The following is a 56,260-nucleotide window of genomic DNA, read 5'->3' as shown; positions in this document are numbered from 1 at the left end:
GTCCAGCTGGTTTTCCAGGGTGTGTGCGTCGCCAGCGGCCAGGATCGCCTCCAGGCGCTCCTGTTCCTTGGCCAGCGCGTCGAAGTCGGCGCCTTCCTCGGCGTAGGCGGCGTACACCGCTTCCAGCGCGGCCTGGGCCTGCAGCACTTCGCCCACGCCTTCCTCCACCGCTTCACGCACGGTCTTGGTCGGGTCCAGCTCCGGTTCCTGCGCCAGGTAGCCGACCTTGATGCCCGGCTGCGGGCGGGCTTCGCCCTCGAAATCGGTGTCCACGCCGGCCATGATCTTCAGCACGGTGGACTTGCCGGCGCCGTTCAGGCCCAGCAGGCCGATCTTCGCGCCCGGGAAGAAGGACAGCGAGATGTCCTTGATGATCTGCCGCTTGGGCGGGACCACCTTGGACACGCGGTTCATGGTGTAGATGTATTGCGAGGACATGCGGTCTCCGTAGGCGCGGCCCTGCGCCCGGTCCGTCACGGGAAGATCCCGTTGCGGCAGCGGGCACAGACTGAAATGGAATACCGCCAATTATAGCCGGAACCGGTTCCGGGCCGCGCCCGGGAAGGGGGCGCCGGGCTGGCCGCCGCCTGAATACTGCGTCACAGTCCTGCAACGGGAAGCGTTTCCAGCCGGAAACGGTTCAGATCGGTTGCGCAATATGGGCTCACCACCCACCCGAGCAGAGGTCTGACATGCGCATCAATCGAGTAATGGCCAGTGCCGTGGCCTCTGTGCTGGCGCTGGGCGCCGTGGCCCCGGCGTTCGCCGACAACGACCATCGCCGCAACCACGACCGCCGCGAATGGCGCGAGGATCGCCGTGAGTGGCGCCACGACCGCCGTGACTGGGAGCGCGACCGCCGCGAGGCCCGGCGCGACTACCGCCAGGATCGCCGCGAGTGGCACCGTGATCATGACCGCTACTACCGCCCGGCACCGCCGCGTGTGGTGTACCGCCCGGCCTATGGCCCGGGCTATGGCTGGAAGGTCGGCCATCGCTACCGCGACTATTACCGCGGCCCGATCTATGTGGTGAACGACTACCCGCGCTATCACCTGCGTCGCCCGCCCTACGGGCACCACTGGATCCGCGATGACCGCGGCAACATGCTGCTGGTTGCCATCGCCACCGGTGTGATCGCCCAGTACGTGCTCAGCAACCGCTGAGTCGGCGGTCATATCCGCGCATGGCGTGGATCTACCGGCACGGCGGGGCAGCGCAATCGAAACCATACGGGGCCGGATTCCTTCGGGGATGCCGGCCCCGTCCGTTTCGGCCCCAGCAGGCCGGTGCGGGGCTACAATCGGGGGCTGAGCCGTACCCCCTTTTCCCTGCCTGCTGGAGTACCCGATGTTCCCGCGTGACGTCCGCATCGAATCCTACGATCCCGAACTGGCCAAGGCCATCGCCGCTGAAACCCAGCGCCAGGAAGACCACGTCGAGCTGATCGCCAGCGAGAACTACACCAGCCCGGCGGTGATGGAAGCGCAGGGCAGCCAGCTGACCAACAAGTACGCCGAAGGCTACCCGGGCAAGCGCTACTACGGTGGCTGCGAATACGTGGACATCGCCGAGCAGCTTGCGATCGACCGCCTGAAGCAGCTGTTCGGGGCCGACTACGCCAACGTGCAGCCGCACAGCGGTTCGCAGGCCAACCAGGCGGTGTACTTCGCCCTGCTGCAGCCGGGTGACACCATCCTCGGCATGAGCCTGGCCCATGGTGGCCACCTCACCCACGGTGCCAAGGTGAATGCCTCGGGCAAGCTGTTCAACGCCGTGCAGTACGGCGTGAACGACCAGGGCCTGATCGATTACGACGAAGTCGAGCGCCTGGCCCTGGAGCACAAGCCGAAGATGGTCGTGGCCGGCTTCTCGGCCTATTCGCAGGTGATCGACTGGGCGCGCTTCCGCGCCATCGCCGACAAGGTCGGTGCCTACCTGTTCGTCGACATGGCCCACGTTGCCGGCCTGGTCGCCGCAGGCGTGTACCCCAGCCCGCTGGAGCACGCCCACGTGGTCACCTCCACCACCCACAAGACCCTGCGCGGCCCGCGCGGCGGCATCATCGTCGCCAAGGGCGCCGACGAAGACCTGGTCAAGAAGCTGCAGTCGATCGTGTTCCCGGGCATCCAGGGCGGCCCGCTGATGCACGTCATCGCCGGCAAGGCCGTGGCCTTCAAGGAAGCACTGGAGCCGGGCTTCAAGGCCTACCAGCAGCAGGTGGTGAAGAACGCCCAGGCGATGGCCAACACGCTGATCGCGCGCGGCTACAAGATCGTCTCCGGTGGCACCCAGAACCACCTGATGCTGGTCGACATGATCGGCAAGGACGTGTCCGGCAAGGACGCGGAAGCGGCGCTGGGCAAGGCGCACATCACCGTCAACAAGAACTCGGTGCCGAACGACCCGCGTTCGCCGTTCGTCACCTCGGGCCTGCGCCTGGGTACCCCGGCGGTGACCACCCGTGGTTACGTCGAGCAGGACTGCGTGGACCTGGCCAACTGGATTGCCGACGTGCTCGACGCGCCGAACGATGACGCCGTGATCGCCCGCGTGCGCGACGCCGTCAGCGCGCAGTGCCGCAAGTACCCGGTCTACGGCTGATCGGGGAGTGGAGTCGGATCCCTTCCCGCAGGGAAGGGCTCTGACCCCAGCATTGGAGCAACCGCGCATGGATGAGCGCCACCTCAAGTATCTGTACACCGCCTTGGCGGTGCTGTTTGGCCTGCCCAGCCTGGCGATGGGCGGCGCGGCAGCGACCATGCTGCTGCTGATGGGGCTGGGCCAGTTCGGTCACGGCACGCTGGCCTCGGTGACGGTGATGCCGCTGTGGGGCCTGGCCGGCATTGCCGGCTGCCTGGCCTGGTTGTGGCTCAGTGCGGGTTTCCTGATGCAGGGGCGTGCCGGGCTGCACGTGCACCGTCTCTGGTGGTGGATGCTGCTGGCGGGCGGTCTCGCCGCCTTGCCCCCGCTGGGGCTGGCGCTGTGGTGGGGCGTCACCGTGCACGCCGAAGGCATCACCCTGTTGCTGCTGGGCCCGTCGATGCTGGTGCCGGCTGCGATGCTGGTGTGGATCAAACGCTGCGCATGACGTGGCCCATGGAAGGAAATCGAACGCATGGATGAGCGTCTGCACAAACGCTGGATGGCGATCGCCGGCCTGCTGGCAGGCCTCCCCACCGTGGCGGCAGGCGGCACGGGTGCCGTTCTGGGGCTGATGGTCGTATGGGATGGCAAGTACCTGACAGGCGACGAGCACACACTGTTGCTGCTGTGGTCGACGGCTGGAATCATCGGCCTGCTGTCGTGGTTGTGGCTGAGCGGCCTGTTCCTGGGGCGTGGCCTTGTCGGCCTGCGCGATTCCCCGGTTGTCGCCTGGGTGGGGTTGGCGCTGGGGGGACTGGCCGCATTGGCCGTGGTTGCCGCCACGCTGTACTTCACCTTCAAGCACGGTGAGATATCGACATTGGCCTTCCTCGGCTTTGGCCCACCGTTGCTGGTGATGGCCGGGCACCTGGTGTGGCTGCGCTGGGCACGCGCAGCCTCGGTGCCGCCGGCACCCGGTTGAGCGCACAGCGCTGACCGCGCTGGAGGCTCTGTTCGGCCGAAATGCAGGCACTTCCGCGCAGACAGCATTTGCTGCGGGGCCCTTTCTCAGGTACCTTTGCGACGCTGCCATGACCGTGGCAATAGGTACTTCCCTGAGCCAGGCGTTCCATGCATTGCCCCTTCTGCCAACATGCCGATACCCGGGTCATCGACTCGCGCGTCTCCGAAGACGGCGCGACGATCCGTCGTCGGCGTGAATGCGAAGCCTGTGGCGAGCGCTTCAGCACCCTGGAAACGGTTGAGCTGAAGCTGCCGGCCATCGTCAAGAGCGATGGCACCCGCGAGGCGTTCGACCAGCGCAAGGTCCGCGCTGGCTTCGACCGCGCGCTGCAGAAGCGTGCGGTGGCCGAAGACAAGATCGAAGCGGCCGTGCGTGCGGTGGTTCACCAGCTGCGCATCAGCGGCGAGCGCGAAGTGCCTTCGATCAAGGTCGGCGAGTTCGTCATGAACGAACTGCGCAAGCTCGACCACGTCGGCTATGTGCGCTTCGCATCTGTCTACCGCAGCTTCGAGGACGTGGCCGATTTTCGCGAGGAGATCGAGAAGCTGGAACGCGACCTGCCGTCCAGCACCGAACAGCTGCAGCTGCTGGGCGACGTGATTGCCCTGACCAAGAAGAAGAAGGGCTGACCGCCTTTTCCCTGGTAGATGCCAACCTTGGTTGGCACTGATGGCCGCATCCACTGGTAGATGCGAACCTTGGTTGGCACTGATGGCGTGGATGCATACCGGCAGCGTTACCATGGCCAGATGACCACCCCGTTCTCCGTCCTCGACCACCTGCACATGGCCAACGCACTTCGCCTGGCCGAGCGTGCCGCCTACACCACCCGCCCCAACCCGATGGTCGGCTGCGTGATCGCCCATGGCGAACGCGTGGTCGGGCAGGGCTGGCACCAGCGCGCCGGTGGCCCGCATGCTGAAGTGTTCGCGCTGCGCGAGGCCGGCAGCGACGCCCGTGGCGCCACCGCCTACGTCACCCTGGAACCCTGCGCGCACTACGGGCGCACACCACCGTGTGCGCTGGCACTGATCGAAGCGGGCGTGTCGCGTGTGGTCGCGGCGATGCGCGATCCGTTCCCCAAGGTCGATGGCGGTGGCTTCGATCTGCTGCGCAATGCCGGCATCGAGGTCGCCGAAGGGCTGATGGCGGCACAGGCGCGCGAGCTCAACAAGGGCTTCCTGTCGCGCGTGGAGCGCAACCGCCCGTGGCTGCGGGTGAAGCTGGCCGCCAGCCTGGATGGCCGTACCGCGATGGCCGATGGCAGCTCCAAGTGGATTACCGGTCCGGCCGCGCGCGAAGACGTGCAGCACTGGCGCGCACGTTCGGGTGCGATCCTGACCGGCGCCGACACCGTGCTGGCCGACGACCCGATGCTGACCGTGCGCCTGGCCGATACCGAGGTGATGCCACCGCTGCGCGTGGTGCTCGATTCACGCCTGCGCTCGCTGGAATGCAGCCGTGTGCGCGAGGGTGGGGCGCCGACGTTGTACCTGCATGGCACAGCAGTAAGCGCACCGGATGCGGCCGACGCCGAATTTGCCAGCGTGCCCTGTGTTGATGGGCGGTTGGACCTGGGCGCGGTACTGGCGCTGCTGGCCGAACGTGGCATCAACGAAGTGCATACCGAAGCCGGCGCGACGCTGGCCGGTGCCTTGCTGCGCGGCGGCTGGGTGGACGAACTGCTGCTGTATCAGGCGCCCACGCTGCTGGGCGATAACGGTCGTCCGCTGCTGGCCGGCCTCGGCATCGAGGCGATGGACCAGCAGCGGCGGCTGCACGTGGTGGATCAGCGGCAGGTGGGTGAGGACATCCGCTTGTTGCTACGGTCGTAGCGCAATGACATGCGCCGGGCATTGTCCGGCGCATGTCGTGGGATGGAACCGCCGGGCATGGCCCGGCGCTACCGCTTACCACCTCACGCGCATTCGTCGGTCCACATCATCTCGGCGATCGGCCGCAGTGCCTTGCACTCCTGCGTCATCTCCTCGGCCGACTGCACCTGCGCCTTGGCCTTCAGTTCCTCGGCCATCGCATCCACGCCGCTGATCTGCTCCGGCGCGATCTTCGCCACGCAGGCGCGGTGCTGCTGCAGCAGCAGGTCGCAGCCCGGTACGCCGGTTACTTTCGGCGCGCTGGCGGCCTGTGCATCCTGCATCCAGTCCTCGAACGGCGCCAGCGCACCGGCTACGGTGCCCACCAGATCATCGAAATTACCGCTGTACCAGTAGCCGTTGTCCTTGGCCGGGTACAGGGTGAAGGTGCCGCTGACCGGCACGCGCACGCCACTCTGCAGTGCCTGGGTGTAGGCATCGGTGAACTGCTTGCGCGCGGCCGGGCTGGCGTCAGACGCGAGGCTGGCGGCAAAGAGCGGGCGGACCTTGCCCAGGTCGGGCAGCTGGCAGCTGTAGGTGATCCGCGCCAGCTTCTGGTCTTCAACGTATTCGTTGTCTTCGACCACGCTCTTGGTCGCGCGGCACTTCGAATCACGCAGCGCCTTGGCATACAGCGCTTCGGTGGCCGCAGCGTCGGACTTGTCACCGGCGCTGGCCAGCACGGTCTGCCACGGCTCGGCCAATGCCTTGGCCAGCGCACCCGGGTTGGGGGTCACGGCGTCCTGGCCTTCGAACGCCGGCTTCAGTGCGTCGTTGAGCGTGCGCGTGGCGGCCGCGTCGTCTTCCAGCAGCACGCGTGCGTACAGGTCGAAGGCCTGCTCGGGCGTCAGCTGGGCCGGTGCAGCGCTGGCAATCAGCGGGGCGCACAGCAGCACGCTGGCCAGAAGGGTACGGGTGGGGGTCTTCATGACGGTGTTTTCCTGTTCCAGAGGCGCGCAAGCCTAGCGCATCCAGCGCTACTTTCGATGGCGGCCAGAGGTCACATGGCGGTGTACCCCGGCCAAAAAAACGGGCCCCTTGCGGGGCCCGTTCGATCGCACGACGAGGGGCGATCGTTGGATCAGAAGCTGGCGCGCACGCCGGCCGAGTACTGGGTGACGTCACGGTAGCCGGAGATCTCGCCCACCAGACCCCAGGTCCTGGTGAAGTTGATCTGGCCGCCGACGGTGCCGACCCAGGTGCCCTTGAAGTTGTTGCCGCCGTCCATGTAGCCGGCCTTGGCCCAGGCTTCGGTCATGCGCGACGGCTTGCCGCGGATGCCCAGGGTGGCGCGGCCCAGGTTGGTGTGGTCCTTGTAGCGGTCGCTGTAGCCGTCGTAACGGTCGGTCAGTTCAGCGCTCTGGCGCACCCAGGCGATATCGGCGGTGAAGTCCAGGCGGTCGGTCCACGGCATGTGGTAGCCGATGCCCAGCTCCGGCTGGTTCAGTTCCAGCTTCAGCGAGCCGTCGCTGTAATGGTAGGTCTTGCTGGTGCGCGACCAGCCACCGAACACGTAGACCTGTTCGGCGATGGCCACAGAGCCACGCAGGTAGCCGCCGTCGACCTTCGGGTCGTCCAGTGCGTTGTCGTCAACCTTGACCTGCGTCCAACCGCCTTCGACGTAGGTGTAGCTCAGGGCGTCGGCCGAAGCCGAGAGCGGGGCGGCGGCCAGCAGGGCGGCCACGATCAGCATCTTGCGCATGGGAATTCCTGTGAATTTCAGTCCTTTGGCGGGCCTGCCCCAGCGGGCTGCCCGTGGCGACCTCATGTCGTCCGGGGTGGAATTTTAATGAAAGTTTTACAAATTGCGAGCGACGGCCGTCACAGCTGTGGCATCCGACCCTGTTCAGCCCGGGCTGGTACACTAGCCAGGCCGGTTCGCCGGTACACAAACGTCTTCAGGGCGGGGTGCAATTCCCCACCGGCGGTAGGTGCGCAAGCACGAGCCCGCGAGCGCCCCGGCCTACGGCCGGGGGTCAGCAGATCCGGTCCAATGCCGGAGCCGACGGTCATAGTCCGGATGAAAGAAGACGGTGCCACAGGGCTCATGCCCTGCGCGTGCCTGTTTGCCTTGCGGCGTTTTTCGCTCACTTTTCGCGGAGAACGTTTCTTGTTTACTGGAATCATCGAAGGCGTCGGCCGTCTGGCCGCACGCGAATCCATCGGCGGCGATGTCCGCTTCACCTTCAATGTCGGGAACCTGCCGTTCGACAACGTGCAGATGGGCGAGAGCATTGCCATCAACGGCGTCTGCCTCACCGTCATCGCATTCGACGCCAGCAGCTTCCAGGCCGATGCGTCCACCGAGACCCTGGGCCTGACCACGCTGGGTCAGCTGGGCGAAGGGGCGGTCATCAACCTGGAGCGCGCCATGCGCCCGACCGACCGCCTGGGCGGCCATCTGGTCAGCGGCCACGTCGACGGCCTCGGCAAGGTGCTGTCCATCCACGAAGACGCGCGTGCCCAGCGCTGGCGTTTCGCCGCGCCGGCCTCGCTGCGCCGCTACATCGCCAAGAAGGGCTCGATCTGCGTGGACGGCGTCAGCCTCACCGTCAACGAAGTGGACGATGAAGGGTTTGACGTCGCCCTGATCCCGCACACGGTGGCCAACACCGCCTTCTCCGCCGCAGGCGTGGGCAGCGCGGTCAATCTTGAAATCGATCTGGTCGCCCGTTACGTGGAGCGGCTGATCAGTGTGCCGACCAACGGTCAGCACCCACAGGGAGATGTCGCATGAATTTCGCCCCGATTCCGGACATCCTGGAAGACATCCGTCTGGGCCGCATGGTCGTCATCGTCGATGACGAAGACCGCGAGAACGAAGGCGACCTGATCATGGCCGCCGAGCTGGTCAAGGCCAGCGACATCAACTTCATGGTCACCCATGGCCGTGGCCTGGTCTGCCTGCCGTTGAACCGCACCCGCGCCGCCGATCTCGGCCTGGCGCCGATGGTGCAGGCCAATACCGCGCAGTTCCAGACCAACTTCACGGTCAGTATCGAAGCCGCCGAGGGCGTCACCACCGGTATCTCGGCGCACGACCGCGCCCACACCATCCGCACTGCGGTGAAACCCAACGCCAAACCGTCGGACCTGCACCAGCCTGGCCACATCTTCCCGCTGATCGCCCAGCCGGGCGGCGTGCTGACCCGCGCCGGCCACACCGAAGCCGCCGTGGACATGGCCATGCTGGCCGGGCTGGAACCGGCCGGCGTGCTGGTGGAGATCCTGAACCCGGATGGCAGCATGGCGCGCCGCCCGGAACTGGAAGTGTTCGCCCGCGAGCACGGCCTGAAGATGGGCTCCATCGCCGACCTGATCGCCTACCGCCTGGCCACCGAAAAGACCGTCGAACGCGTGGACGAGCGCGAGATCGACACCGAATTCGGCCCGTTCAAGCTGGTGACCTACCGCGACCGCATCGCCCACGACCTGCATTTCGCTCTGGTCCGCGGCACCCCGGACGCGGACACCCCGACCCTGGTACGTGTGCAGGTGGAAAACCCGCTGGCCGACCTGCTGCACTGGCGCCGTGACGACTTCGGCGTGGCGGCCACCGATGCCCTGCGTGCGATCGATGCCGAAGGCGCGGGCGTGATGGTGGTGCTGTCGGCCCCACGCGACGGCGAAGCCCTGCTGGCCCGCCTGCGCCAGCAGCCGGCGCCGGTGGTGCCGGGCAAGGACAAGGACGTGAGCCAGTGGCGCCGCAACGGTGCTGGCGCGCAGATCCTGTCCGACCTGGGCCTGGGCAAGCTGCGCGTGCTGGGCACCCCGCGCCGCCAGATCGGCCTGGCCGGGTACGGCCTGGAAGTGGTGGAGACGGTTACCCCGTAACGCGCCCGCTGCGCTCGCCGGGCACGGCCTGCCGCTACCCTGGCGCCCCCTAATCCGGTAGCGCCGGGCCATGCCCGGCGGGTTCCCCAGGCCCCCGCCAGCCACGGCCGGGGCCCATCCACGCTAGAATTACCCCCTTATCGAGTCCCCCAAGCCGCATATGAGCCACTACGAAGGCGATCTTCGCACTCCCGAATCGGCGCGCTTCGCCATCCTGGCCAGCCGCTGGAACGCCCGCATCACCGATACGCTGGTCGCTGGCGCCCGCCAGAGCCTGGCCGGCAACGGCATCACCGAAGCCAACATCGACGTGATCCGCGTGCCGGGTGCCTGGGAGCTGCCGCTGGTGGCCGCGCGCCTGGCTGCCGCCCATGAACACGCCGCCATCCTCACCCTGGGCTGCGTGATCCGTGGCGATACCCGCCACTATGAACACGTGGCCGACCGCTGCGCCGAGGGCCTGATGCGCGTGCAGCTGGACTTCGGCGTGCCGGTGCTGAACGGCGTGCTGGCGGTGGAACGCGTTGAAGACGCCGAGGCCCGCGCAGGCGGCAGCCACGGCAACAAGGGCGAGGAAGTCGCACTCGCCGCATTGGAAATGGTCAATCTTCTGGAGCAGCTGCCATGAACAAGAACACCCAGGGCAAGCCCTCCGGTAAACCCGTCCGCCGCGATGGCGTCGATCCGGTGCTGCGCTCGCGCGCCCGCCGTCGTGCCGTGCAGGCCATCTACGCCTGGCAGATCTCCGGCGGCAACGCCCAGTCGCTGATCGCCCAGTTCGCCCACGAGCAGGCCCGCGAAATCGCTGACCTGGCGTACTTCGAGGCGCTGGTGCACGGCGTGCTCGACAACCGTCGCGACATCGACGAAGCGCTCGGCCCGTACCTGGACCGTGGCATCGAAGAAGTGGACGCGATCGAACGTGCGGTGCTGCGCCTGGCCGCCTACGAACTGCGCTACCGCCTGGATGTGCCGTACCGCGTGGTGATCAACGAAGCCATCGAATCGGCCAAGCGCTTCGGTTCCGAACACGGCCACACCTACGTCAACGGCGTGCTGGATCGTGCCGCCGTGGAATGGCGCAAGGTCGAATCGGGTCACTGACCCGGTTCTGCTCGTCCTGGACGGGCCGTGACCTGCTGGGTCGATACCGGCCCTGACTCCGCTTCTGGTGGGTGCCAACCCTGGTTGGCACCGATGCCCGAGATCGCCGCCACCCCCACGGGAACGCCCCATGTCCCTGGCTGAATTCGCCCTCATCGACCGCATCCGCGCCCGCACCGTCGAGCGCGACGACATCGTGCTCGGTATTGGTGATGACGCTGCACTGCTGCAGCCGCGCCCGAACGAACAGCTGGTGGTCACCGCCGACACACTCAACAGCGGCGTGCACTTCCCGGCCGAAACGCCGGCGTTCGACATTGGCTGGAAGACGTTGGCCGTCAACCTGTCGGACCTGGCTGCGATGGGCGCGCGCCCGGCCTGGTGCACGTTGGCGCTGTCATTGCCCGATGCGAGCGAGGATTGGATCGAAGCCTTCGCCGACGGTTTCTTCGCACTGGCCGACCAGCACGACATCGCCCTGATTGGTGGCGACACCACGCGTGGCCCGCTGTCGCTGTCGGTCACAGCGATGGGGCAGGTGTCGCGCGGCCAGGCGCTGCGTCGTGATCGCGCACAGATTGGCGATGACATCTGGGTCAGCGGCACCCTCGGCGACGCTGCCGGTGCACTGCGGTTGTGGCAGCAGGGGGCGCTGAACGTGGCCACCGCCACGCTGCTGGCCGACTACGAGAGCCTGCGCCTGCGTCTATTGCGGCCGACCCCGCGCGTCACCCTCGGCCTGCGCCTGCGTGCATTCGCGCATGCGGCCGTGGATATCTCCGATGGGTTGCTGGCCGACCTTGGCCACATTGCTGCCCGCAGCGGCGTGCGCGCCGAAGTCGATGCCGATGCGTTGCCGATGTCTGCGGCGCTGCGCGAATTGCTGGGCCGCGATGCTGCCCGTGAGTGCGCGCTGCACGGCGGCGACGATTACGAACTGTGCTTCACCGCCGCCGCCGACCAGCGCGACGCGTTGCACTTCGTTGCCGAATCGCTGGATCTGCCGATCACCCGCATCGGCCGCATCATGGAAGGGCAGGGCGTGCACACCGAAGGCCACGACGGCCCCAGCGGGTACGAGCACTTCGCCGGCTGAGCACGCAGGTCATGCCTGCTGCTGCGCGGCAACCTGACGTTCGATGCTCGCCGCGATCAACGCGATAGCCTCAATGACGATCGCCTTCGACGCCGCATCTGTCGCGCCGGTGCTGCGCAGGGCCTGTTCGGCCTGTTGGCAGCTGCGCGCTGCCTGGGCTTCTCCCAGAAATACCAGCGCGCCGGCGAAGCTGTGCAGCTGATCGATCATGGCCGGTGCATCGGCACTGTCCAGCGCCTGGGTCAACGCCGCGTAGTCGCGATGCGCGGTCTGCAGGAACGCCTCGCGCATCTGCCGCTGAACCGCCGCGCTCACTACCGGAGGCAGTGGTGCCTGTGCCGAGCGATCGAGGTCGAATCCATGCAGCGCGGCCTCTAGCGACGGCAGGTCGAGCGGCTTCAGCAGCAGCGTGGACATGCCGGCCTCGCGTACGCGCTGCGCGTCCTCGGGCATCGCATTGGCGGTGAGCGCGACGATGGGGATGGAGGGGTCATCCGCACGCAGTTTCCGGGCCAGCCCGTATCCGTCCAGGTGCGGCATGTTCAGATCGGTCAGCACGATGTCGAACCGGCCCTCGCGCCAGCGTTGCCACGCCTCCTCGCCGTCGGCCGCGAGGGTGACCTGCCAACCCAGCGCATGCAGTTGCCCCAGCGTCACGTCGCGGCTGATCACGCTGTCATCCACCAGCAAGGCGTGGCCACGCGGGGAATGCGCGCGCTCTACAGGCGCCGGCCGTGGCGGCGTGCCTGCCACGGCGGTGGTCCGGCGTGCTGGAATGTCCAGGCGGAAAACGCTGCCGGTGCCCGGGGTGCTGCGCACGCCGAGGGTGCCGCCGAGCAGTTCGGCGAAGCGTTGGCACAAGGCCAGCCCCAGGCCACTGCCGCCGTGCTGCCGTGCCGAGCCGGCACCGACCTGCACGAACGGTTTGAACAACACGGCCTGTGCTTCGGCATCGATGCCCGGGCCGGTATCGCGCACCTCCACGTGCAGCCACTCGGTGCCATCGGGCCGCAGCGAGGCATCAACGCTGACCGCCACCGTTCCCGATGCCGTGAACTTCACCGCATTGCCCACCAGGTTGTTGATCACCTGCGCCAAGCGACCTGCGTCGGCCACGTAGGCTGGCCCCAGCGCATCGCCGGTGTGCAGCTCCAGGCGCAGGCCTTTCGCGGTGGCCTGTGGCTCGAACAGTGTCGCGGTCTGCTGCAGCAACACACGCGGGTCGAAAGGCGCCGGTTCCAGCGTCATCAGCCCGGCTTCGATACGGGAAAGATCCAGGGTGTCGTTCACCAGCCCCTGCAGCACATCGGCCGCGCTGCGCGCGCGCGTGACATGCGTATGCGCCGCCGCCGGCATGGTCTGGCGGGCAAGCAGTTCAAGATGGCCGAGCACGCCGCTCAAAGGGGTGCGGATTTCATGGCTGATCATCGCCACGAAGGCGGTCTTGGCCTGGTCCGCAGCCTCGGCATCGTGCTGGGCCTGTTCGGCATGACGCCGTGCATCCAGCAGACGCTGCTGGGTTTCGGTCTGTGCGGTCACATCGGTCACCGCGCAGACCCAGATCGCCCGCCGCTGGTAGCGCGCGGCGGCCACGATGGATTGCAGGTAGCGCGATGGACCGTGCTCGTCCGCGGACGGCGCCTCGAACAGCTGCCCGTGTACCTGGCCGTCAACGCGTTGCACCAGGCGGCCGACCAGTGCGTCCAACAGGTCGCCGGTGGTGTCGCCGATCAGCTGCTGCAGTGCCTGGTTGTGCAGGATCACCTGCCCGCTCTGCTGATCGAGCAGGCACAGGCCGACCGGCGACGTTTCGATCAAGGTGCGGCTCAACGCTTCGCTTTCATGCACCCGTGCGGCTTCTTCCAGCGCCGGCCGCAGCACGCGCCGGTCCACCAGCAGCAACAGCGTCCACAGTGCGGCCAGCAGGGCGGCCAGGGCCAGCCCACCGCCGAGCAGATAGGTCCGCTGCGCCGCCCAGATGTCGGTCCAGCGGTAGAGCCGCAGCAGCGTCCAGTCGATGCCCTGCAAGGGTGCGGACATCACGAAGGCACGGCCGGCAGGCAGTGCCAATAGCGTAGGCCGGGGCGATGGCGCGGCGCGCAGCGCAGGCCCGGAAATCGCAGCGTCTGCAGCACTGCGCAGAACATCGTTTCCCTGCCGGTCCAGCACCACCCACATTCCCGGGCTGGCCTCCTCCAACCGCTCGCGCAGGCCTTGAAGCGGTTCAAACGTCAGCCGGTTGATGAAGGGGGTGCCATTGCTGCGCAGGCGCATCTGGGTGACCAGTGCATCCTCGCCGGTGAACGGATTGCGGCCGAAGTAGGCGCGCAGCCGGCCACTGTCCAGTTGAAGCTCGGAGTCCGCACCCGCTGACTGCCAGCCGGCATCGGCGGTCTGTGCCAGCGCGGCCAGTGCCTGTTCACGGGTAGGCACCTTCATGTGCTGCAGCAGCTGCGCTTCATCATGCAGCCCGGCGATCGCAAACAGGCGCCCTTCCGGTTCGAAGGCGAAGGAGATCAAGGAAGTGGGCGAATCCTGCGCCGCTACGGTGGCGGCCATGTACGCCGAATAGGTCTGCACCATGCCCAGGTACGCCGCCTCCGCCTGTGGCGGAAGACGGCCCTCGCGCGGGGACAGCGCCAGCCAGGGGACGGACAGGGCGCCGGGTGCCACCACGCCGGCCTGGCCATCCTGTGCTGAAAAGCGGGCAGCAACAGGCAGGCCACCGGCCACCAGTGCGGTTTGCTGGGTAGCCCACAGCATGGCGTTGGTGTTCAAGCTGGCCACGTAGGCCCGCCTGCGCTCGCCAATGTAGCGATCCACCGTCTGCTGGCCGCGCTGCAGCGCCTCGCGCTCGTTGAGGTGCACCGTTTCCAGCCGCAGCCACAGCGCCGCGCAGCCGGCGGCCAGGAGAAGCAGGGTCAAGATGGCACCGCCGCCGAACAGCAGCCGGCGCTGCAGGCCTTGCAGGGTGGCAAGCACGGAGCCCGGGGGTGACGCCATGGTGCGAACCTGGGTTGTGAGGCTGTGGCGTGCAGCGTGACGCGTATGCCACCCTCAGTGCAAGTCATTGCCGGAGCACTGCGGAAGCCCGATCTACGTTTACCGATCAACGCGCGCCTCGGCCTCACGGGGCGTGCCGTAATCATCCAGCCATTTGAACGCCACCGTTGCGGGCATCGCTGCACCTTCCGGCAGCGCATAGCGCACCTGTGCCCCCGGCGCGATCATATCCACGTCCACGCTGCGGCCATCGGCCAGCGTCAATGAACTCAACGAGACGTGGTACGCGCTCGGATTGCGAACCCGCAGGCCATCACCATCGGCAGACCACTGCAGCGTGGCCGCTGCATCGCGTGCACTGCCCGGCAGCCCGGCCGGGCGATGGAACAGCTTCACCCGCGTACGCACCGCGAACTGCAGCAGGTTCTTGCTACTGGCATCGCTGGGCTTGGGCGGAATGTCCAGCAGATTGAAATAGAACACCGATTCGCGATCGGTTGGCAGCGGTGACTCCGACGGGCGCGGTGCGTAGGTGACGCGATATGCCTGGCCCTGCTTCGGTTGTAGCAGCCGTGGCTCGGCCGGTGTCAGCCGGAACGGCGTGCGTACGTTCTCCGGGCGCGACTGGCTGTCGCCGTCATCGATCCACACCTGGGTCATCGCCGGCAGTTCACCCACGTTGCTCGCCCTGACTGTCACGTCGCGGCCCTTGCTGGCATCGTGCACGATGCGCGTGCCCTGCAGCGTCACCGCGGCCGATGCCGGCAGCGCCGCCGACACGGCCAGCAGCGCGCATATCCACGTCCTGGCGCGGAGTTTCATGGTCAACCTCGTTGAAAGGGGCAGGCCGTCGCTGCGTGGCGCCAGCCTGCCGGAAGCGCGTTACTTGTAGACCACCACGAAGTCGCCCGAGGCATTGGCGGTGCCAGCCCGCGCGTTCTGCGCCGGTGAGGCGTACCACGCGCTGTAGTCCAGCTGGCCGCTGCCACCGGCGGCGATCGTCACCCACACCGCCGGATCTTCACCGATCTTCTGCTGGTTGCCGGCCGCGTCGTACAGGGCCACGCCAACATTGGCTGCAGAGGACGCTGCCGTCAGTGCCAGGTTGCCGGTGCTGCCATCGGGCGTACCGCCGAAGCGCACACCCACATCCTGCGATGCACCCGAGCCGGAGCAGTCCAGCGCGATGGTGAAGTTCTTCTGGCCGGCACGGGTGCTGGCGTTTACCGAGGCCAGATCGACCTTGCCCATCGGCACGGTGATGGTGCCGCCGGTGGAGCCCACCGAGCAGGTGGAGGTCATCAGTTCGCCGGTGATTTCCAGCGTTTCGGCAGACACCGACGGCGCGGCGATGGCGAAGACGGAAAGGGACAGCAGGCGGAGCGTCAGGGGCATGACAGTTCTCGGTTGTGGAATGAAGGCACGCAGTGGCCGCCCATGGCAGCCAGCGCGGCCAGTTTCGACGCGCGCGCCAGGCCACGGAATGCAACAAGTTGCAAAAGCCCGTTGACGTTCGCGAACTGCAATTAATCCGATAGGAATTGACAGCGCCGCTGCCTAGACTGCGCGGCCTCGATTGGTTTCCAAGGGGATCGCTATGCGGATTCCATCCTCCTTTCCACAATCGCTTCGCATGACGGCCTTGGCCGCGGTGCTGCTTGCAGTTGCAGGGCAGGCCGCAGCATGCGTTCGATTGAGGCTCGATGATCAGGTTGATGAGCTCGTTCGGACGGTCCCCAACCTGGATCGCCCAGATCAGCATTTTTCAGGCACAGGTGTGACGCTCTCAGATTCCTACCAGTGTCCGCCCGGGCAGGAAGAGTTCCTGGTGAGCATGAACCTCTCGGGGCTGACCTATGAGCGCGAGATTTCCTACGCAGGGCTGTCGGTTCCCGCTTACAGCTTGGGTCCACGCTCGCCGTTGGTGATCTTCCTGCATGGCGTACGTGGTTCCGGCGGTTTCGGTGGCTCTCTCTCGGCCATTCCATTGCGCAACGGCTTGCTCAACCGGAATCCAGGTACGTTGCTCGCCTCGGCATCTACAATCGAGCACTACATCCAGATCCGAATCTTCTTCCGCGGTGGTGCGATGGAGAGCGTGCCTCGCTCATTCCTGGGTACGGTAGAGACGTGGCCGGTAAGTAATCCGGCCAATCCATTCCGGCATTCCTTTACGGTGGAGTTCACGGTCCCTCCCGTCACCTGCACGCTCGCCAATGCGTCCCACACCCTTGACGACGTGCTCGCCAACGAACTCGCCGCCAGCGGCAGCAACGCGAAGGAATCCAGCTTCGACGTCGCGATGAACTGCCCGATGGACAACATCGACGTGCAGCTGTCGTTGGCCGATGCCAATGATCCTGGCAGCAGCAACGGCCAGCTCGCACCTGCCCCCGGCACCACCGCCGGCGGCGTGCAGGTGCAGCTGCTACGCGGTGGCCAGCCAGTGCAGTTCGGCCAGGCGTGGTCGCATGGCTGGTCCAGCAAGGGCCAGCAGGCCATCCCGTTCAGTGCGCGCTATCTGCGTACAGCCGATCCGCTGGTGCCCGGCGACGTCAAAGGCGAGGCGGTGCTGACCGCCGACTACCGATGATGGCCGTTGGCCATGCCCGTGCCGCCACGCGTTCGCTCTGCACTGCCATCGGTGCGGTGTTGTCGACGGGGCTGGCGTTCGATGCCGCCGCTGCGCCGGTTGAGTTCAGCGAAGGCTTCCTGATCGGCGGCGAAGCCATCGACATGGCGCGATACGCCAACGGCAATCCGTTGCCGGCTGGCGATCACGCGGTGGACGTGCATGTGAACGGCCAGTTCCTGCGCAGCCAGGACATCCGCTTTGTCAACCAGGACGACCCGCAGATCGCGGTGCCATGCCTTTCTCCGATGCTGGTACGCGGGTTGCCATTGAAGCCTGCGCTTCTTGAGGCCCTGCCGTCCGAAGAGAACACCTGTGTGGATCTGCCCGCGCTGGTGGAGGGTGCCAGTACCACCTTTGACAGCGGCGAGTTGCAGTTGTCCCTGAGTATTCCGCAAGCGGCCCAGGCCATCGCCGCGCGTGGCTTCGTGGCACCGGAACTGCGCGACGACGGCATCACCGCCGCCTTCATCGACTACAGCGCCAACCACTACCGCAGCCAGGGCAGCGACAGCAGCTACCTCGGCCTTCAGGCGGGCCTGAACCTGGGCGCATGGCGCCTGCGCCACCGCGTGTCGTTCACCCATGGCAGCCAAGGCACCCGCCACGAGGTCATCAGCAGCCATCTACAGCGCGACATTCCGCGCTGGAACAGCCAGCTGCTGCTGGGCCAGGGCAACACCGGTGGCGAGCTGTTCGAAAGCGTGCCGTTTACTGGCGTGCGCGTGGCCAGCGACGAACGCATGCTGCCCGATTCGCTGCGCGGCTATGCGCCGGTGGTGCAGGGCATTGCCGAAGGCAATGCGGTGGTCACCATCCGCCAGAACGGCAGCATCATTCACGAAAGCAATGTGGCGCCGGGCCCGTTCACCATCGAGGATCTGTATCCCACCAACTTCGGCGGCGATCTGGACGTCAGCGTTACCGAAGCCGATGGCCGCGTGCAACGCTTCAGCGTCAACTTCTCCGCTGTACCGCAGGCGCTGCGCGCTGGGTCGTCGCGCTTTGCGGTCACCGCGGGCGAGCTGCGCGACACCGGCAACACGCTGCAGGCGCTGCGCTTCACCGAGGGCACCTACGCGCGCGGCCTGAACAACCGGCTTACCGTGCTGGGTGGCGCGCAGCTGGGTGAGGACTATCGCGCCCTGCTCGCCGGTGCTGCGGTCAACACGGCCATCGGTGCATTCGGTGCCGATGTCACCCATTCGCGCGCCCGCCTGCGCGGCAACGACACCGCCACCGGCAACAGCTTCCGCGTGAATTACCAACGTTACGTGGCGCGCACCGGTACGAACTTCGGCCTGGCTGCGTATCGCTACAGTACGCGCGGCTTCCTCAGCCTCAACGATGTGGCACGCGCGCAGAGCGACGACTGGGGTTACGGCCAGCGCGCCCGCCAGCGCTACCAGGTGAACTTCTCGCAGAAGGTCGGCCAGCGCAGCAACCTGTATCTCAGCGGCGGCCATGTGTCTTACTGGGACAGCGCCCGACGCCGCAACGATTTCCAGGTGGGCTTCCAGAGCACGCTGGGGCGGGTCAACTACGGTGTGTCCGCGCTGCGCTTCCGCGTGGGCGATGGCCGCCAGGACACGCGCTATGCGTTCACCCTCAGCGTGCCGCTGGGCCGTAGCGCCAACGCACCGCGTGCCAGCACCCAGCTCAGCCAGGCCGATAGTGGCAGGCAGTCGCAGCTGGGCATCACCGGCAGCCTGGGTGAGTCACGTGCGCTGAGCTACAGCCTGTCCAGCGCACAAGGCAATGGACAGAACAGCCATAGTGCTTATGCCGCGTGGCAAGGCAGCCGTGGCAATCTCAATGCCGGCTACAGCCGCAGCGGTGACTACCGTAGCCTGTCGCTGGGTGCGTCGGGCAGCGTGGTGCTGCATGGCGGCGGGTTGAACCTGGGCACTCCCGTGGGCGAGGGCTTCGCGCTGGTGCAGGCGCCGGGGGCGCAGGGCGCACGCATCGGCAGCAGCACTGACCTACGTGTGGCGCGCAATGGCTACGCACTGCTGCCGCACATCAGCCCCTATCGCTGGAACACCATCGACCTGGACCCCTCCGGCCTGCCGCTCGAGGTGGAGCTGCTGCAGACCTCGCAGCGTGTGGCACCCACCGCCGGTGGCATCGTGCGCGTGCCGTTCCAGGTGCGCCGCGAGCGCACGCTGTTCATCGACGCCACCGACGCGCTGGGCCAGCCGCTGCCGTTTGCGGCGGTGGTGCAGAGCGAAGACGGCGCGCCGGTCGGCGCGGTGGGGCAGGGCGGGGTGATCCAGCTGCGCGGTGCGCAGGACAGTGGCAGTTTGATCGTCGACCCCGATGGCAAGCGACGCTGCCGCATCGACTACCGCATGCCCGACGCGCCGGATGCCTACGGGCTGTCGTGGAACCAGGCCGTGTGCGTACCGCAGCCGTTGCCGCCGGAGAGCCTGCAGGCGGGCACGCCGGAGCAGGAAGAGGCACCGCCCCATGAGTTTCGTCTTTCCTTTCAACGTTCACAGGAGTTCAACCATGTCCCGTTTCCTTCTTCAGGTGATCGCGGTGCCGATGCTGTGCCTGATCGCGTCGGCCGTAGGTGCCCAAACCACACTCACCATCAGCGGCCGTGTGCTGCCGGGCACCTGCACGCTGGCAGCGCCCACCATTGCACTGGATCCGGTGAAGGCCGATGAAATGACGCCAGGTGCCGCCAGCAGCGTGAAGGCCGGTGCACTGAACTTCACCGGCTGCGTGGGCGTCAGCCGTGCGCGTCTGTCCTTCGATGGCACGGCCGCCGACGGTGATCCGGAGCGCTGGAAGAACACCGCCGCCACCACGCCAGCAACGGGTGTGACGGTCGCGCTGCTGGCCGGCGCGACCGGCAACACCTACCTGAAGAAGGGCGACACTGATATTCCGGTGGCTGTCTCTGGCGCGACGGCGTCCTATCCGCTGCGCGCGGGTTACTTCATTCCCAACACCAGTGGTATCAACGCAGGCAATATCTCCACCGAGATCGTGGTCACCGCGGCCTACGACTGAAAACCGGCGCGGCCCTGTAGAGCCGAGCCCATGCTCGGCTGCTCATCGGTCAGGCTCCAGGCAAGCCGGGCGTGGGCTCGGCTCTACAGAAGCCGCTAAGCTGCGTGCAGCTGCACATCCACATACTCGGCCAACCCCCGGCACGCCAGCAGCAACCCCTCGCGCGCGTCATCGTCCACCTGCTGGCTGATCTCGCCATCCACGCGCACGCGCTCGGTGGCGTGCAGCAGTTCAAGTAGAAATGTCAGCCCGGCATTGGCGCGGTCGATGCGCGCCAGTGCCAGCCGCTGCCCCGGCGTGCGGCCTTTGCCCGGCCACGGCTGTCCATCGGCGGCGTCGCCCTGGCGGATGTGCTGCAGGCAGTGCAGCAGCGTGATGGTGCCGGGCGCTTCGCCCTCCTGCAGTGCGGCGAAGGTGCTTTCCAGCGTGCGCGCCAGATCGTCGGGCAGGCGCGTGGCGGCCTCGCCCAAGGTGGCAAACAGGTGGGGATAGTGTGACGTGGTCATGGCGGCGTCCTTGTGTGCGAAGCAAGGGGCCACCCCGCTTAACAGCGAGGGTGGCGGACGGTGCGTGGTTGCAATACCGGAGGTAACTACGCGAAACGCCGGCGGGCACGAGGCCCCCACACACCGCCCGCCATGTACGAGCGGACAGAATGTCTGCCGGCGCCGCCCGATGGATGAGCGACGCCGACAGACAAGCGTAAACAACGTAGTTACCAAACGGGATTGCAAGCCCGTGCCACCCGTTGTCGGTGGCGGACACATGATGCGCACGAAGGTGCCGCTGTACCAATCAGAAAAGTTTCAAATTCAAAGTTATTGCAATCTGCATGCGCGCGAAAGATCGCCGTGCAGAGTGAGGCGAATGCGTCAGCATTCGCGCAGCGTCCTTGTAGAGCCGAGCCATGCTCGGCTTGCCGCGCGAAGCGCGGCGCTTTCCGCAATCTGATCGGACAGCAGCCGAGCATGGCTCGGCTCTACAGAAAGCAGAACGGCGCCGGAGATGTCGGCGCCGTTCTATTCCCATTACCAGCTGTACGCCACCGACAGGTTGGCGGTCGCCTCGCGATACCCACTGTCACCACGCATCACACCAAACCCGCCCCATGCACTGAAACCGGAACGGAATTCCACACGCGCACCTGCGCTCAGTTCATAGCGGTTGCGCGGAATGCCGGCCTTCAGCACTTCATCATCGAAGGCGATGCCATTACCCGCGCCATCGCGGTACCAGTTGGCCGCCAGATAAGGGCTGACCGAGGCACCCGCTGCCGAGCGCGATTCACCCTGCAGGCGCAGGCCGGCACGGCCGGAAAGGCCACTGTTACCCGCTGCACGCACCACGGTGCCATTGGTTTCGGTATGCACGTCGGTCTTCGCGTCGGTGTAGATCAGCTGCACCTCCGGCTGAAGGCTCAGCGCGGTGTTGCCGATCTGGCCGATGCCGAAGCGGTAGCCGGCTTCCACAGACGACTGCCAGATATCCGAGTCGTAGCGCTCTTCGGCCAGACCGTCGCCCTGCACGCGGTTGCGGAACTGGCCGCGCTGCACGCTGGCGTCCACGTACATTGCATCATTGGCCCAGTTGCCATACACGCCCAGAGCACCACCTTCCACCTTGCCGCGTGCGCTGAAACCGGTCACGTCCGAACGCGAGGTGGCGCTGCTGCGTGCCGCGGTACCCATCACGCCGACGCGGCCACGGCCGTCATCGAACACGCCGACGTCCGCACCCAGCTGCAGGCGCGAGCGGTCCACGCGCAGGTCGAGCTGGTCATCCACTGCACCGAGCTTGCTCTGGGTGCCGTCCACGCGGGCCCAGCCACGGATGCCCTCCGCCGCCGCGGCGCCGCCCTGGCGATCGCGGTAGCTGTGGCGCAGCATCTGGTCGAGCGCGAACTGGTTGGCCAGGTAGGCGCCGGTCTCCGGGCGCAGGATCGGGATGGGGGTGATCGGGTCGATGGGATCAATCGGATCAATGATCGGCTTGCACTGCGGCAGGGTCGGGTCGGCCAGGCACGGGTCCGGCGTGGTCGCCAGTTCCGAGCGCAGGTACCAGTTGCCGTTGGCGTCCTTCACCAGGAAGTACTCGTACTGGCCGCCCACAGCGCGGCCGACCAGATCGAACTGCGCGTTGGAGGCGCCGCCGATGTCGATCAGCTCGATGCCGCGTTCGGTCTTGGCACCAGCACCGCCGGCATTGAGCACGCGCACGTTGGCCTGGCCGTTGGCATCACCAGCAATCACCAGCGTGTCAGTCAGCGAGGTGTCGTCACCCAGCTGGGTGTTGAACAGCAGGGTGCCGCCGTTGCCGGTGAACTCGTCCAGGCTGAGGGTGTTGAAGCTGCTGCCATTGCCCAGCGCCACGGTACCGCCGGCGCCCAGGGTGAGATGGCCCACGCTGCTGTCGCCGGTCATCAGCCAGGCGCTGTCGGTATCGATGGTGGCGCTGGTGACGTTGATGAAGCGGCCGTCGATCTGCGCCTTGTTGCGCAGGAAGACGTCCAGGCTGCCATCAACCGTTGCGGCATCGAAGCTGACATTGCCGATCAGGCGCGCGTCATCCACGTTGAAGCGCACATGGCTGGCCCCCGGCGTGCTGCTACCGGTAAGCGAGTCCACCTGCAGCAGGTTGCCATTCCCCCCGATCAACCGTGCACCGTTTGCCACGGTGATCTCGAAGTCGGCAGCCTCGTCGGCGCCCACGCGGATCGCCGCGCCGCGCCCGGAGCGAATAGTGGAACCGTCAATACCCAGACGTAGCGTGTCGGGCGTATGGATCGAGCCGTACATCAACACCCCCACGTTGTCGGCGTCGATTTCCGAGCCATTGACGATGTCTACCCGGCCGTTTTCCATGCGCACGCCCAGACCACTGGACATATCGCTACCGCTTGTCGTGTCCTCCACGCGCACATGGGTGGAATCCAGAATGGACCAGGCGCCGGGCAAGGGAATGCCGCCGGGGGTGCTGCCCAGCGTCAGGCCGATGCTGAGTGGATTGCTTGGCAGCAGGCCGTCGGCAGCGGTGACAAGAATGCGGCTGCCGATCAGGTGCGCCGACGAGGAGCCCTGCACCAGGATGCCGCCACCACGGATCGTACTGAACTCTGATTCGAAGCGTGCCGTCCCGTCCAGTTCCACTGCACGCTGGTGGGAGCCGCTGCGGTTGATGGTGGCATTCCATATGGTCACGCGTGAATCAACGGCACGGATGTTGTTGGTCTGGCCACCCGTCACGTTCAATATCGCGTCGTTGCGCAGCGTCCATTCCTCAATCGGGTCGCCGTCGTTGACCGATGCCACGGTACCGTCCAGATCACCGGCCCAGGCGCCGGCCAGCGGCAGCATGCAGAGTGCGAGGACGATGCCACGCGCCAGCGGGCGTTGATGAGGATGAGCAGTGCGGGTGCGATGACGGTTCATGGTCTTGTCCTTTCTGGGAAAGAGTCGACACAGAGAGTCGTTCAGGCACTCGTTCACGTATGTGGCCTTTTCGACCTGTTCGCGTGAAGCGTGCGTGATGGGCCTAAGTAGGCAACCTGTGTCTTGATCGGCACGAATTTTGGGTGCAGGTACAGCTCTGGCCCATGCAATTAGTTGCAAAACCGGCTTATTTGGCGCGCGTGCTTCAGGGCGGTTAAGGCGATGGCAGAGAGCGCTGGAAGCTACGCGCAAGACCCTTGTGGAGCTGAGCAGATGCTCAGCCTACCGCGCTAAGCGCGGCGTTCTTCGTGACCTGACCGGAGAGCAGCCGAGCATGGGCTCGGCTCTACAGAAGGCGCATCGTGCACAGTGGAACGGCGCCGGGCATGCCGGCGCGGTAACAGCTGTACGCCACCGACAGGTTGTCCGTTGCTTCCCCGGTACCCGCTGTCACCGCGCATCACGCCGAAGCCATCCCACGCACTGCATCCGGAACGGAACTCCATCCGCGCACCCGCGCTCAGTTCATAATGGTTTCGCGGAATGCCGACCTTCAGCACTTCATCCTCGAAGGTGATGCCACCACCGGCGCGATCTGGCAACCAGTTCGCGGGCAGATACGGGCTGACCGAGGCGCCGACGAGCATGGTTCGGCTCAACGGAGAGTAGATGGTGGTGCGCTGCACCTACCGCTCGATACGTGCCTCGGCCTCGCGCGGCGTACCGTAGTCATCCAGCCAGGTGAAGCTGGCCGTGGTCGGCATCGCCGAGCCGGCCGGCAGCGGCAGGCGTACCTGTGCGCCGGGTGCCACCATGTCCACCTCCACCGTGCGCCCGTCAGACAGGGTCAGCGTGCTGAGCGTTACGTGGTAGGGCGTTGGGTTGCCCACCTGCAACGCGTTGCCTTCGGCACGCCACTGCAGCTGGGCTGCCGCATCGCGCGCGTTGCCGGGCAGGCCGGCAGGCCGATGGAACAACTTCACGCGCGTGCGCACCGCGAACTGCAGCAGGTTCTTGCCGCTGGCATCGCTGGGCTTGGGCGGAATGTCCAGCAGATTGAAATAGAACACCGATTCGCGATCAGTCGGCAGCGGTGCTTCCGACGGACGCGGCGCGTAGGTGATGCGATAGGCCTGGCCCTGGTGCGCCTGCAGCAGGCGCGGTTCGGCCGGGGTCAGCCGGAACGGCGTGCGCACGTTCTCAGGACGTGCATGGCTGTCGCCATCGTCAATCCAGACCTGCACCATCGCCGCCTGCTCACCGGTATTGGTGGCCTTTACGGTCACGTCGCGGCCCTTGGCTGCGTCATGCACGATACGCGTGCCCTGCAGCGTTACCGCTGCCGACGCCGGCAGCGCCAATGCGCCAGCCAGCAGCGCGGTCATCCACGTCATTGCACGGAACTTCATTGCAGATACCTCGGTTGAGTGCGTGCCAGCCCGTCCCTGGGCCGGCGTGCAGAGGGGATTACTTGTAGAGCACGACGAAGTCGCCGGACGCATTGGCAACACCGGCGGTAGCGTTCTGCCCCGGCGAGGCGTACCACGCGCTGTAATCCAGCTGGCCCTTGCCGGCGGCCGGAATGGTCACCCACTGCAGCGGGTCCTCGCCCAGCTTCTGGTGATTGCCGGCCACGTCGTACAGGGCGACGCCCACGTTGGAGGCCGCGCTCGGATCCGGGTTCAGGGCCAGGTTGCCGGTGCTGCCGTCCGGGGTGCCGCCGAAGCGCACGCCCACATCCTGCGTCGCGCCGGAGCCGGTGCAGTCCAGCTGGATGCTGAAGTTCTTCATGCCAGCGCGCTCGGACGCATTGACCGAAGCCACATCAACCTTGCCCATCGGCACCGTGATGGTGCCGCCCACGGCATCCACCGCGCAGGTGCTGGTCATCAGTTCGCCGGTGATCTCCAGCTTTTCAGCGAAGGCGGCGGGGGAAACAGCCAGTGCGAGCGCACCGGCAACAATCATGTTCAACGTGTTCGACATACGGATGTCCTTTGAAGGGGGATCAATGAATCCGCATTGGGTGTGCCAGCGGATGCGCACAGTGTTCCTGGGCATGCCCGCCGGGAACATGCAATTAGTTGCAAGGTGCTTGTGCAGCCTGCGGGTTCGTGCTTGCGGTAAAGCGCGCAGTCAGGAAACGACATTCGACCCTCCGACGGTCGTTTGAAAGCGGGAGGTGCGTGATCTGCAACGCATTCGATTGACCATCGTCGCATCGTGAAAACAACGCTGAATCGCCATAAAACGGCGCATTCACGTAAAGCCGCGTCTTTGCGTTCCGTGTTGTCGCTTTGCAACAAATTGCATGGGAAGGCGGCGCGGGGCTGTCTACGCTTCGGCCCACTTCGACTACGAGCGATGTCGGCTTTGGCCTCATCGAGTGACGTTTTCCATGCAAAAGCGCGCCTTCCCTTGCCGCAATCATTGCCGCCTGATCAGCCGCCCGCTGCGCGTGGCCATTGCCGTTGCGATGGCCATGGCAGTGGCCAGCCATGCCCATGCCGTCGACGGTGAACCACTGCAGTTCAGCGCAGGGTTCCTGATTGGCGGCAAAGCCATCGACATGCAGCGTTATGCGCAGGGCAATCCGATGGAGCCGGGTGACTATCCGCTGGACGTGGTGGTGAACGGGCAGTTCCTGGAGAACCGCGACATCCGCTTTGTCGAGGCACCGGCGCCGGTGGGCGCAACGCCTTGCCTGCCGATGGCACTGCTGGGTCGCTTGAATCTGAAGGACAGCTACCTGGCCGATCTGCAGGAAGATGCAGAGGGCTGCATTGCATTGCCTGCGCTGGTGGAAGGCGCCACCGTGGAATTCGATGCGGGCAACCTGCAGTTGCTTGTGAGCGTGCCGCAGGCCGCACAGGCGCGCAATGCACGCGGCTACGTGGCACCGGACCAGCGCGACCATGGCGTTACCGCTGCGTTCTTCGACTACAACGTCAACCACAACCGTGCCCAGGGCCAGGATGCGACCTATCTGGGCTTGAACACGGGCCTGAACCTGGGGGCCTGGCGCCTGCGCCACCGTTCGTCCTTCAGCCAGAGCAGCCATGGCACCCGCCACGATGTGATCAGCAGTTACCTGCAACGCGATCTTCCGGCCTGGAACAGCCAGCTGTTGCTGGGCCTGGGCAATACCGGGGGCGAGTTGTTTGAATCGCTGTCGTTCACCGGCGCCCGCGTGGCCAGCGATGAACGCATGCTGCCCGATTCCCTGCGCGGGTTCGCGCCGGTGGTGCAGGGCATTGCCGAGGGCAATGCGCTGGTGACCATCCGTCAGAACGGCAACATCATCCACGAGGTGAGCGTTGCCCCGGGGCCGTTCTCCATCGAGGACCTGTACCCCACCAACTTCGGCGGTGATCTGGAGGTCACCGTTACCGAAGCCGATGGCCGCACCCAGCGCTTCACCGTGAACTTCTCTGCGGTGCCGCAGGCACTGCGCCCGGGCGCCAGCCGCTTCAGTGCCACCGCCGGTGAGCTGCGCGACGCGCGTGGCGAGCGCGAAACGCTGCGGTTCGCCGAAGGCACCTACGCGCGTGGCATCAGCAATCATTTCACTGCGCTGGGCGGTGTGCAGATCGCCGAGGATTTCCAGGCGGCGCTGTTCGGTGGCGCCGTCAACACGCCGATCGGTGCATTCGGTGCCGACGTGACCCACTCGCGTGCGCGTATGGGTAACGGTGAACAGGTTACCGGCAACAGCTTCCGGCTGAACTACCAGCGCTACGTGGCCGCCACCGGCACCAACTTCGGCCTGGCTGCGCACCGCTACAGCACGCGCGGCTACATGACCCTGAACGACTTCGCGCTGTCACGCAGTGACGACTGGGGCCATGCCGGCCGCGCGCGCCAGCGCTTCCAGGTGAACTTCTCGCAGCGCCTGGGCGAGCGCAGCAGCCTTTCGCTCAGTGGCGGCCATGTGCGCTACTGGGGCGATTCCCCGCAGCAGAACGACCTGCAGCTGCGCTTCCAGAGCAGCCTCGGCCGCGCCACCTACAGCCTGTCTGCCATGCGCTACCGCCTGGGTGACGGCCGCCAGGATACGCGCTACACCGCCAGCCTCAGCATTCCGCTGGGCACCGCGCCGCGCGCCCCGCGCCTGAGCACGCAGCTGGCCCATTCTGCCCGTGGCGAACAGGGCCAGCTGGGCCTGAGCGGCACCCTGGGCGAATCGCAGCAGCTCAGCTACAGCGTGGGCGCCAGTGACGGCACCGGTGGCCAGCGCAGCACCAGCGCGTATGCCACCTACAACGGTGGCCACGGCACCCTGACCGCCGGCTACAGCCGCTCGGGCGACTACAGCGCCATGAATGCCAGCGCGGCGGGCAGCGTGGTGCTGCACCGGGATGGCATCAACTTCGGCGCCCCCCTGGGTGATGGCTTTGCGCTGGTGCAGGCCGACGGCGCGCAAGGTGCACGCATCGGCTATGGCGATGATGTCCGCATCGGCCGCAACGGCTACGCGCTGCTGCCGCATGTCAGCCCCTACCGCTGGAACCAGATCGAACTGGATCCGTCGGGCCTGCCGATGGACGTGGAGCTGCTGCAGACCTCGCAGCGGGTGGCACCCACGGCGGGCAGCATTGTGCGCGTGGCGTTCAATGCCAAGCGCGAACGCACGCTGTTCATCGATGCCACCGATGCGCTGGGCCAGCCGCTGCCCTTCGCCGCCCGCGTTGAGGATGAAAGCGGTCGCGCTTACGGCGCCGTTGGTCAGGGCGGGGTGATCCAGCTGCGTGGCGCCCCCGAGCAGGGCGGGTTGATTGTCGACCCCGAGGGCCCGAACCGATGCCGCCTGCAGTACACCACCCCCGACGCGCCCGACGCCTATGGGCTGTCGTGGAGCCAAGCGGTGTGCACGCCGCTGCCGCCGCCCAGCCCCGGCCTGCAGGCCGCGCTGGATGCCGTAACCGAGTCAACACGCTGATTACTTCCCTTCATTTTTCACCTTGGAGCATCCCATGAACCTGATCAACCGCCTCACCTTGTCCACTGTGCTGCTGGCCGCCGCGCCGCTGGCCCTGGCCGACAGCGCCACCCTGACCATCACCGGCCGCGTGCTGCCCGGCACCTGCACGCTGGCCGACGCGCAGATTTCCTTGGACGATGTCAAAGCCAGTGACCTGACCCCTGGGCAGGACAGCCAGATCAAGGCCGGCGCGCTGGAGTTCACCGGCTGCGTAGGCGTCAGCAAGGCGGTGCTGTCGTTCGCCGGCACCGCGGCCGATGGCGATGCAGAGCGCTGGAAGAACACCGCTGCCACCGACGCGGCCGACGGTGTGTCGATTTCGCTGCTGTCGGGCACCACCGGCAACACCTATCTGAAGGACGGTGACACCGGCATCGATGTGCCGGTGACCGGCGCCACCGCGCGCTATGACCTGCGGGCGGCGTACCACGCGCCGACCGGTTCTTCGCTGAGTGCCGGTGAAGTTTCCACTGAGATCGTGGTTACTGCTGACTACGAGTGAGGCGGCGGGTCAACGCCCAGGGAGCATGACAATGAACGTTGCATTCAAGCGAAAGCCAATGGCAAAGAACACGCGATTGCGTGCAGCGGCACTGGTGATTGGCCTTTCACTGCTGACGGTGTCCGCGATGGTCCAGGCGTGCACAGGTTTCAGCAACACTCCAAGGCATCGGGAATACACCCATGACACCTACCCGGAGCAGCGTGGCCGATGGTTCAGAGGGAGCAATGGCCCCACAACATTCAATAACTGCACGGCCGACTTCGATCTGAATCTGCGCCTGGACGCACCGGGGCTGACCTATGTCGGCACCCTCGACTATCTGGGCATGACCTTTCCGGCTTACGAGTTCGGGCCGGAATCTCCCTTGGTGATCTTCACCTTTGAGCAGGTTGTTGGCTGGGAGCGCGTTCCGCTTGAAGTGGGACGCGAACAGACCTATCCCATCCAGGTACAGACGCCGATGAATGCGAACGTCGATTTCCGGCCCGAGTTCTTCTCCAGAGGTGGGCGGATGCGTACGTATACGTTTGACGTGTCCTTGACCTGGACTTCCCCGCAGCATCCGGCAATTGATGGTGCCTACAACAGCTCCTACACCCTGCACTTTCCTGTGGCGACGTGTCCGTTGCAGGACAGCGACGAGACGCTGGACGACGTGCAGACTGCAGAGCTGTCCACTCCTGGTGGGACCGCCAAGGAAAAGCGGGTGGCGATTCGCATGAACTGCGGTGTCGATCCGCCGCGCGCCCGGATGACGTTGAGTGACGCCGGCGATGCGGGCAACACCGGGAGCCAGCTGACGCCCACAGCCGATTCCGATGCTGAAGGCGTGCGCGTGCAGCTGCTGCGCAATGGCACCGAAGTGCAGTTCGGCCAGACCTGGGACTTCGAGCCTGGCGTCGGCGGCGTGCACGATCACGCCTTCACCGCGCGCTACATCCGCACCAGCGAGGCACTGGTGCCTGGTCTGATCAAGGGAGAGGCGGTGCTCAACGTCGACTACTGGTAAGACCGTGTAGCGGCTCGCTTCCGCTGGAGATGTGCGCGAGTGCCTGTGTGCCCGCGATTCTGCAACCAGTTCGATGGCGCTGCATAGCGGTGGCGGCGACGATGGGCCACCGTCGCCGAGGCGCCAACATGAGGCTTGACCCCATTCGTTCCGCATTCTTCTTTCCGCTGCGCGGAACCAATCTGTCCCGCGCAGCTGAATTTGCCAAGGCCGGCAACAAGCGCGTGTCGCGCGGCCAACTCCGGCCGAGGTTGGCTGTCCTTGCCGGTGTACTGGTTTTCTCCGGAAAGGTAGCGGCGTGCGAGCACTACACCGCGTTTCCAGACGTTGTCCTTGATACCGTCTTTACGAATGCCCCGGAGGACCCGCAGAGGTTCATGATCCAGGAAAGAGGCCGGTCATCACTGAGGCGGTGCTCGTTCCCGGGCGGCCCAATTCCTGTCTTCGTGCGCTTGGACGTTCCGGGACTTGCCTACGTGGGTGACCTGCAGTATCAGGGTAGAACCTACGCATCGTATGCCACTTCTGAAGACTCGGCTCTACTGGCGTTCGATGTGTACTGGAATGAGGCTGACCGCAAGCCTCTTCGCCTGGGCGAAGAGCTTGAAATGGAGTACGAGACCACCGCTGGAGACGGTGTACAGTACGTGATCTCATACACCGCGCTGGTGTTCTCGCGCGGAGGACGGATGCGTACTTCCAGTATTCGCACAGGTAGTATCTCACTGCGATCTCCCGCGCATCCTGGTCTGGATTCCAGTGCGCCCTACTACCTGGCACCCCAGTTCCCGGCCGTGACGTGTCCGTTGCGGGATGTCTCGGAAACGCTTCAGGATGTCCAGTGGGCTGAGTTGTCCACGCCGGGCAGCACTGCCAAGGAGAAGCCGGTGGCGGTCCGCCTGAGCTGCGGCACGGATGCACCGCGCGCGCAGATCACATTGACCGATGCTGGCGACCCGAAAAATTCGGGGAGCCAGCTGACACCCACGGCCGATTCGAATGCGAAGGGCGTGCGCGTGCAACTGCTGCAAGCGGGAGGCGAAGTGAACTTTGGACGAATCTGGAATTTCGAGCCGGGTGTTGGCGGGACGCATGACATCGCATTCACGGCTCGATACATCCGCACCGATGAGCCGTTGATGCCGGGTCTGATCAAGGGTGAGGCGGTGCTCAACGTGAACTATTGGTAAGGCCGTGCAGCGGATCGCCCGTGCACATGATGTGCGCGCGACGATCTCCTGCAGGTGCGGTGCATTGGTGATTCTGCAACCAGTTTGATGGCGCAGCATGGCGGCCTCGGCGAGGATGGTTCGATCTTCGCAGAGGTGCCAGCATGACTCATGACCGCATTCGTTCCGCACTATTCCCTCCGCCGCGCGGCACCAACGCATCCCGCGCATCACGTGCGGCCAACACCGGCAGCAAACAAGTGGTGCGCGCCCCGCTCCAGTTGAAGGCGGTGGTTCTGGCCGGTGCGCTGATGGTCTTCGGTACGGCAGCGGCGTGCGAGCAGTACTCGGTGTACCCCGACGTTGTGCTTGATTCTTTCTATGCATCCGCTCCGACACAACCTCGGATGTTCATGGACCAGGAGCGCGGGCGCTCGGCAATGAGGAAGTGCTCATTCCCCGGAGGACCGATTCCGGTCTTCGTGCGCCTGGACGTGCCGGGGCTTACCTATGTGGGGGAGCTGCAGTATGAAGGCAGGACGTATGCGTCCTACGCCACCTCTGCCGATTCGGCCTTGTTGGCCTTCGACGTGTACTGGAATGCTCTCGACCGCACGCCGCTGCGTCTGGGTGAGGAGATGGAAATCATGTACGAAACGCGCGCCGGCGATGGCCTGCAATACACCATCAACTACACAGCGCTTGTGTTCTCGCGCGGCGGACGGATGCAGTCGTCCAGCATCCGCACCGGAGTCATTTCGCTGCGCTCGCCAATGTACCCAGGCCTGGACAGCAGTGCCTACTACTATCTTGCACCAACCTTCAGTCCGTGAGGATGGCGCTGATGTGACCTTCCGCGGAACCGTCACAGCTGCCACGCCAGAGACTGGACTTCATGAAAGCTGGAGATACGAACGCAGTTGCTGTAGCAGGCGCTGAACGATTCCTGTTTCGCAATGCCTTTTTCGTCATTTTTCTTGAATGAATGTAGCGCCGCGCGTTGCAGGGGGCAGGCTGCCGTTGACCTTCACAGGGGCGGGCCACCAGCAGGGCAACGCGTCAATCTGCGCGATGTTGGTGGAGCGCTGACAGGCTAATTCGGTTGTGTCGCGACAAGCGGTGACGCAAGTGCTGTGGCTATGCCGTATTCCACATTGCAACTAATTGCATGGTGGGTGGGTAACGCGACATCCACCATGCCGGTCTCGACAAATGGAGATTCCGACATGCAAGCCGATCAGGTCCACTACTCGGCGTTGGCCTTGGCACTGACGGCTGCACTCGCCGTTGGCATTCCCATCAAGGCACACGCACAGCAGGTCATTGCGGACGGTGACGCGCAAACCCCGGCAGCGGGCGATTACAGTGCAACCGGAGTGGGCAATCATGCGTTCCATGCGCTGAATGGCGGCAGCATCGTGCCGTTGGGTGCGGTCAACGTCAGTGCGGATGGCGATGGTGCATCCGCGGCCCGTGCTGAAGGCGCTGGTAGTCGTATCGAACTGAACGGTTCGACCTTGGTCACCACCGGCTTCGGTGCCACCACGGCACTGGCGACGACGGGCGGTGAACTGAATCTGACGGCGACCGACGTGATCAACAAGGGCACCGGCATGGGCGTTGTGGCCCATACCGGGAGCCAGGCCACGCTGCAGGGCGTGAACATCCGCATGGAGGGCGTGTCGTCAGTGGGTCTCTCCGGCGGCGGTGACATCACGATGACCGGTGGCTCGATCTCGGCAATGGGGCTGGGCAGCCGGGCGGTGTCGGCCACCGGAGCGAACATGAACCTGACCGGCGTTGAGATTGAGGGTGCGTCCGGCATCTGGCTGGCCGATAACAACCAGCTCGACCTTGCGGGAAGCACCGTGAGGGCCAGCGGCATCGCGCTGGACATCAATGGCCGCGGCAATGCAGTCACTGTGGTGGACTCCAGCTTCCATAGCACCGGCGATGGGACGGGAACCGTCAAGATGTTCTCCGATTCAACCTTGGCGATGGCACGCAGTTCCGTCATCAGCGAGGGTGATCGCGCTGTCGGCATCGATGTGCGAACCGGTACGGTCGATCTGGACAGCGTGGATGTGACCACGTCGGGTGCGAGCAGCCATGGGTTGTATGCCGACTTCACTGGCATCGGAACCGATCCGACCATCAGCGCACGTGCGACCCAGGTCCAGACCTTCGGCGATGGCGCGATCGGCGCCGTGGCACGCAAGGGCGGCACCATCCACCTGGCCGACAGCATCATCCGCACCGAGGGTCGCGAGGCGTACGGTGTGCTGGCCGGTGGCACCGGCGGGATGACGTTGACCGGTACGCATGTCCGCACCGAGAGTGAGGGCGCGTGGGCTGCGGTGATCAATGACAACGGCAGCCTGGGTATCGACGGTAGTTCGCTGGTGAGTGCCCAGCATGGTGGTGTCTGGGTACGGAGCAGCCGTGACCCGGGTTTGACGGTGTCCAACAACGCTTACGTATCCGGTGGCAACGGCATCGCCATCGCGCTGGATGCGGCGGTGGCCGGTCGCTTCGATGTGGTCGTCCGGGGTGGTTCGCAGATGGTCGGCGACATCGTCATCACGCCCGAAGACGAGGATGCCGGTCTGGTGCCGCAGTCCGATGTACACGTGCGGCTGGCTGACGGCTCGCTGTGGCAGGGGTCTTCCGACCTGGTGCAGACCATGGCGATTGAAAGCGGTAGCCAGTGGACACTGACCGGCGACGCTACGGTGGGCGAGCTGGATGTGCGCAACAGCGGCGTGGCGTTGTCCGACGGCAGTGGCCGCTTCAACACGCTCACCGTGGAGGGCGACCTGCACAGCGAAGGCGCCACGTTCCTGTTCCAGGGCGCCTTGGGCGGTGACGACAGCGCCTTTGATCGCCTGCATGTGCGTGGCGATACTTCGGGCGATGCAAGCATTGCGGTGAAGAACATTGGCGGCGTTGGCGCTCAGACCACCGATGGCATCCAGCTGATCGAAGTGGACGGTGCATCGCTGGCAACCTATGCGCTGGCCGGCCGCGCCGTGGGCGGCTCCTATGAGTACTTCCTGTTCAAGGGGGGCGTGACTGATCCCACCGATGGCAACTGGTATCTGCGTTCGCAATGGTTTGATGTCTGCAAGGACAATCCGGCCGCGCCGGGCTGTGTGGTGGACCCGGTTGATCCGGTTGACCCCATCGATCCGGTGGACCCCGTGGATCCGGTGGACCCGGTGCCGGTGCTGCGTCCCGAAGCCGGGGCGTACCTGGCCAACCAGTCGGCAGCCATCAACATGTTTTCCCATCGCCTGAACGACCGCATCGGTGCCGTTTCGCTGGATGAAGGCCGTGCCGCGTGGGCGCGCGTGGGCCGGCAGCAGGCGGACTTCAGCGCGGTCGGTGGTCAGCTGTCGATTGATGGCAACACCTCGGTGCTGCAGATTGGCACTGATCTGGTTCGCCGAGGCAATGCAGCGTTCGGCGTGATGCTGGGCACGGGGCGTGCCGACAGCAGTGCAGTGTCCGATCTGACCGGCTACAGCGCCAAGGGTCGGGTGCGCGGCAGCGCGGTGGGTGTGTACGGCACCTGGTTGCAGGCCGCTGACGGCACGCAGGGTGCGTACATGGATGCAAACCTGCAGCACGGCCGTTTCGATAACCGGGTGCAGGGCATCGGCCTGGAGCCGGAGCACTACGATTCGCGCATGACAAGTGCGTCGCTGGAGGCCGGCTACACCTTCAACGTGTGGCAGGGCATCGCCAGCGCGCTGTATGTGCAGCCGCAGCTGCAGCTGAGCTATGTCGATTTCCGCGCTGATCGCCACGTGGAGAGCAATGGCACGGTGATCGACCACGCCGATGCCGGTGGCCTGAGCGGGCGCCTGGGCGTGCGCGTGTTCGGCCATGGCACTGCAGCCGGCAACACCGTGCAGCCGTACCTGGGTGTTAACTGGCTGCGTGGCAGTGGTACCAGCACGTTGCAGTTCAACGATGACACGCTGGGCGCGGATGTGCCGCGCAATCGTTATGAAGTGCAGGCCGGTGCCGAGTTCAAGCTGGGCCAGCGCTGGGGCGCATGGGGCGGGCTGAGCGTACAGCGCGGTGACCATGGCTACCGCAACGTGGGTGGCCAGGTGGGCGTGCGCATGGCCTGGTAAGCGGCAATGCCGGGGGGCGGCACGCGGCCCCCTGTAGAGCCGAGCCCATGCTCGGCTCACCGCGCGAAGCGCGGGTGCATCGTGATCTGAACGGAGAGCAGCCGAGCGTGGGCTCGGCTCTACAGGTGCACACCTTGGTAGCGCCGGTTCATGCCCGGCCAGCATCACACCGGCGGCAGCACCTTGCCCGGGTTGAGAATGCCATCCGGGTCCAGCGCGGCCTTGATCGCGCGCATCGTCGCCAGCGTGGCCGGGCTGAACGCCTGCGTCATGAAATCGCGCTTGGCCAATCCAATGCCGTGTTCTCCCGACAACGTGCCGCCCAGGGACAGCGTCAGTTCGAAGATCTTCGGCAGCGCGGCATGCGCGCGTGCGTTCTCATCGGCATCGTCCGGGTGGTAGAGGATGTTGACGTGCAGGTTGCCGTTGCCGGCATGGCCGAAGGTGACGATGGTCAGCGTGTACTCGCGTGCCAATGCCTGCACGCCGGCCACCAGCTCCGGAATGCGCGACACCGGGACCACCACGTCTTCATTGATCTTGCCGGGCGCTACGGTGCGCAGTGCCGGCGACAGTGCCTTGCGCGCGGCCCACAGCTGGTCGCGTGCACGGCCTTCCATCGCCACGTCCAGCTCGATCATGCCGTCGCCTTCGGCGGCGCTGGCCAGTGCCTGCAGCAGGTAGGGCAGGGTGTCGTGGTCACCATCGGCTTCGACCAGCAGCATCGCGCCTGCCTCGGGTACGTCAGCACCATTGAGGCGCAACAGCTCCAGGCTGCGTGAATCCATGAATTCCAGGCGCGTGGGCACCACCGGCTGCGACATCAGTCGCGACACCGCTGCTGCGGCCGCATCGGCGTCGCGGTACAGCACGCGCAGGCCGGCCTGGCTGACCGGCAGCGGGGTGAGCTTGAGGGTGGCTTCCACGATCAGCGCCAGTGTGCCTTCGCTGCCTACCAGCAGGTGGGTGAGGTCGTAGCCGGTCGAATCCTTGGTGTAGGCGCCGCCGCAGCGGATCACCTCGCCGGTGCCGGTGACCGCGACCAGGCCCAGCACGTTGTCGCGGCTGGTGCCGTACTTCACCGCGCGCGGGCCACCGGCGTTGCAGGCCAGGTTGCCACCCACGCTGCAGATCTCCGCGCTGGATGGGTCCGGCGCCCAGAACAGGCCATGTGGCGCCAGCGCCTGCTGCAGCGTTCCATTGAGCACGCCGGGCTGCACCACGGCGCAGCGATCACCAGCACGGATCTCCACGATGCGGTCCATGCGGGTGAACGACAGCACGATGCTGCCCGGCAACGGTACGGCTGCACCGGTGGTGCCGGTGCCCGCGCCGCGCGCGACCAGCGCGACGTGATGTGCACGGCAGGCGCGCACCAGTGCCTGCACCTGTTCGACGCTGGCGGGCAGCGCGACGGCAGCGGGGCGCTGGTGGCGCCACGAGTTGTCCTGCGCGTTCGCCTCCAGCGCGTTGTCATCCATGCGCCAGCCCTCCGCTCCTAGCAGGGCAGACAGTTCGGCAATCAATGCGGTGGGCAGGGCAGTACTCATGACAGATCTCTTGGGGCAGCAGGAGCGGGTTGGATCAGTTTCCAGGCAACAACGGCGCCGGCCAGCGGCAGCCAGACCCAGCGCAGTTCCGAGAGCAGGGTGGCGATGCCGCGCGCGCTGAAGAACTGCGGCGCAAACGGTGAAACGCGGATCGGCCGCCACGGGGCAAAGAAGCGCTGTTCGCTCCACGGCCAGGCGAGGGCAACGCCGAGGCCACCGGAGGTCATTGCGTCGAGCAGGGGATGGCTGGCGGCGCAGATGAAGACGAACACCGCCGCCTGTACGGTGGACGCCAACGTTGGCCCTCGCTGGGTAGGTGCCAACCTTGGTTGGCGCGAAACCGCCGACCAAGGTCGGCGACTACCGGAGCTGTGTGGTGCCGACCAAGGTCGGCCGCTACCAAAGAACGCCCACACCGCGGCCAACGCGGCCAGCACGCAGGCAAACAACAACGAATGGCTGGCACCGCGATGGCCGAACGCATCGGCATAGGGAATGTGCAGGGCAAAGGCCAGCACGTCGGCATCGGGCAGCATCGCGGCAACCACACCGGCAGCCAGCAGCCATGCCGGAATGCGGTCACGATCCGCGGCGCACCACAGCGCCAAAGGCACAGCGGCATGGGTGATGATCGAAGGCATCAGTCACGCACCATGGTCGTGCCGGCCAGGCTGCGCGCTGGTAGGTGCCAACCTTGGTTGGCACAGAAGCGCCGACCAAGGTCGGCCTCTACCAGAGCGGACGGTACACATCAGCAATCATCCAGCCGGAACGCATCGCGCAGCCAGTTCAACTGCGGTGGTTCACCCGTGGCTTCCACCACATCGAAACGGCAGGGCGCATCGGCAAGCGCGGGATGGTCCTGCAGGTACAACAACGCGGCATGCGCCAGGCGTCGACACTTGCGCACATCCACTGAGGCCGCACCGCCACCGAAATCGGATCGCGCGCGGTAACGCACTTCCACGAACACCACGGTGCCGGCGTCGTCCATCACCAGGTCCAGTTCACCGCCGCGATAACGCACGTTGCGCGCACGCGGCTGCAGTCCGGCCTGTTGCAGATGCTGCTCGGCGGCGGCTTCCACCGCCGAGCCCCGTTGGCTGCGCTCAGCGACCACCGACGATCGGCATCGGCCGGCCGCCATTGAAGGTGGACCAGGCCGGCTGGCGCAGGATGTTGCCGTTGCTGTCCAGGAACAGGGTGCCGGTGGCGCCGTCCAGGCCGCCTTCGTTGGACAGCTTGTCCAGGTAGGCGGTGATCTTCCAGGCATCGGCGCCGAAGGCGAACAGGCGGCCGGCGGCACCGCGTGCGCTGGGCAGGGTGCTGGCGACCTGGCTGGCTGAGGGCAGGCCGGACACGCTGCGCACGTTCCAGGCTTCGTTCGGGTAGACGATGCCGTCCAGCGCCACGTCTTCTTCCACCTTGCCGCTGCCGACGGTCAGCTGCGAGGTGCCCACGCGGGTGGCGCCACCGGCACCGGCCAGCGCCAGCTGCGGCGCCAGCAGGCGGGCCTGCGGCGCGCGCACGGCGAGGAACACGGCATCGACCTGGCCGGCATTGCGCACCTGCGCGCCGACATCGCCAACCGCGTCGCTGACGCCGACGGTGGCCACCACCTGGCCACCACGCTGAGCGAAGCGCTGGGCGAAGGCGGCGGCGGCACGGCGGCCGGTATCGTCGGCGCTGTTGATCACCAACGCCTTGCCGCGCTCGCGGCCACGCAGGTATTCGGCAGCGACGATGCCGTCGTCTTCCGGTGCCAGCGAGAAGCCGGCGCTGCCGGCCGGCGGCGCGTCCTTGCCACGGTTCAGGGCCAGCACCGGCACCTGCAGCTGCTGGCGGCCATAGACCGCATCCACTTCGTCACGGCCCAGCGGGCCGACCACGAAGTCGGCGCCGGAGGCGACGGCCTTGTCATAGGCGGCCAGCGCACCAGCCGGGGTACCGGCGGTGTCGATGAAGTTGATGTCCGGGCGGCGGCGGGTCTCGCCGTAGTACGCGGCCAGCAGGCCATCACGCACCGGCTGCGCGGCGGTGGCCAGGCGGCCGCTGAGCGGCAGCAGCACGGCCAGCTTGGCCGGCGGACGGTAGCCGTCGCTCATGGCCGGCGGGCGCTTGCTGGTATCGAACTGGGCGGCGCCATCGCGGTCGAACGGGCGCGGCAGCGGCAGGCCACGCGCGATCAGCGCACGGCCGGCGAAGTTGTACAGCGGGTCGTTGGCCGGCAGCGCGGCGGCACGGCTGCGCAGGGTGGCGTCGTCAAGCGTACCGAGCAGACCGGCGATGGCGGCCTGGTTCTCGCTGCGTGCGCTGCCGGTCAGGCTGGCGTGGGCGCGGGCGCGCTCGGTGGCGGCACCGAAGGCATCGCCGGTGCCCTGCAGCGCGTTGGCGCGGGCTACGTGCCAGCGCGTGCGCAGCGCGGGGAAGACGTTGTCGCCCTGTTCCTTCAGCAGGGCCAGGGCCTGCGCCGGCTGCTTGTCGGCCAGTGCCAGCTCGGCGCCGGTCAGCTGGTAGCGCTGCAGGCTGGCGCCGGACAGCTGGCGGGCGGTGAGCTGGCCGAGCAGGCTGCGCGCGCGGGCACTGTCGCCGGCCAGGTGCCAGGCCCAGGCGGCATCGGCCAGGGCGTTGCTGCGGGCGCCACCTTTCAGGGTTGCGGCCAGCGCTTCCAGCTGCAGGGCGGCGTCGCGCGGTTTGCCGTGTTCGATCAGCGCCAACGCCTGGCTCTGGGCCGGCGATTCGGGCGCGCTGGTCAGGCTGGTGGTGGCACAGCCGGCCAGCAGCATCAGCGACAGCGACAGGGCGGAGATCCGTGCGGCGGGCTTGTTCATGATCGGGTCCATGCGATGAGGGCAGCGGCCTTGGCCGGGTACACGCTACGATTCTACCCTTGCCCCGTGAGTACCGCTGAAATGAGTGTCCCAACCCTGTACGTCGTCGCCACCCCGATCGGCAACCTGGCCGATCTGAGCCCGCGCGCGCAGGAGGTGCTGCGTTCGGTGGCGGCCATCTGTGCCGAGGACACCCGCCGCAGCGGCCAGTTGCTGTCCCATTTCGGCATCCAGCAGCCGCTGGTGGCCCTGCATGAACACAATGAAGAGGCCCTGGCGCAGCGCTTGGTGTCGCGCCTGCAGGCCGGTGAGTCGCTGGCGCTGGTCAGCGATGCCGGCACCCCGCTGGTCAGTGACCCCGGTTTCCGCCTGGTGCGTGCCGCGCGTGCGGCCGGCATCAAGGTCAGCCCGATCCCGGGGGCCTGCGCCGCCATCGCCGCGCTGAGCGTGGCCGGCCTGCCCAGCGACCGTTTCAGTTTCGAGGGTTTCCTGCCGGCCAAGGCCAGTGGCCGCCGCGACCGGCTGCAGGCATTGGCGGGTGAAGTGCGCACGATGGTGTTCTACGAATCCTCGCACCGCATCGGCGAATCGCTGGCGGACATGGCGGCGATCTTCGGCGGCGAGCGCCCGGCGGTGCTGGCGCGCGAGCTGACCAAGCTGTTCGAGACCGTGCTCGATGGCGATCTGGCGGGGCTGCTGGCCAAGGTGGAAGCCGACGAGAACCAGCGCAAGGGCGAGTTCGTGGTGATGGTGCAGGGCGCCGGCGACGATGAGGAAGCGCAGCTGGCGCATGGCCGTCGCGTGTACGCCACGCTGAGCGAACACCTGCCGCCGTCGACCGCGGCGAAGCTGGCGGCCGAGCTGACCGGCGCGCCGCGCAAGGCGTTGTACGGGAGTTGATGGATCGTGCGGACCAAGGTCCGCACCCATCAGAGCGGAGGTGGCAATAGATCCACGCCATGCGTGGATGGATGAACCGGATGCCGCGATCAGCACGGCAGGAAGGACGTGCGTAGGCTAGAATGTGCGCTGGCGGAGCCGGCCAGACAGTCGCGTCATCCCTTCGGGGGTGCCGAGGAAAGTCCGGGCTCCATAGGGCAAGGTGCCAGGTAACGCCTGGGCGGCGCAAGCCGACGGAAAGTGCAACAGAAAGATACCGCCTACGTCTTCTTCGGAAGGCCGGTAAGGGTGAAATGGTGCGGTAAGAGCGCACCGCGAGTCTGGTAACAGACCGGCACGGCAAACCCCACCTGGAGCAAGACCAAATAGGGATCCTTTGGCGCGGCCCGCGTTGGATCCGGGTAGGTTGCTTGAGCGTTGCGGTGACGTAACGCCTAGAGGAATGACTGTCCACGACAGAACCCGGCTTATCGGCCGGCTCCGCCTCTTTCTTACGGTAGGCCGAGCATGGCTCGGCTCTACAGTAGAGCCGAGCCATGCTCGGCTGCTCTCCGCCCAGATGCTTGGGATGTTGTTCAACCCGGCGTGCGGTACTGCCCGGCGGAAATGAACTGCTCGAACCGTTCGCACCACACCACTACGGTGGTGTAATCGTCCACGTTGACGCTTTCAGGCACGTCCACCAGGAAACGGTTGAAGGTCTTCACCTCGCCGATGCGCTGGGCCTGTGCCTTGATCTTCAGGAAATCGGCCTTGTTGTCGACGAAGTCGCGCACGAGGTAGACCTTGTAGTCCGGCCCCGGGCCCATCTTGCCGTCGAACGCGACCTGGCGCGGGCTGACGCTGACCTTGCCGTCGGCCCAGTGCACGGCGTCGCTGCCCTTGAGGTCGCGACGGAAGGTGGTGTGGTAACGGGCGTCGCCCATCGCCGCCTGTACCTGCGCGACCGGCGGGTCGTCGGGAGCGATCAGGATCGGCAGCAGGTAGATGCCAAGGCCGAAGCCGAGGCCGAGGGCGAGCAGGTGGGTGACGACAAGTACGAGAACACGGCGCATCGATGACTCCCTGTGGATCGGTGAGGCGCGCGGCAGAACCGCGCCGGGTCATCGTGTGGCGTGCGTGCAGACATTTATAGACACAGAAAACAGGTACAGGGTCAGAAATCGACCTGGCTCTGGCCGAGGGCGACACCCTGCGGGCCGAAGCGACGCTCGTGGATCTGCCCGTGCCCTTCGGCATCGATCAGCAGCACCGTGCTGGCGCGGGTGCCATAGTCGTCGCCGCGGATGAAGGCCGGGCTCAGCCAGCGCTCGCGTTCCAATCCGATGCCGGTGTCGGGCAGGTCGCTGTCGGCGGGGCGATGTTCGTCCGCCAGGGCGGCCCAGAGCGGGGTCAGGTCCTCATCGCCGGCCTCGAACCAGGCTTCAAGCGCAGCCATCAGCCGCCGGGTCTTCGGCCAGGGCGCGTCCAGCGCGCCGTTGGACATGCCATGCACGCCCGGGCCCAGGCGCTGGCGCTCGGCAGGGTGGTTGCCCAGGAACTCCAGGCTGTGGCCGTCGGCCAGCAGCAGGTTGAATGGGGCGTAGGCGCCGGCCACCGTTGCCAGTCGGTCGATATGCACGGCGGCGGGGTCGCGGCCGCGCAGGAAGTCGGCCACCAGCGCACCCCGTGAAGGACCGGTCTGGGCGGCCAGCGGGTCGCGGACATTGGTGACCACGGCCATGCGTCCACCCGCACCGACGCCGGCCCAGCCGCCGCCGGAGCGCAGGTCGCGCCCCCCGATGACGGAGGTCTCATCTTGCCAGGGGGCCAGCGCCGCTGTCGGTCGGGCGTGGAACTCATCACGGTTGCCGGTCATCACCAGCCGCCAGCGCGGGTGGTGCATCCAGCCAAGAGCGAGCAGGCACATGGCCTCATTGTGCACGGTTTGCGCAGTCTGGTGCCGCTTCCTGCCCGTCCCGGATGAATGCGCGAGCGATGTTTCACGCTCTGTCCACACCCCTGAACTTCCGTTCAATCTCAAAAATTGAGACGGATCAGCAACTTGTGGATAAGCCTTGAACAATTCTCTAAAGGTTGTTGCAAGCCATTGATGCGGCTGGCGATTTCCCCGCTGAAAAGTTGTTGACAACCCTTCGGCCGCTGCTAAGGTGGGCATCAGAGGGAAATCCGGGTGTTTTGTGGGTTTTCGTGGTTCAATGTTTCACCGGGCGAAGGATAGGTGCACGCGTCGTGTTCCAGGGCGAGACGGCCATCACAGTTGACGATAAAGGGCGCATGGCGGTTCCCACCGCTTACCGCGACCTCGTCGCGCGCGCCAGCAACAACCGTCTCGTGCTGACCTACAACCCGTTCGAAGCCGGCTGCCTGTGGCTGTATGCAGAGTCGGAATGGGAGCGGGTCCGCGACGACGTCATGTCCAAGCCCAACACCCAGCGCGTCGTGCGCCTGTTGCAGCAGAAGCTGGTCGGCTCGGCCGCCCATCTGGAGCTCGACGGCAACGGTCGCATCAGCATCCCCGCCAGCCACCGCGGTGCGGTGGGCATTGAGAAGAAGGCGGTATTGCTCGGTATGGGCGACAAGTTCGAATTGTGGAGCGAGCAGGCGCATCGGGCCCTGATCCAGCAGACGTTGTCTGACGAGGATCTGGGTGATGGGTTGCTCGACCTGAAGTTGTGAGCCGGGGTGCCCGGATGCGCCCAGAAGCGCAGGCCGGTCACCTTCCGGTGTCGCAGTCGCCGGCGGTGCACCTGCCGGTCCTGTACACCCAGGTCATCGAAGGCCTGAGGGTGATCGAAAACGGACGTTATCTGGATGGCACGTTCGGTCGTGGCGGTCATGCACGTGGCGTGCTCACCCAGCTTGGTCCCGAGGGGCGCCTGCTGGTCATGGACAAGGATCCGGAAGCCATTGCCGTTGCCGAGCGCGATTTCGCGCCGGACCCGCGCGTGTCGATCTTCCGTGGCAGCTTCGCCCAGCTGCTGCAGTGGGATGCGACGGCCGAAGGCCTGGACGGCGTGCTGTTCGACCTGGGCGTGTCGTCGCCGCAGCTGGACGTGGCCGAACGTGGCTTCAGCTTCGGCAAGGACGGCCCGCTGGACATGCGCATGGATCCGGACAGCGGCGAAAGCGCCGCGCAGTGGATCAACCGCGTCGAAGACCGCGAGATTGCCGACGTGCTGTGGACCTACGGCGAAGAGCGGCAGAGCCGCCGCATCGCCCGTGCCATCGTGGCCCGCCGCGAGAAGCAGCCGTTCACCCGCACCGCCGAACTGGCCGAGCTGATTGCCTCGGTGATGCCGCGTGGCAAGGACAAGATCCACCCGGCCACGCGCAGCTTCCAGGCCATCCGCATCCACATCAACCGCGAGCTGGCCGATCTGGAAGCCGGGCTCGATGCGGCGGTGGAACGGCTCAAGCCCGGTGGCCGCCTGGCGGTGATCAGCTTCCATTCGCTGGAAGACCGCATCGTCAAGCAGTACATGAACCGCCTGGCCAAGGCGCCGCCGGCCAACCGCCGCCTGCCCGAGGCGGTCGCGTTCGTGCCGACGCTGGACCTGATCGGCGGTGCCATCAAGGCCACCGACGAAGAGCTGGCCGCCAACCCGCGCGCCCGCAGCGCCGTGCTGCGCGTGGCCCAGAAGCGGGAGGCCGATGCATGAGCCGGCTGCTGCTGATCATCCTGCTGGCTTCCACCGTGGCCTCGGCGATCGGCGTCGTGTTCGTGCGTCACCGTCACCGGCAGACGTTCATCGAGTTGTCGCGCGCCGAGCGCAAGCGCGATGACATCAATCTGGAATTCGGCCGCCTGCAGCTGGAGCAGGCGACCCTGGCCGAAGCCAACCGTGTCGATCGCATCGCCCGCGAGAAGCTCGGCATGAAGTTCCCCGAGGCCGCCGACATCGTGGTGGTGCGGCCATGAGCAAGACCGGCCGCAACCGCCCGCGCAACGCCTTCAACCTGCGCCAGCGCCTGCGCTGGGTCGCGCTGGCGCTCGGCCTGTGCTCGGTGTCGCTGGTCGGTCGTGCCGCCTACGTGCAGATCGTCAACAGCGATTTCTACCAGCGCCAGGGCGAGGCCCGCTACCTGCGCGAACTGCCGATCAAGACCTCGCGCGGCATGATCACCGACCGCAATGGCGAGCCGCTGGCGGTATCCACGCCGGTCGCCTCGATCTGGGTCAACCCGCAGGACCTGCTGCGCTCGCCCGAGCGCATTCCGGAGCTGGCCCAGGCGGTCGGCATGTCGGTGGATGAGCTGAGCAGCCGCCTGTCGCAGAAGTCGGACAAGGAATTCATGTACCTGCGTCGCCGGATCAATCCGGACGAGGCAGAAAAGGTGGTCGCGCTGAAGATTCCGGGCGTGGCCGCGCAGCGCGAGTTCCGCCGCTTCTACCCGCAGGGCGAAGCGATGGCGCACGTGCTGGGCTTCACCAACATTGACGACCGCGGCCAGGAAGGCCTGGAGCTGGCGTTCGACGAATGGCTGCGCGGCAAGGCCGGTGCGAAGCGGGTCATCCGCAACCGCAAGGGCGAAACCGTCGAGAGCGATCTGCTGCGCGCTGCTGAACCGGGCAAGGACCTGACCCTCAGCATCGATCGCCGCATCCAGTACCTGGCGTTCAAGGAACTGCGCAACGCGCTGGTGGCCAACAAGGCGGCCGGCGGTTCGATGGTGATCATGGACGTGACCACCGGCGAGATCCTGGCCATGGTCAACCTGCCGACCTACAACCCGAATTCGCTGACCGGCGCGCTGCCCGATGCGCGCCGCAACCGTGCGGTGACCGATCTGGTCGAGCCGGGTTCGACGATGAAGCCGCTGACCATCGCCACCGCGCTGCAGGCCGGTGCGGTGACCAAGGACACCATCATCGATACCAACCCGGGTTACATGACCCTGGGTCGCTTCACCATCCGCGACGTGCCGCGCAACAACGGCGTGCTGAACGTGACCGGCGTGATCACCCGCAGTTCGAACGTGGGCGCGGCCAAGGTTGCGGCGAAGATGCCGGACCAGGTGTTCTACGACGGCGTGCGCCGCTTCGGCTATGGCTCGGTGCCGCATAGCGGTTTCCCCGGTGAATCCGGTGGCGTGGTGCTGCGCCCGGCGCGCTGGTCGGGCACCACCAAGACCACGATGTCCTACGGCTACGGCCTGAACGTCACCCCGCTGCAGATCGCTACGGCTTATTCGGCACTGGCGAACGGCGGTCGTCTGATCGCGCCGACCTTCGTCAAGGGCCAGCGCAATGAAGGTCAGCAGATCATCGACGAGAATGTCGCCAAGCAGGTGGTGGCGATGATGGAAACGGTGGTCACCCAGGGCGGCGCCAAGCAGGCGGCGGTGCTGGGTTACCGCGTGGCCGGCAAGACCGGTACCGCGCGAAAGGCCGGTCCGGGCGGCTACGAGCGCGGCCACTACAACGCGCTGTTCGCCGGCGTGGTGCCGGCCACCAACCCGCGCTTCGCCACCGTCATCGTCATCAACGACCCGCAGGCCGGCAAGTTCTACGGTGGCCTGGTGTCGGCGCCGGTCTACCACAACGTGATGGAAGGCACTCTGCGCCTGATGGACGTGCCGCTGGACGACCTGCAGTCGTGGCTGGCCGCACAGCAGTCCGGCAAGGTCGGCCACTCGGCCTCGATCCTGCCTGCGCCGCCCGCAGAGGCTGCGCTGCCGGTGGATGCCGCCGCTGAATTCGACGCTGCGCTGCCCAGCGCGCAAGCCCAGACGCCGCCCGCTACGGGAGGCACGCAATGAGTCCTTCGATGTTGCTTTCGCAGTTGCTTCCGGACGTGGCCCTGGCGGGCCATGATCCCGTTCTGACCGGCCTGGTGCTGGACAGCCGCGCCGTGCGCCCCGGCAATGCCTTCGTCGCCATCGCCGGTTTCGGCGCGCATGGCCTGGGCTTTGTCGAGCAGGCCCGCGCGGCGGGCGCTGGCGCCATCCTGTTCGAACCGCCGGCCCCTGCCGAGTTGCCGGCCCCGGCCGATGCGATCGCGGTGCCGGGCCTGCGTGCGCGCATGGGGGCGATGGCCGACCAGTTCCATGGCGCACCGTCGCGGGCGATGGCGATGGTGGGCGTGACCGGCACCAACGGCAAGACCTCCACCGTGCAGCTGCTGGCCCAGGCCTGGCACCTGCTCGGCACGCCCAGTGGCAGTATCGGCACGCTGGGCGCCGGACTTTATGGTGCGGTTGAACCGACCGGTTTCACTACGCCGCTGGTGCTGCAGATGCACGCGCTGCTGGCGCAGCTGCGCGACGCCGGTGCGCGCGCGGTAGCGATGGAAGTCAGCTCGCACGCGCTGGACCAGGGCCGCGTCGATGCCGTGCATTACGACGTGGCGGTGTTCACCAACCTCACCCGCGATCATCTGGATTACCACGGCGACATGGCCAGCTACGGCGCGGCCAAGGCGCGGCTGTTCCATCGTCCGGGCCTGAAGGCTGCGGTGATCAATCTTGACGACGCCTTCGGCCGCCAGCTGTTTGCCGGCCTGCCGGCGGGCGTGCAGCCGATCGGACTGAGCTCGCGTGGTGCCAGCGATGCCAGCGTGCGCGCTGAAGCGCTGCAGCTGGATGGCCGAGGCATTGCGTTCGAACTGGTCATCGACGGCCAACGTGCCGCGGTGCAGTCGCCGCTGCTGGGCCGGTTCAACGTGGACAACCTGCTGGCCGTGGCCGGTACCCTGCATGCACAGGGCCAGCCGCTGCCACGCATCGCTGAAGTGCTGTCGGCGCTGCAGCCGATCCGCGGCCGCATGAACCGCCTCGGCGGCGAAGACGGCCTGCCGACCGTGGTGGTCGATTACGCACATACCCCGGACGCGCTGGAACAGGCATTGGACAGCCTGCACGGCCACCTGCACGGCGCGCTGTTCTGCGTTTTTGGCTGCGGTGGCGAGCGCGATACCGGCAAGCGTCCTCAGATGGCCGCGATCGCCGAGCGCCTGGCCAACCAGGTCATCGTCACCGATGACAACCCGCGTGGCGAGGATGGCGACGTGATCGTGGCCGACATCCTGGCCGGCTTCCAGCACGCCGATGCCGTGACCGTGCAGCGCAACCGCGCGCGTGCGATCGGCCTGGCGGTGAAGCGCGCCGGTGCCGGCGACATCATCCTGATTGCCGGCAAGGGCCATGAGCCGTACCAGGAAGTAAATGGCGTGCGCCATGACTTCGACGACACCGAAGTGGCTGCGGCTGCACTGGCGGCCAAGGCCGGTGTTCTGCAGGCACAGGCCGGGGAGGGCGCCGCATGAAGCGCACCCTGCTTTCGCTGATCGCACACTGGGCCGGTGGCGAGATCCACGGCGACGACGTGGCCATCGATGCAGTCAGCAATGACACCCGCAACCTGGGCCCGGGCAGCCTGTATGTGGCGCTGCGCGGTGAGCGTTTCGACGGCCATGATTTCGCCGCCGACGCACAGGCGCGCGGTGCCAGTGCGCTGCTGGTCGAGCGCCTGCTGCCGATCGAGCTGCCGCAGGTGCTGGTGGCCGACAGTGAACTGGCGCTGGCGAAGATCGCCACCGGCATGCAGCGTGACCGCGGCACCGAGGTGTTCGCGATCACCGGCAGCAATGGCAAGACCAGCGTGAAGAGCCTGCTGCTGTCGATCCTGCAGCAGGTGGCCCAGCACGCGCACAAGGTGGTCTACGCCAACCCGGGTAACCGCAACAACGAGATCGGCCTGCCGCTGGCGGTGATCGACGCGCCGGAAGATGCCGACTACGCCGTCTACGAGATGGGCGCTGGCAAGCCTGGCGATATCGCCTACCTGACCGACATCGCCCGCCCGCGCTATGCGCTGGTCAACAACATCGCCCCGGCCCATCTGGAACGCATGGGCAGCCTGCTCGGCGTGGCAGTGACCAAGGGCGCGATCTATGCCGCATTGCCGGCCGATGGTGTGGCGGTGATCAACGCCGACGATGCCTACGGCCGCTGGTTCGAACAGCATTTCGTCGGCACTCCGCCGCGCTGCCGCGTGCTGCGCTATGGCCTGGAACATACCGCCGACGTGACGGCGCGCGACATCCGCGCCGGTGCGCAGGGCAGCCAGTTCACCCTGGTTTCGCCGGCCGGCGAAGCGCGCGTGGTGCTGGGCCTGCCGGGTCGCCACAACGTCAGCAATGCGCTGGCCGCCGCCAGTCTGGCGCTGGCGGCCGGTGTCGATCTGGCGCTGATTGCGGCCGGGCTGGCCGAGGCGCAGCCGGTACCGGGACGCCAGATTGCCCATCAGCTGCGCAACGGCGCGGTGCTGGTGGACGACAGCTACAACGCCAACCCCGGTTCGCTGGCTGCGGCCATCGATGCCCTGGCCGCTGCCCCGGAAGAGGGCTGGCTGGTGCTGGGTGACATGCGCGAGCTGGGCCCGGACGCTGAAGCGCTGCACGCGCAGGCGGGGCTCCGCGCGCGCGCTGCTGGGCTCAAGCGCCTGTATGCGCTGGGCCCGCTCAGCGCTGCTGCCGCCACCGCCTTCGGCGAAGGCGGCCGTCATTTCGCCACCCATGACGCGCTGTCGCAGGCGCTGAAGGACGAGCTGCACGCCGGCGTGCGCTGCCTGGTCAAGGGTTCCCGTGGCAGCGCCATGGACACGATTGTCAAAGCGCTGCTGGCGCAAGGAGAGGAATCCCCGCATGTTGTATGAACTGGCTCGATGGTTGCAGCAGTTGGAGAGCCTGTTCGGGCTGTTCAACTACCAGACGTTCCGCGCCATCCTTGCCGCGCTGACGGCCCTGTTCCTGTCGCTGTGGCTCGGCCCGGCGATGATCCGCAAGCTTGCCCAGTTCAAGGGCGGCCAGCCGATCCGCAAGGACGGTCCGCAGACCCATTTCTCCAAGGCCGGCACACCGACCATGGGCGGTTCGCTGATCCTGCTCACCATCACACTGTCGGTGCTGATGTGGGCTGACCTGCGCAACCGCTACGTGTGGCTGGTGCTGGCGGTGATGCTGTGCTTCGGCGCCATCGGCTGGTATGACGACTGGATCAAGATCGTCCGCCGCGACCCGAACGGCCTGAAGTCGCGCTGGAAGTACCTGCTGCAGTCGATCTTCGGCCTGGCCGCGGGCCTGTTCCTGTTCTACACGGCCGACGTGCCGGCGGCGCTGACCTTCTACATCCCGATGTTCAAGTCGATCGCGCTGCCGCTGGCCGGCATCGGCTTCGTGGCCATCGCCTACTTCTGGATCGTCGGTTTCTCCAACGCGGTGAACCTGACCGACGGCCTGGACGGCCTGGCGATCATGCCGACCGTGCTGGTGGCCTGCGCGCTGGGTGTGTTCGCCTATGCCTCGGGCAACGTGGTGTTCGCCAACTACCTGCAGATCCCGCAGATCCCGGGCGCCGGCGAGCTGGTCATCATCTGCGCGGCCATCGCCGGTGCGGGCCTCGGCTTCCTGTGGTTCAACACCTATCCGGCCATGGTGTTCATGGGCGACATCGGTGCACTGGCGCTGGGTGCGGTGCTGGGCACGATCGCGGTGATCACCCGCCAGGAACTGGTGCTGGTGATCATGGGCGGCGTGTTCGTCATCGAAACGCTGTCGGTGATGATCCAGGTCGCCTCGTTCAAGCTGACCGGCAAGCGCGTGTTCCGCATGGCGCCGATCCATCACCACTTCGAACTGAAGGGCTGGCCGGAGCCGCGCGTGATCGTGCGCTTCTGGATCATCTCCGTCGTGCTCGTGCTGATCGGCCTGGCCACGTTGAAGGTGCGCTGAGATGAACGACCTGTCCCGCCAGGCAACACGCCTTGAAGCCATCGAAGGCAGCTACGACAAGTGGCTGCTGGGCGCGATCATCGCGCTCACGGGCATTGGCGTGGTGATGGTGGCGTCCAGTTCGATCGCGCTGATGAGCAGCCCGTTCTACTACCTCAACCGCCACCTGATCTTCCTGGCGGTGGGCATCGTGCTGGCGGTCGTTGCCGCCCGCACTGAACTGAAGTCCATCGAGCAGTACAACCAGATGCTGCTGCTGGGCTGCTTCGTGCTGCTGCTGGCGGTGTTCGCACCGGGCCTCGGCAGCACGGTCAACGGCGCACGCCGCTGGATCAACCTGGGCATCTCCAAGTTCCAGACGGTGGAAGCGGTGAAGGTGCTCTACATCGTCTGGCTGTCCAGCTATCTGGTGCGCTTCCGCGACGAGGTCAACGCGACCTGGCCGGCGATGCTCAAGCCGTTGGGCGTGGCCGGTGCGCTGGTGCTGTTGCTGCTGCTGCAGCCGGACTTCGGTTCGTCCACCCTGCTGCTGGCGATCACCGCCGGCATGCTGGTGCTGGGCGGTGTGAACATGCCGCGCATGTCGATGCCGGTGATCATCGGCCTGGTCGGCATGAGCGCGCTGGCGATCATCGAGCCGTACCGCATGCGCCGCATCACCTCCTTCCTGGACCCGTGGGCCGACCAGCAGGGCGACGGCTACCAGCTGTCCAACGCGCTGATGGCGGTGGGCCGTGGCGAGTGGACCGGCGTCGGCCTGGGCAACTCGGTGCAGAAGCTGTACTACCTGCCTGAAGCGCACACCGACTTCATCTTCTCGGTCACCGCCGAGGAATTCGGCTTCCTGGGCACCTGCGTGATCGTGGCCCTGTACGCGCTGCTGGTCGGCCGTACCTTCTGGCTGGGCATGCGCTGCGTGGAAATGAAGCGCCACTTCTCCGGCTATATCGCCTTCGGCATCGGCCTGTGGATCAGCATGCAGACCTTCGTCTCGATCGGCGTGAACCTGGGCATCCTGCCGACCAAGGGCCTGACCCTGCCGCTGATCTCCTCCGGCGGTTCGTCGGTGCTGATGACCTGCGTGGCGATGGGCCTGCTGCTGCGCGTGTCCTATGAGCTCAAGCGCGCCGAGCGCCGCCAGGCCGTGCGCATCGGCGGCGCCGAAGACGCCGCTGCCGAGCCGATGGACGGGCCCGCCGCGCCGGTGGCCGCCAGCGTGCCGATGAGCGCCGAGCCGGTGGCTGCCGCTGCGCCGAACGCTGCGCGTGGCACCAGCCGCCTGCAGTCGCGCATCGAACCGACCTTCGGGAGGCTGTCATGAGCAGTGCTTCCAACGCCCGCCCGGTGATGATCCTGGCCGGTGGCACCGGCGGTCACATCTTCCCCGGCCTGGCCGTGGCCCGCGTGCTGCGCCAGCGCGGCGTGCCGGTCACCTGGATGGGTGCCGACGGTGCGATGGAAACGCGCCTGGTGCCACAGCACGACATTCCGATCGACACGCTGGCCATCACCGGCCTGCGCGGCAAGGGCAAGCTGGCCCTGCTGGGCGCGCCGTGGCGGCTGATGCGCGCGCTGCGCGCGGCCGGCATGATCATCCGCAAGCGCCAGCCGCGTGCGGTGGTCGCCTTCGGTGGCTTTGCCTCTGGCCCCGGTGGCATGGCCACCCGCCTGCACGGCCTGCCGCTGCTGGTGCACGAACAGAATCGCGCGCCCGGCATGACCAACCGCATCCTGTCGCGCTATGCGCGCCGGTTGCTGACCGGCTTCCCCGGTACCTTCGCCAAGGGCGAGGAGTTCGTCGGCAACCCGGTGCGTGCGGAGATCGCGGCCATCGCGCCGCCGGAGCAGCGCTTCGCCGACCGCCACGGCCCGCTGCGCGTGCTGGTGGTCGGCGGCAGCCAGGGGGCGCGTGCGCTCAACACCGGCGTGCCGCAGGCGATTGCCGCGCTGGGCACGGGTGTGCCGGTGCAGGTGCGCCACCAGAGTGGCGAGAAGCTGCATGCCGAAGCGGTCGAGGCGTATGCCAAGGCCGGCGTGCAGGCTGAAATCACCCCGTTCATCGCGGACATGGCCGAAGCCTTCGCCTGGGCCGACCTGGTCGTGTGCCGTGCCGGCGCGTCGACGCTGGCCGAGCTGTGCGCGGTCGGTGTCGGCAGCGTGCTGGTGCCATTCCCCGCCGCCGTCGACGATCACCAGACCCGCAATGCGGAGTACCTGGTCGAGCGTGGCGCGGCGGTGTTGCTGAAGCAGGACGGAACGCTGGCCGACGGCATTGCCGCACTGCTGCGCGATCTGTCCGAAAATCCCGCCCGCCGCATGCAGATGGCGCAAGCCGCGCGTGCCCTGGCCAAGGTCGATGCCGCCGAGCGCATCGCCGATATCATTCTTGAGGAAGTTGTATGAAGAAGGCCTGCCACTGCGCCTGCCCTGCGCGAGGCCGCGCATGATCCGTCGCCTGCACGACACCAACGACCTGGTGCGCGCATTCCCGCGCGTGCATTTCGTCGGCATCGGCGGCACCGGCATGAGCGGTATCGCCGAAGTGATGCTGACGCTGGGCTATGAAGTGTCCGGTTCGGACAACGCCGACAACGTGGCGACCCGCCGCCTGGCCAGCCTGGGTGCGCGCATCATGCGCGGCCACTCGGCGGCCAACGTGCTGGGCACCGACTGCGTGGTGGTCTCCAGTGCCATCCGCGAAGACAACCCGGAACTGATGGAAGCGCGCAGCCAGCGTATTCCGATCATGCCGCGCGCAGCGATGCTGGCCGAACTGATGCGTTTCCGCCGTGGCATCGCCGTGGCCGGCACCCATGGCAAGACCACCACCACCAGCCTCACCGCTGCGGTGCTGAGCGAAGGTGGCCTGGACCCGACGTTCGTGATCGGTGGTCAGCTGCTGGCTGCCGGTGCCAACGCCAAGCTGGGCAGTGGGCAGTGGTTGGTGGCCGAGGCCGACGAAAGCGATGGCAGCTTCCTGCGCCTGAACCCGCTGATGTCGATCATCACCAACATCGATGCGGATCATCTGGAGAACTACGGCAACGATTTTGCCCGCGTGCAGGCGGCGTTCGCCGAGTTCCTGCAGCGCCTGCCGTTCTACGGCCTGGCGGTGCTGTGCATCGACGACCCGGAAGTGGCTGCACTGGCCGCCAAGACCCCGCGCCACGTGATGAGCTACGGCATGAGCCCGCAGGCTGACGTGCGCGCCGAGAACGTGGTGCAGGAAGGCTCGCGCATGCGCTTCACCCTGCGCCTGCCGCAGGGCACCAGCCAGGAAGTGGTGCTGGCGCTGCCGGGCAGGCACAACGTACTCAACGCGCTGGCCGCCGCCGCGGTGGGCTGGCAGCTGGGCGTGGCCCCGGATGCCATCGCACGCGCGCTGGAAGCCTTTGCCGGTGTCGGCCGTCGCTTCAACGACCTGGGCGAGGTGACCACCGCCAGCGGTGCCAAGGTCCGCATCATCGACGACTACGGTCATCACCCGAGCGAGCTGGAAGCCGTGTTCGCTGCCGCCCGCGGTGGCTGGGCCGACAAGCGCCTGGTGGTGGCCTTCCAGCCGCACCGCTACAGCCGTACCCGCGACCAGTTCGACAAGTTCGCCGCGGTGCTGTCCAGCGTCGACGCGCTGGTGCTGAGCGAGGTCTACCCGGCCGGTGAAGAGCCGATTGCCGGTGCCGACTCGCACGCGCTGGCCCGTGCCATCCGTGCGCGCGGCCGCAGCGAGCCGGTGGTGGTGGGCAAGGCCGCCGAACTGGCCAGCGTGCTGCCGGACGTACTGCAGGACGGTGACCTGCTGCTGATGATGGGGGCGGGCGACATCGGCGCCGTGGCCACCCACATCGCGGTGGAAGGCTTCAAGGGGGAGGGCGAGGCGTGAGCACGCTGACCTTCCCGCCGCTGCACGTGACCGACCCGGCTCGCTTCGGCCGCGTCGCCGTGCTGCTCGGTGGCACCTCCAGCGAACGCGAGGTATCGCTGGATTCCGGCCGCAACGTGCTCGAAGCCCTGCAGTCACGCGGCGTCGATGCGTTTGCCGTGGACGGCATCCCTGCGCTGGCCAAGGCGCTGGCCGCCGGTGGCATCGATCGCGTGTTCAACATCCTGCATGGCCACAACGGTGGTGGTGAGGACGGCATCGTGCAGGGCTTGATGGACGCCTTCGGCGTGCCGTACACCGGCTCGGACGTGCTGGGTTCGGCGCTGAGCATGGACAAGATCCGCACCAAGCAGGTGTGGCTGTCGCTGGGCCTGCCGACCCCGCAGTACAGGAAGGTCGACGCGTCGAACGTACATGCGCTGGCGGCCGAACTGGGCCTGCCGGTGGTGGTGAAGCCGGCCAACGAAGGTTCCAGCGTGGGCATCAGCCGGGTGACCGATGATGCGGGCCTGGATGAGGCCGTGGCGCTGGCCGCGCGCTACGACGGCCAGCTGCTGATGGAGCAGATGGTGGTGGGCGACGAACTGACCGTGGCCATCCTGGGGGATGTCGCGCTGCCGTCGATCCGCATCGTGCCCAAGGGCCAGTGGTACGACTACAACGCCAAGTACATCGCCGAAGACACCCAGTATCTGTGCCCGGGCCTGGACGGTGACGACGAAGAAGAAATCCGGCGCATCGCGCTGGCCGCATTCCGTGCCGCCGGTTGCCGTGGCTGGGGTCGCGTGGACGTGATGCGCGATCGCAGCAGCGGCCGCTTCTTCCTGCTGGAAGTGAACACCGCGCCGGGCATGACCAGCCATTCGCTGGTGCCCAAGGCCGCGGGCCAGGCCGGCATCAGCTTCGAAGAGCTGGTGTGGCGCGTGCTGGAACAGACCCTGGAGGCCTCGCACGCATGAACGCGGTGCTGCGCATCTTCGTCTGGCTGTTGGCGCTGTCGGTGGTTGCACTGCCGGTGGTGGCCGTGGTCAATGGCTGGGTCGGCGCCGAGCGCTGGCCGCTGGCGAAGCTGCGCGTGCATGGTGAGTTCAAGCGGGTGCCGGCCGAACAGCTGCAGCAGGTGCTGCTGCCGTACGCGCGCGCCGGCTTCTTCGCAGTCAAGCTGCAGGACGCGCAGGACGCGCTGGAACAGCTGCCGTGGGTGGAAAGCGCGCAGGTGCGCAAGCAGTGGCCGGACGTGCTGGAAGTGACCCTGGTCGAGCACAAGCCGTTCGCGCGCTGGGGCAGCGACCGCCTGGTTTCCGAGCAGGGCAAGTTGTTCCCCACGCCGAAGAAGCTGGCCGACCTGGCGCTGCCCGAACTGGATGGCCCCGACAGCCAGACAGAAGAAGTGATGAAGCTGTACAGCGACTCGCGTGCATTGTTCGCACCGGCCGGCGTCGACGTGCGCCGGGTGACGATGGATGCACGCGGCAGTTGGTCGCTTGTGCTGAGCAACGGCACCGAAGTGGTGGTGGGCCGCGACGACGCGCGCTCGCGCATGCAGCGCTTCGTCAAGGTGCTGCCGCAGCTGAACCGTCAGGACGCGCCGATCGAGCGCGCGGACCTCCGTTACACCAATGGTTTCACGCTGAGCTGGGGTACCCCGGCCACGCCGGCGAAAACGCCGGCGACCCCAGCCAGCAGGACGCAGGAAAGGACATGAATCGCAAGGGTGACAAATCGCTGATCGTTGGCCTGGACATCGGCACCTCCAAGGTGGTGGCGCTGGTGGGCGAGTATTCGCCGGGCAACCCGATCGAAGTGATCGGCATCGGCTCGCACGAGTCGCGCGGTTTGAAGCGCGGCGTGGTGGTGGACATCGAATCGACCGTGCAGTCGATCCAGCGCGCGGTGGAAGAAGCCGAGCTGATGGCCGGCTGCGAGATCCGCTCGGTGTACGCCTCCATCTCCGGCA

At 66.6% G+C, this 56,260-nt stretch carries 50 protein-coding genes, 1 other RNA gene, 1 pseudogene and 1 riboswitch (2 of these 53 running past the window's edge); of the genes and pseudogenes, 35 read left to right on the top strand and 17 right to left on the bottom strand.

The annotated features are described in order from the left end of the window. On the bottom strand, positions 1 to 438 hold the start of the coding sequence (ettA, locus tag ACTJJM_RS09420; protein ID WP_010481992.1) for an energy-dependent translational throttle protein EttA. Its footprint begins 1,227 nt before the window's first position; 438 of the gene's 1,665 nt are visible here — the first part of the coding sequence; the start codon lies at positions 436 to 438; the stop codon falls past the left edge of the window. Positions 439 to 692: 254 nt separating this feature from the next. Between ettA and ACTJJM_RS09415 the strand changes: the two genes are divergently transcribed. From ACTJJM_RS09415 to ribD, 6 genes are all read left to right on the top strand, one after another. Next, a complete protein-coding gene (locus tag ACTJJM_RS09415) occupies positions 693 to 1,166 on the top strand; it encodes an RcnB family protein (RefSeq protein WP_019338039.1) in 474 nt (157 codons plus the stop codon). Between the two features lie 184 nt (positions 1,167 to 1,350). Continuing rightward, positions 1,351 to 2,604 (top strand): serine hydroxymethyltransferase, encoded by a 1,254-nt coding sequence (gene glyA / locus ACTJJM_RS09410; RefSeq protein WP_010481990.1) that lies wholly within the window; start codon positions 1,351 to 1,353, stop codon positions 2,602 to 2,604. A 67-nt stretch (positions 2,605 to 2,671) separates the two neighbouring features. Further along, positions 2,672 to 3,091, top strand: a complete 420-nt coding sequence (locus ACTJJM_RS09405) for a hypothetical protein (RefSeq protein ID WP_010481989.1) — start codon at positions 2,672 to 2,674, stop codon at positions 3,089 to 3,091. Between the two features lie 27 nt (positions 3,092 to 3,118). After that, positions 3,119 to 3,568 carry a hypothetical protein gene (locus ACTJJM_RS09400; RefSeq protein ID WP_049482087.1) on the top strand — a complete coding sequence of 150 codons (450 nt, stop codon included), beginning with the start codon at positions 3,119 to 3,121 and terminating at the stop codon, positions 3,566 to 3,568. A 149-nt stretch (positions 3,569 to 3,717) separates the two neighbouring features. After that, positions 3,718 to 4,239 carry a transcriptional regulator NrdR gene (gene nrdR, locus ACTJJM_RS09395; protein ID WP_010481984.1) on the top strand — a complete coding sequence of 174 codons (522 nt, stop codon included), beginning with the start codon at positions 3,718 to 3,720 and terminating at the stop codon, positions 4,237 to 4,239. 120 nt (positions 4,240 to 4,359) lie between these two features. Continuing rightward, positions 4,360 to 5,445 (top strand): bifunctional diaminohydroxyphosphoribosylaminopyrimidine deaminase/5-amino-6-(5-phosphoribosylamino)uracil reductase RibD, encoded by a 1,086-nt coding sequence (ribD, locus tag ACTJJM_RS09390; protein WP_049482128.1) that lies wholly within the window; start codon positions 4,360 to 4,362, stop codon positions 5,443 to 5,445. A gap of 83 nt (positions 5,446 to 5,528) precedes the next feature. Here ribD and ACTJJM_RS09385 read toward each other — a convergent pair whose 3' ends face one another. Both ACTJJM_RS09385 and ACTJJM_RS09380 read right to left on the bottom strand, forming a co-directional pair. Beyond that, entirely contained in the window at positions 5,529 to 6,413 is an 885-nt protein-coding gene (locus ACTJJM_RS09385) for a hypothetical protein (RefSeq protein WP_049453394.1), read from the bottom strand. 152 nt (positions 6,414 to 6,565) lie between these two features. Further along, positions 6,566 to 7,186: a hypothetical protein gene (locus tag ACTJJM_RS09380; protein WP_010481980.1), complete on the bottom strand. Its 621-nt coding sequence runs from the start codon at positions 7,184 to 7,186 to the stop codon at positions 6,566 to 6,568. Between the two features lie 188 nt (positions 7,187 to 7,374). Next, a riboswitch (FMN riboswitch) is annotated at positions 7,375 to 7,520 on the top strand. A 74-nt stretch (positions 7,521 to 7,594) separates the two neighbouring features. On the opposite strand from ACTJJM_RS09380, the gene ACTJJM_RS09375 reads away from it, so the two are divergent. The 5 genes from ACTJJM_RS09375 to thiL all read left to right on the top strand — a co-directional run bounded on the left by ACTJJM_RS09375 (position 7,595) and on the right by thiL (position 11,518). Next, positions 7,595 to 8,221: a riboflavin synthase gene (locus ACTJJM_RS09375; RefSeq protein WP_171953838.1), complete on the top strand. Its 627-nt coding sequence runs from the start codon at positions 7,595 to 7,597 to the stop codon at positions 8,219 to 8,221. Further along, entirely contained in the window at positions 8,218 to 9,318 is a 1,101-nt protein-coding gene (ribB, locus tag ACTJJM_RS09370) for a 3,4-dihydroxy-2-butanone-4-phosphate synthase (protein ID WP_440865432.1), read from the top strand. The genes ACTJJM_RS09375 and ribB overlap by 4 nt, the downstream gene beginning before the upstream one ends. A 160-nt stretch (positions 9,319 to 9,478) precedes the next feature. Then, on the top strand, positions 9,479 to 9,946 hold the full coding sequence (gene ribH / locus ACTJJM_RS09365; RefSeq protein WP_010481977.1) for a 6,7-dimethyl-8-ribityllumazine synthase: 468 nt from the start codon (positions 9,479 to 9,481) through the stop codon (positions 9,944 to 9,946). Continuing rightward, positions 9,943 to 10,422 carry a transcription antitermination factor NusB gene (gene nusB, locus ACTJJM_RS09360; protein ID WP_005415268.1) on the top strand — a complete coding sequence of 160 codons (480 nt, stop codon included), beginning with the start codon at positions 9,943 to 9,945 and terminating at the stop codon, positions 10,420 to 10,422. Before ribH ends, nusB begins: the two co-directional genes overlap by 4 nt. A 130-nt stretch (positions 10,423 to 10,552) precedes the next feature. Beyond that, positions 10,553 to 11,518: a thiamine-phosphate kinase gene (gene thiL / locus ACTJJM_RS09355; protein WP_197654274.1), complete on the top strand. Its 966-nt coding sequence runs from the start codon at positions 10,553 to 10,555 to the stop codon at positions 11,516 to 11,518. Positions 11,519 to 11,527: 9 nt separating this feature from the next. Here the strand turns inward: thiL and ACTJJM_RS09350 are convergent, their stop codons facing one another. The 3 genes from ACTJJM_RS09350 to ACTJJM_RS09340 form a co-directional block, all read right to left on the bottom strand. After that, positions 11,528 to 14,521: an ATP-binding protein gene (locus ACTJJM_RS09350; protein ID WP_440865431.1), complete on the bottom strand. Its 2,994-nt coding sequence runs from the start codon at positions 14,519 to 14,521 to the stop codon at positions 11,528 to 11,530. Between the two features lie 99 nt (positions 14,522 to 14,620). Then, positions 14,621 to 15,343, bottom strand: coding sequence for a fimbrial biogenesis chaperone (locus tag ACTJJM_RS09345; protein WP_019338049.1), 723 nt, complete (start codon positions 15,341 to 15,343; stop codon positions 14,621 to 14,623). A gap of 60 nt (positions 15,344 to 15,403) precedes the next feature. Beyond that, complete coding sequence (locus tag ACTJJM_RS09340; protein ID WP_414610187.1) at positions 15,404 to 15,916, bottom strand: fimbrial protein; 513 nt, start codon at positions 15,914 to 15,916, stop codon at positions 15,404 to 15,406. Between the two features lie 238 nt (positions 15,917 to 16,154). Here ACTJJM_RS09340 and ACTJJM_RS09335 point away from each other — a divergent pair, with 238 nt between their 5' ends. From ACTJJM_RS09335 to ACTJJM_RS09325, 3 genes are read left to right on the top strand one after another with little or no spacing between them, the layout of a single operon-like run. After that, positions 16,155 to 17,114 carry a fimbrial protein gene (locus ACTJJM_RS09335; protein ID WP_440865430.1) on the top strand — a complete coding sequence of 320 codons (960 nt, stop codon included), beginning with the start codon at positions 16,155 to 16,157 and terminating at the stop codon, positions 17,112 to 17,114. Further along, positions 17,111 to 19,825: a fimbria/pilus outer membrane usher protein gene (locus tag ACTJJM_RS09330; RefSeq protein ID WP_440865429.1), complete on the top strand. Its 2,715-nt coding sequence runs from the start codon at positions 17,111 to 17,113 to the stop codon at positions 19,823 to 19,825. Before ACTJJM_RS09335 ends, ACTJJM_RS09330 begins: the two co-directional genes overlap by 4 nt. After that, complete coding sequence (locus tag ACTJJM_RS09325) at positions 19,761 to 20,174, top strand: fimbrial protein (RefSeq protein ID WP_440865428.1); 414 nt, start codon at positions 19,761 to 19,763, stop codon at positions 20,172 to 20,174. Before ACTJJM_RS09330 ends, ACTJJM_RS09325 begins: the two co-directional genes overlap by 65 nt. Before the next feature lie 95 nt (positions 20,175 to 20,269). Here ACTJJM_RS09325 and ACTJJM_RS09320 read toward each other — a convergent pair whose 3' ends face one another. The 5 genes from ACTJJM_RS09320 to ACTJJM_RS09300 form a co-directional block, all read right to left on the bottom strand. Beyond that, on the bottom strand, positions 20,270 to 20,680 hold the full coding sequence (locus tag ACTJJM_RS09320) for a hypothetical protein (protein ID WP_171953843.1): 411 nt from the start codon (positions 20,678 to 20,680) through the stop codon (positions 20,270 to 20,272). Positions 20,681 to 21,202: 522 nt separating this feature from the next. Beyond that, entirely contained in the window at positions 21,203 to 23,602 is a 2,400-nt protein-coding gene (locus ACTJJM_RS09315; protein ID WP_235651181.1) for an autotransporter family protein, read from the bottom strand. Between the two features lie 290 nt (positions 23,603 to 23,892). Next, on the bottom strand, positions 23,893 to 24,288 hold the full coding sequence (locus tag ACTJJM_RS09310) for a hypothetical protein (protein ID WP_440865427.1): 396 nt from the start codon (positions 24,286 to 24,288) through the stop codon (positions 23,893 to 23,895). Continuing rightward, positions 24,289 to 25,011, bottom strand: a complete 723-nt coding sequence (locus tag ACTJJM_RS09305) for a fimbrial biogenesis chaperone (protein ID WP_440865426.1) — start codon at positions 25,009 to 25,011, stop codon at positions 24,289 to 24,291. Between the two features lie 58 nt (positions 25,012 to 25,069). Continuing rightward, the gene (locus ACTJJM_RS09300; protein ID WP_049482076.1) at positions 25,070 to 25,588 is read right to left on the bottom strand and encodes a fimbrial protein; all 519 of its coding nucleotides are present in this window, start codon (positions 25,586 to 25,588) and stop codon (positions 25,070 to 25,072) included. Between the two features lie 412 nt (positions 25,589 to 26,000). Here ACTJJM_RS09300 and ACTJJM_RS09295 point away from each other — a divergent pair, with 412 nt between their 5' ends. The 6 genes from ACTJJM_RS09295 (at position 26,001) to ACTJJM_RS09270 (ending at position 35,408) form a co-directional block, all read left to right on the top strand. Further along, positions 26,001 to 28,541, top strand: a complete 2,541-nt coding sequence (locus ACTJJM_RS09295; protein WP_440865425.1) for a fimbria/pilus outer membrane usher protein — start codon at positions 26,001 to 26,003, stop codon at positions 28,539 to 28,541. Between the two features lie 34 nt (positions 28,542 to 28,575). After that, entirely contained in the window at positions 28,576 to 29,085 is a 510-nt protein-coding gene (locus tag ACTJJM_RS09290) for a fimbrial protein (protein ID WP_116862596.1), read from the top strand. A 31-nt stretch (positions 29,086 to 29,116) separates the two neighbouring features. Then, positions 29,117 to 30,097, top strand: coding sequence for a fimbrial protein (locus ACTJJM_RS09285; RefSeq protein WP_241888633.1), 981 nt, complete (start codon positions 29,117 to 29,119; stop codon positions 30,095 to 30,097). Positions 30,098 to 30,225: 128 nt separating this feature from the next. Further along, positions 30,226 to 31,287 (top strand): fimbrial protein, encoded by a 1,062-nt coding sequence (locus tag ACTJJM_RS09280; RefSeq protein WP_440865424.1) that lies wholly within the window; start codon positions 30,226 to 30,228, stop codon positions 31,285 to 31,287. Positions 31,288 to 31,430: 143 nt separating this feature from the next. Further along, positions 31,431 to 32,099: a hypothetical protein gene (locus ACTJJM_RS09275; protein WP_440865423.1), complete on the top strand. Its 669-nt coding sequence runs from the start codon at positions 31,431 to 31,433 to the stop codon at positions 32,097 to 32,099. A 393-nt stretch (positions 32,100 to 32,492) separates the two neighbouring features. Next, positions 32,493 to 35,408, top strand: a complete 2,916-nt coding sequence (locus ACTJJM_RS09270; RefSeq protein WP_440865422.1) for an autotransporter family protein — start codon at positions 32,493 to 32,495, stop codon at positions 35,406 to 35,408. Between the two features lie 164 nt (positions 35,409 to 35,572). Here the strand turns inward: ACTJJM_RS09270 and ACTJJM_RS09265 are convergent, their stop codons facing one another. From ACTJJM_RS09265 to ACTJJM_RS09250, 4 genes are all read right to left on the bottom strand, one after another. Next, on the bottom strand, positions 35,573 to 36,958 hold the full coding sequence (locus ACTJJM_RS09265) for an FAD-binding oxidoreductase (protein WP_440865421.1): 1,386 nt from the start codon (positions 36,956 to 36,958) through the stop codon (positions 35,573 to 35,575). Beyond that, positions 36,955 to 37,599 carry a metal-dependent hydrolase gene (locus ACTJJM_RS09260; RefSeq protein ID WP_440865420.1) on the bottom strand — a complete coding sequence of 215 codons (645 nt, stop codon included), beginning with the start codon at positions 37,597 to 37,599 and terminating at the stop codon, positions 36,955 to 36,957. Before ACTJJM_RS09260 ends, ACTJJM_RS09265 begins: the two co-directional genes overlap by 4 nt. 110 nt (positions 37,600 to 37,709) lie before the next feature. Continuing rightward, on the bottom strand, positions 37,710 to 38,078 hold the full coding sequence (locus tag ACTJJM_RS09255) for a YraN family protein (protein ID WP_029379788.1): 369 nt from the start codon (positions 38,076 to 38,078) through the stop codon (positions 37,710 to 37,712). After that, a complete protein-coding gene (locus ACTJJM_RS09250; protein WP_440865419.1) occupies positions 38,068 to 39,789 on the bottom strand; it encodes a penicillin-binding protein activator in 1,722 nt (573 codons plus the stop codon). The genes ACTJJM_RS09255 and ACTJJM_RS09250 overlap by 11 nt, the downstream gene beginning before the upstream one ends. 81 nt (positions 39,790 to 39,870) lie before the next feature. Here ACTJJM_RS09250 and rsmI point away from each other — a divergent pair, with 81 nt between their 5' ends. Both rsmI and rnpB read left to right on the top strand, forming a co-directional pair. Then, entirely contained in the window at positions 39,871 to 40,689 is an 819-nt protein-coding gene (gene rsmI / locus ACTJJM_RS09245) for a 16S rRNA (cytidine(1402)-2'-O)-methyltransferase (RefSeq protein WP_010481946.1), read from the top strand. 134 nt (positions 40,690 to 40,823) lie between these two features. Then, an RNA gene (gene rnpB / locus ACTJJM_RS09240) (RNase P RNA component class A) lies at positions 40,824 to 41,175 on the top strand. 89 nt (positions 41,176 to 41,264) lie between these two features. Here rnpB and ACTJJM_RS09235 read toward each other — a convergent pair. Both ACTJJM_RS09235 and ACTJJM_RS09230 read right to left on the bottom strand, forming a co-directional pair. Then, positions 41,265 to 41,744: a DM13 domain-containing protein gene (locus ACTJJM_RS09235; protein ID WP_010481944.1), complete on the bottom strand. Its 480-nt coding sequence runs from the start codon at positions 41,742 to 41,744 to the stop codon at positions 41,265 to 41,267. A gap of 101 nt (positions 41,745 to 41,845) precedes the next feature. Continuing rightward, on the bottom strand, positions 41,846 to 42,598 hold the full coding sequence (locus ACTJJM_RS09230; protein ID WP_043397934.1) for an NRDE family protein: 753 nt from the start codon (positions 42,596 to 42,598) through the stop codon (positions 41,846 to 41,848). 323 nt (positions 42,599 to 42,921) lie between these two features. Between ACTJJM_RS09230 and mraZ the strand changes: the two genes are divergently transcribed. The 13 genes and pseudogenes from mraZ to ftsA all read left to right on the top strand — a co-directional run. Beyond that, entirely contained in the window at positions 42,922 to 43,368 is a 447-nt protein-coding gene (gene mraZ / locus ACTJJM_RS09225) for a division/cell wall cluster transcriptional repressor MraZ (RefSeq protein WP_004143635.1), read from the top strand. A 14-nt stretch (positions 43,369 to 43,382) separates the two neighbouring features. Further along, positions 43,383 to 44,351 (top strand): 16S rRNA (cytosine(1402)-N(4))-methyltransferase RsmH, encoded by a 969-nt coding sequence (rsmH, locus tag ACTJJM_RS09220; RefSeq protein ID WP_010481940.1) that lies wholly within the window; start codon positions 43,383 to 43,385, stop codon positions 44,349 to 44,351. Beyond that, positions 44,348 to 44,611: a cell division protein FtsL gene (gene ftsL / locus ACTJJM_RS09215; protein WP_005412242.1), complete on the top strand. Its 264-nt coding sequence runs from the start codon at positions 44,348 to 44,350 to the stop codon at positions 44,609 to 44,611. Before rsmH ends, ftsL begins: the two co-directional genes overlap by 4 nt. Beyond that, positions 44,608 to 46,452, top strand: a complete 1,845-nt coding sequence (locus ACTJJM_RS09210; RefSeq protein WP_043397940.1) for a peptidoglycan D,D-transpeptidase FtsI family protein — start codon at positions 44,608 to 44,610, stop codon at positions 46,450 to 46,452. The genes ftsL and ACTJJM_RS09210 overlap by 4 nt, the downstream gene beginning before the upstream one ends. Then, positions 46,449 to 47,957 carry a UDP-N-acetylmuramoyl-L-alanyl-D-glutamate--2,6-diaminopimelate ligase gene (locus ACTJJM_RS09205; protein ID WP_099560067.1) on the top strand — a complete coding sequence of 503 codons (1,509 nt, stop codon included), beginning with the start codon at positions 46,449 to 46,451 and terminating at the stop codon, positions 47,955 to 47,957. The genes ACTJJM_RS09210 and ACTJJM_RS09205 overlap by 4 nt, the downstream gene beginning before the upstream one ends. Further along, positions 47,954 to 49,348, top strand: a complete 1,395-nt coding sequence (locus tag ACTJJM_RS09200) for a UDP-N-acetylmuramoyl-tripeptide--D-alanyl-D-alanine ligase (RefSeq protein WP_440865418.1) — start codon at positions 47,954 to 47,956, stop codon at positions 49,346 to 49,348. Before ACTJJM_RS09205 ends, ACTJJM_RS09200 begins: the two co-directional genes overlap by 4 nt. Beyond that, a complete protein-coding gene (gene mraY, locus ACTJJM_RS09195) occupies positions 49,338 to 50,423 on the top strand; it encodes a phospho-N-acetylmuramoyl-pentapeptide-transferase (RefSeq protein WP_010481929.1) in 1,086 nt (361 codons plus the stop codon). The genes ACTJJM_RS09200 and mraY overlap by 11 nt, the downstream gene beginning before the upstream one ends. Position 50,424: 1 nt before the next feature. After that, a complete protein-coding gene (gene ftsW, locus ACTJJM_RS09190) occupies positions 50,425 to 51,744 on the top strand; it encodes a putative lipid II flippase FtsW (protein ID WP_049411261.1) in 1,320 nt (439 codons plus the stop codon). Beyond that, positions 51,741 to 52,826, top strand: a complete 1,086-nt coding sequence (gene murG, locus ACTJJM_RS09185; protein ID WP_159359804.1) for an undecaprenyldiphospho-muramoylpentapeptide beta-N-acetylglucosaminyltransferase — start codon at positions 51,741 to 51,743, stop codon at positions 52,824 to 52,826. The genes ftsW and murG overlap by 4 nt, the downstream gene beginning before the upstream one ends. A gap of 40 nt (positions 52,827 to 52,866) precedes the next feature. After that, positions 52,867 to 54,303 carry a UDP-N-acetylmuramate--L-alanine ligase gene (gene murC, locus ACTJJM_RS09180; RefSeq protein WP_099560100.1) on the top strand — a complete coding sequence of 479 codons (1,437 nt, stop codon included), beginning with the start codon at positions 52,867 to 52,869 and terminating at the stop codon, positions 54,301 to 54,303. Beyond that, on the top strand, positions 54,300 to 55,262 hold the full coding sequence (locus ACTJJM_RS09175; protein WP_010481924.1) for a D-alanine--D-alanine ligase: 963 nt from the start codon (positions 54,300 to 54,302) through the stop codon (positions 55,260 to 55,262). The genes murC and ACTJJM_RS09175 overlap by 4 nt, the downstream gene beginning before the upstream one ends. Further along, a pseudogene (locus ACTJJM_RS09170) lies at positions 55,259 to 55,936 on the top strand (cell division protein FtsQ/DivIB); the annotation flags it as partial. The gene ACTJJM_RS09175 and the pseudogene ACTJJM_RS09170, both read left to right, overlap by 4 nt. 68 nt (positions 55,937 to 56,004) lie before the next feature. Further along, a protein-coding gene (gene ftsA, locus ACTJJM_RS09165; protein ID WP_005408083.1) for a cell division protein FtsA crosses the window boundary here: on the top strand, positions 56,005 to 56,260 show its start. 980 nt of this gene lie beyond the right edge of the window; 256 of the gene's 1,236 nt are visible here — the first part of the coding sequence; its start codon is at positions 56,005 to 56,007; its stop codon lies off the right edge, out of view.

It is taken from the genome of Stenotrophomonas sp. 22692, assembly GCF_052045015.1.
GTDB lineage: Bacteria > Pseudomonadota > Gammaproteobacteria > Xanthomonadales > Xanthomonadaceae > Stenotrophomonas > Stenotrophomonas geniculata.
The sequence above is the reverse complement of the archived record's forward strand: the minus strand, read 5'-3'. Positions and strand labels throughout refer to the sequence as shown.

Excerpts from the sequence above, each read along its gene's own strand:
- ACTJJM_RS09415 (WP_019338039.1), top strand. The coding sequence starts at position 693 with ATGCGCATCAATCGAGTAATGGCCAGTGCCGTGGCCTCTGTGCTGGCG.
- glyA (WP_010481990.1), top strand. The coding sequence starts at position 1,351 with ATGTTCCCGCGTGACGTCCGCATCGAATCCTACGATCCCGAACTGGCC.
- ACTJJM_RS09405 (WP_010481989.1), top strand. The coding sequence starts at position 2,672 with ATGGATGAGCGCCACCTCAAGTATCTGTACACCGCCTTGGCGGTGCTG.
- ACTJJM_RS09400 (WP_049482087.1), top strand. The coding sequence starts at position 3,119 with ATGGATGAGCGTCTGCACAAACGCTGGATGGCGATCGCCGGCCTGCTG.
- nrdR (WP_010481984.1), top strand. The coding sequence starts at position 3,718 with ATGCATTGCCCCTTCTGCCAACATGCCGATACCCGGGTCATCGACTCG.
- ribD (WP_049482128.1), top strand. The coding sequence starts at position 4,360 with ATGACCACCCCGTTCTCCGTCCTCGACCACCTGCACATGGCCAACGCA.
- ACTJJM_RS09385 (WP_049453394.1), bottom strand. The coding sequence starts at position 6,413 with ATGAAGACCCCCACCCGTACCCTTCTGGCCAGCGTGCTGCTGTGCGCC.
- ACTJJM_RS09380 (WP_010481980.1), bottom strand. The coding sequence starts at position 7,186 with ATGCGCAAGATGCTGATCGTGGCCGCCCTGCTGGCCGCCGCCCCGCTC.
- ribB (WP_440865432.1), top strand. The coding sequence starts at position 8,218 with ATGAATTTCGCCCCGATTCCGGACATCCTGGAAGACATCCGTCTGGGC.
- ribH (WP_010481977.1), top strand. The coding sequence starts at position 9,479 with ATGAGCCACTACGAAGGCGATCTTCGCACTCCCGAATCGGCGCGCTTC.
- nusB (WP_005415268.1), top strand. The coding sequence starts at position 9,943 with ATGAACAAGAACACCCAGGGCAAGCCCTCCGGTAAACCCGTCCGCCGC.
- thiL (WP_197654274.1), top strand. The coding sequence starts at position 10,553 with ATGTCCCTGGCTGAATTCGCCCTCATCGACCGCATCCGCGCCCGCACC.
- ACTJJM_RS09350 (WP_440865431.1), bottom strand. The coding sequence starts at position 14,521 with ATGGCGTCACCCCCGGGCTCCGTGCTTGCCACCCTGCAAGGCCTGCAG.
- ACTJJM_RS09345 (WP_019338049.1), bottom strand. The coding sequence starts at position 15,343 with ATGAAACTCCGCGCCAGGACGTGGATATGCGCGCTGCTGGCCGTGTCG.
- ACTJJM_RS09340 (WP_414610187.1), bottom strand. The coding sequence starts at position 15,916 with ATGCCCCTGACGCTCCGCCTGCTGTCCCTTTCCGTCTTCGCCATCGCC.
- ACTJJM_RS09335 (WP_440865430.1), top strand. The coding sequence starts at position 16,155 with ATGACGGCCTTGGCCGCGGTGCTGCTTGCAGTTGCAGGGCAGGCCGCA.
- ACTJJM_RS09330 (WP_440865429.1), top strand. The coding sequence starts at position 17,111 with ATGATGGCCGTTGGCCATGCCCGTGCCGCCACGCGTTCGCTCTGCACT.
- ACTJJM_RS09320 (WP_171953843.1), bottom strand. The coding sequence starts at position 20,680 with ATGACCACGTCACACTATCCCCACCTGTTTGCCACCTTGGGCGAGGCC.
- ACTJJM_RS09315 (WP_235651181.1), bottom strand. The coding sequence starts at position 23,602 with ATGAACCGTCATCGCACCCGCACTGCTCATCCTCATCAACGCCCGCTG.
- ACTJJM_RS09305 (WP_440865426.1), bottom strand. The coding sequence starts at position 25,011 with ATGAAGTTCCGTGCAATGACGTGGATGACCGCGCTGCTGGCTGGCGCA.
- ACTJJM_RS09300 (WP_049482076.1), bottom strand. The coding sequence starts at position 25,588 with ATGTCGAACACGTTGAACATGATTGTTGCCGGTGCGCTCGCACTGGCT.
- ACTJJM_RS09295 (WP_440865425.1), top strand. The coding sequence starts at position 26,001 with ATGCAAAAGCGCGCCTTCCCTTGCCGCAATCATTGCCGCCTGATCAGC.
- ACTJJM_RS09290 (WP_116862596.1), top strand. The coding sequence starts at position 28,576 with ATGAACCTGATCAACCGCCTCACCTTGTCCACTGTGCTGCTGGCCGCC.
- ACTJJM_RS09285 (WP_241888633.1), top strand. The coding sequence starts at position 29,117 with ATGAACGTTGCATTCAAGCGAAAGCCAATGGCAAAGAACACGCGATTG.
- ACTJJM_RS09280 (WP_440865424.1), top strand. The coding sequence starts at position 30,226 with ATGAGGCTTGACCCCATTCGTTCCGCATTCTTCTTTCCGCTGCGCGGA.
- ACTJJM_RS09275 (WP_440865423.1), top strand. The coding sequence starts at position 31,431 with ATGACTCATGACCGCATTCGTTCCGCACTATTCCCTCCGCCGCGCGGC.
- ACTJJM_RS09270 (WP_440865422.1), top strand. The coding sequence starts at position 32,493 with ATGCAAGCCGATCAGGTCCACTACTCGGCGTTGGCCTTGGCACTGACG.
- ACTJJM_RS09265 (WP_440865421.1), bottom strand. The coding sequence starts at position 36,958 with ATGAGTACTGCCCTGCCCACCGCATTGATTGCCGAACTGTCTGCCCTG.
- ACTJJM_RS09260 (WP_440865420.1), bottom strand. The coding sequence starts at position 37,599 with ATGCCTTCGATCATCACCCATGCCGCTGTGCCTTTGGCGCTGTGGTGC.
- ACTJJM_RS09250 (WP_440865419.1), bottom strand. The coding sequence starts at position 39,789 with ATGAACAAGCCCGCCGCACGGATCTCCGCCCTGTCGCTGTCGCTGATG.
- rsmI (WP_010481946.1), top strand. The coding sequence starts at position 39,871 with ATGAGTGTCCCAACCCTGTACGTCGTCGCCACCCCGATCGGCAACCTG.
- ACTJJM_RS09235 (WP_010481944.1), bottom strand. The coding sequence starts at position 41,744 with ATGCGCCGTGTTCTCGTACTTGTCGTCACCCACCTGCTCGCCCTCGGC.
- ACTJJM_RS09230 (WP_043397934.1), bottom strand. The coding sequence starts at position 42,598 with ATGTGCCTGCTCGCTCTTGGCTGGATGCACCACCCGCGCTGGCGGCTG.
- rsmH (WP_010481940.1), top strand. The coding sequence starts at position 43,383 with ATGCGCCCAGAAGCGCAGGCCGGTCACCTTCCGGTGTCGCAGTCGCCG.
- ftsL (WP_005412242.1), top strand. The coding sequence starts at position 44,348 with ATGAGCCGGCTGCTGCTGATCATCCTGCTGGCTTCCACCGTGGCCTCG.
- ACTJJM_RS09210 (WP_043397940.1), top strand. The coding sequence starts at position 44,608 with ATGAGCAAGACCGGCCGCAACCGCCCGCGCAACGCCTTCAACCTGCGC.
- ACTJJM_RS09205 (WP_099560067.1), top strand. The coding sequence starts at position 46,449 with ATGAGTCCTTCGATGTTGCTTTCGCAGTTGCTTCCGGACGTGGCCCTG.
- ACTJJM_RS09200 (WP_440865418.1), top strand. The coding sequence starts at position 47,954 with ATGAAGCGCACCCTGCTTTCGCTGATCGCACACTGGGCCGGTGGCGAG.
- mraY (WP_010481929.1), top strand. The coding sequence starts at position 49,338 with ATGTTGTATGAACTGGCTCGATGGTTGCAGCAGTTGGAGAGCCTGTTC.
- ftsW (WP_049411261.1), top strand. The coding sequence starts at position 50,425 with ATGAACGACCTGTCCCGCCAGGCAACACGCCTTGAAGCCATCGAAGGC.
- murG (WP_159359804.1), top strand. The coding sequence starts at position 51,741 with ATGAGCAGTGCTTCCAACGCCCGCCCGGTGATGATCCTGGCCGGTGGC.
- murC (WP_099560100.1), top strand. The coding sequence starts at position 52,867 with ATGATCCGTCGCCTGCACGACACCAACGACCTGGTGCGCGCATTCCCG.